This window comes from Roseomonas populi, from assembly GCF_024594815.1.
Taxonomy (GTDB): domain Bacteria; phylum Pseudomonadota; class Alphaproteobacteria; order Acetobacterales; family Acetobacteraceae; genus Roseomonas; species Roseomonas populi.
This window is the reverse complement of sequence record NZ_JANJOU010000007.1, coordinates 279827-334770: the sequence shown is the minus strand read 5'-3', so window position 1 is coordinate 334770 and position 54944 is coordinate 279827. Positions and strand designations below refer to the sequence as shown.

The 54944-nt window shown below is 71.8% G+C and carries 50 protein-coding genes (2 of these 50 running past the window's edge); 15 read left to right on the top strand and 35 right to left on the bottom strand.

Annotated features, from left to right (window positions below; translation table 11 throughout):
• From NRP21_RS10735 to NRP21_RS10725, 3 genes are all read right to left on the bottom strand, one after another.
• Positions 1 to 904 carry the 5' portion of a helix-turn-helix domain-containing protein gene (locus tag NRP21_RS10735; protein ID WP_257716191.1) on the bottom strand. 173 nt of this gene lie to the left of the window's left edge, so only the first 904 of its 1077 coding nucleotides appear in the window; the start codon lies at positions 902 to 904; the stop codon falls past the left edge of the window.
• Between the two features lie 170 nt (positions 905 to 1074).
• A complete protein-coding gene (locus NRP21_RS10730) occupies positions 1075 to 2061 on the bottom strand; it encodes an NAD(P)H-dependent flavin oxidoreductase (RefSeq protein ID WP_257716208.1) in 987 nt (328 codons plus the stop codon).
• A 151-nt stretch (positions 2062 to 2212) separates the two neighbouring features.
• Positions 2213 to 3433 (bottom strand): aspartate kinase, encoded by a 1221-nt coding sequence (locus tag NRP21_RS10725; RefSeq protein WP_257716190.1) that lies wholly within the window; start codon positions 3431 to 3433, stop codon positions 2213 to 2215.
• A 132-nt stretch (positions 3434 to 3565) separates the two neighbouring features.
• Between NRP21_RS10725 and ubiG the strand changes: the two genes are divergently transcribed.
• On the top strand, positions 3566 to 4282 hold the full coding sequence (ubiG, locus tag NRP21_RS10720) for a bifunctional 2-polyprenyl-6-hydroxyphenol methylase/3-demethylubiquinol 3-O-methyltransferase UbiG (protein WP_257716189.1): 717 nt from the start codon (positions 3566 to 3568) through the stop codon (positions 4280 to 4282).
• Between the two features lie 6 nt (positions 4283 to 4288).
• Here ubiG and NRP21_RS10715 read toward each other — a convergent pair whose 3' ends face one another.
• From NRP21_RS10715 to NRP21_RS10705, 3 genes are all read right to left on the bottom strand, one after another.
• Entirely contained in the window at positions 4289 to 4756 is a 468-nt protein-coding gene (locus NRP21_RS10715; protein ID WP_257716188.1) for a DUF1178 family protein, read from the bottom strand.
• 78 nt (positions 4757 to 4834) lie between these two features.
• Positions 4835 to 5092 carry a glutaredoxin 3 gene (grxC, locus tag NRP21_RS10710; RefSeq protein WP_257716187.1) on the bottom strand — a complete coding sequence of 86 codons (258 nt, stop codon included), beginning with the start codon at positions 5090 to 5092 and terminating at the stop codon, positions 4835 to 4837.
• Between the two features lie 31 nt (positions 5093 to 5123).
• Positions 5124 to 5894, bottom strand: coding sequence for a ComF family protein (locus NRP21_RS10705; RefSeq protein WP_257716186.1), 771 nt, complete (start codon positions 5892 to 5894; stop codon positions 5124 to 5126).
• 101 nt (positions 5895 to 5995) lie between these two features.
• Here NRP21_RS10705 and NRP21_RS10700 point away from each other — a divergent pair, with 101 nt between their 5' ends.
• Positions 5996 to 6883, top strand: coding sequence for a methyltransferase domain-containing protein (locus NRP21_RS10700; RefSeq protein WP_257716185.1), 888 nt, complete (start codon positions 5996 to 5998; stop codon positions 6881 to 6883).
• Between the two features lie 19 nt (positions 6884 to 6902).
• On the opposite strand, the gene bcsD is transcribed toward NRP21_RS10700, so the two are convergent.
• From bcsD to NRP21_RS10665, 6 genes are all read right to left on the bottom strand, one after another.
• Positions 6903 to 7340 carry a cellulose biosynthesis protein BcsD gene (gene bcsD / locus NRP21_RS10695; RefSeq protein WP_257716184.1) on the bottom strand — a complete coding sequence of 146 codons (438 nt, stop codon included), beginning with the start codon at positions 7338 to 7340 and terminating at the stop codon, positions 6903 to 6905.
• A gap of 16 nt (positions 7341 to 7356) precedes the next feature.
• A complete protein-coding gene (locus NRP21_RS27885; protein WP_308219876.1) occupies positions 7357 to 10638 on the bottom strand; it encodes a cellulose synthase subunit BcsC-related outer membrane protein in 3282 nt (1093 codons plus the stop codon).
• A complete protein-coding gene (gene bcsA, locus NRP21_RS10680; protein WP_257716183.1) occupies positions 10635 to 15332 on the bottom strand; it encodes a UDP-forming cellulose synthase catalytic subunit in 4698 nt (1565 codons plus the stop codon). Before bcsA ends, NRP21_RS27885 begins: the two co-directional genes overlap by 4 nt.
• The gene (locus NRP21_RS10675) at positions 15329 to 16186 is read right to left on the bottom strand and encodes a cellulose synthase operon protein YhjQ/BcsQ (protein ID WP_257716182.1); all 858 of its coding nucleotides are present in this window, start codon (positions 16184 to 16186) and stop codon (positions 15329 to 15331) included. Before NRP21_RS10675 ends, bcsA begins: the two co-directional genes overlap by 4 nt.
• 16 nt (positions 16187 to 16202) lie before the next feature.
• The gene (locus NRP21_RS10670) at positions 16203 to 17156 is read right to left on the bottom strand and encodes a hypothetical protein (protein ID WP_257716181.1); all 954 of its coding nucleotides are present in this window, start codon (positions 17154 to 17156) and stop codon (positions 16203 to 16205) included.
• Between the two features lie 140 nt (positions 17157 to 17296).
• Positions 17297 to 18358, bottom strand: coding sequence for a glycosyl hydrolase family 8 (locus NRP21_RS10665; protein WP_257716180.1), 1062 nt, complete (start codon positions 18356 to 18358; stop codon positions 17297 to 17299).
• Positions 18359 to 18532: 174 nt separating this feature from the next.
• Between NRP21_RS10665 and NRP21_RS10660 the strand changes: the two genes are divergently transcribed.
• Entirely contained in the window at positions 18533 to 20350 is a 1818-nt protein-coding gene (locus tag NRP21_RS10660; RefSeq protein ID WP_257716179.1) for an ABC-F family ATP-binding cassette domain-containing protein, read from the top strand.
• 74 nt (positions 20351 to 20424) lie between these two features.
• Here NRP21_RS10660 and NRP21_RS10655 read toward each other — a convergent pair whose 3' ends face one another.
• From NRP21_RS10655 to pdxH, 3 genes are all read right to left on the bottom strand, one after another.
• Positions 20425 to 21300, bottom strand: coding sequence for a universal stress protein (locus NRP21_RS10655; protein ID WP_257716178.1), 876 nt, complete (start codon positions 21298 to 21300; stop codon positions 20425 to 20427).
• Between the two features lie 82 nt (positions 21301 to 21382).
• Positions 21383 to 22867: a bifunctional aminoglycoside phosphotransferase/ATP-binding protein gene (locus NRP21_RS10650; protein ID WP_257716177.1), complete on the bottom strand. Its 1485-nt coding sequence runs from the start codon at positions 22865 to 22867 to the stop codon at positions 21383 to 21385.
• On the bottom strand, positions 22864 to 23496 hold the full coding sequence (pdxH, locus tag NRP21_RS10645) for a pyridoxamine 5'-phosphate oxidase (RefSeq protein ID WP_257716176.1): 633 nt from the start codon (positions 23494 to 23496) through the stop codon (positions 22864 to 22866). The genes NRP21_RS10650 and pdxH overlap by 4 nt, the downstream gene beginning before the upstream one ends.
• Before the next feature lie 86 nt (positions 23497 to 23582).
• Here pdxH and fabI point away from each other — a divergent pair, with 86 nt between their 5' ends.
• The 3 genes from fabI (at position 23583) to NRP21_RS10630 (ending at position 26813) form a co-directional block, all read left to right on the top strand.
• A complete protein-coding gene (gene fabI / locus NRP21_RS10640; RefSeq protein ID WP_257716175.1) occupies positions 23583 to 24437 on the top strand; it encodes an enoyl-ACP reductase FabI in 855 nt (284 codons plus the stop codon).
• Positions 24437 to 25543 carry a chorismate synthase gene (aroC, locus tag NRP21_RS10635; RefSeq protein ID WP_257716174.1) on the top strand — a complete coding sequence of 369 codons (1107 nt, stop codon included), beginning with the start codon at positions 24437 to 24439 and terminating at the stop codon, positions 25541 to 25543. The genes fabI and aroC overlap by 1 nt, the downstream gene beginning before the upstream one ends.
• A gap of 160 nt (positions 25544 to 25703) precedes the next feature.
• Positions 25704 to 26813: a hypothetical protein gene (locus NRP21_RS10630; protein WP_257716173.1), complete on the top strand. Its 1110-nt coding sequence runs from the start codon at positions 25704 to 25706 to the stop codon at positions 26811 to 26813.
• A 325-nt stretch (positions 26814 to 27138) separates the two neighbouring features.
• Here the strand turns inward: NRP21_RS10630 and NRP21_RS10625 are convergent, their stop codons facing one another.
• Complete coding sequence (locus NRP21_RS10625) at positions 27139 to 27894, bottom strand: TlyA family RNA methyltransferase (protein WP_257716172.1); 756 nt, start codon at positions 27892 to 27894, stop codon at positions 27139 to 27141.
• 124 nt (positions 27895 to 28018) lie between these two features.
• Here NRP21_RS10625 and NRP21_RS10620 point away from each other — a divergent pair, with 124 nt between their 5' ends.
• Positions 28019 to 29023, top strand: coding sequence for a tripartite tricarboxylate transporter substrate binding protein (locus NRP21_RS10620; protein WP_257716171.1), 1005 nt, complete (start codon positions 28019 to 28021; stop codon positions 29021 to 29023).
• Between the two features lie 10 nt (positions 29024 to 29033).
• The gene (locus NRP21_RS10615; protein ID WP_257716170.1) at positions 29034 to 30005 is read left to right on the top strand and encodes a hydroxyacid dehydrogenase; all 972 of its coding nucleotides are present in this window, start codon (positions 29034 to 29036) and stop codon (positions 30003 to 30005) included.
• Between the two features lie 60 nt (positions 30006 to 30065).
• Here NRP21_RS10615 and NRP21_RS10610 read toward each other — a convergent pair whose 3' ends face one another.
• The 6 genes from NRP21_RS10610 to NRP21_RS10585 form a co-directional block, all read right to left on the bottom strand.
• Entirely contained in the window at positions 30066 to 31076 is a 1011-nt protein-coding gene (locus NRP21_RS10610; protein ID WP_257716169.1) for a sensor domain-containing diguanylate cyclase, read from the bottom strand.
• Positions 31077 to 31363: 287 nt separating this feature from the next.
• Complete coding sequence (gene dxs, locus NRP21_RS10605; protein WP_257716168.1) at positions 31364 to 33307, bottom strand: 1-deoxy-D-xylulose-5-phosphate synthase; 1944 nt, start codon at positions 33305 to 33307, stop codon at positions 31364 to 31366.
• A gap of 24 nt (positions 33308 to 33331) precedes the next feature.
• The gene (locus NRP21_RS10600; protein WP_257716167.1) at positions 33332 to 34255 is read right to left on the bottom strand and encodes a polyprenyl synthetase family protein; all 924 of its coding nucleotides are present in this window, start codon (positions 34253 to 34255) and stop codon (positions 33332 to 33334) included.
• 8 nt (positions 34256 to 34263) lie between these two features.
• Positions 34264 to 34506, bottom strand: coding sequence for an exodeoxyribonuclease VII small subunit (gene xseB, locus NRP21_RS10595; RefSeq protein WP_257716166.1), 243 nt, complete (start codon positions 34504 to 34506; stop codon positions 34264 to 34266).
• Positions 34507 to 34523: 17 nt separating this feature from the next.
• A complete protein-coding gene (locus tag NRP21_RS10590; RefSeq protein WP_257716165.1) occupies positions 34524 to 35447 on the bottom strand; it encodes a histone deacetylase family protein in 924 nt (307 codons plus the stop codon).
• Positions 35447 to 35728, bottom strand: a complete 282-nt coding sequence (locus tag NRP21_RS10585; RefSeq protein WP_257716164.1) for a sulfurtransferase TusA family protein — start codon at positions 35726 to 35728, stop codon at positions 35447 to 35449. Before NRP21_RS10585 ends, NRP21_RS10590 begins: the two co-directional genes overlap by 1 nt.
• 107 nt (positions 35729 to 35835) lie before the next feature.
• Here NRP21_RS10585 and NRP21_RS10580 point away from each other — a divergent pair, with 107 nt between their 5' ends.
• Together NRP21_RS10580 and NRP21_RS10575 are read left to right on the top strand one after the other, a co-directional pair.
• Positions 35836 to 36732 carry an ROK family protein gene (locus tag NRP21_RS10580; RefSeq protein WP_257716163.1) on the top strand — a complete coding sequence of 299 codons (897 nt, stop codon included), beginning with the start codon at positions 35836 to 35838 and terminating at the stop codon, positions 36730 to 36732.
• A gap of 41 nt (positions 36733 to 36773) precedes the next feature.
• The gene (locus NRP21_RS10575) at positions 36774 to 38036 is read left to right on the top strand and encodes a DNA polymerase IV (protein WP_257716162.1); all 1263 of its coding nucleotides are present in this window, start codon (positions 36774 to 36776) and stop codon (positions 38034 to 38036) included.
• 10 nt (positions 38037 to 38046) lie between these two features.
• Here the strand turns inward: NRP21_RS10575 and NRP21_RS10570 are convergent, their stop codons facing one another.
• The 3 genes from NRP21_RS10570 to dapD are packed head-to-tail and all read right to left on the bottom strand — an operon-like array spanning position 38047 to position 40580.
• Positions 38047 to 38616 (bottom strand): hypothetical protein, encoded by a 570-nt coding sequence (locus NRP21_RS10570; protein ID WP_257716161.1) that lies wholly within the window; start codon positions 38614 to 38616, stop codon positions 38047 to 38049.
• Entirely contained in the window at positions 38604 to 39731 is a 1128-nt protein-coding gene (gene dapE, locus NRP21_RS10565; protein WP_257716160.1) for a succinyl-diaminopimelate desuccinylase, read from the bottom strand. The genes NRP21_RS10570 and dapE overlap by 13 nt, the downstream gene beginning before the upstream one ends.
• A gap of 12 nt (positions 39732 to 39743) precedes the next feature.
• A complete protein-coding gene (gene dapD, locus NRP21_RS10560; RefSeq protein WP_257716159.1) occupies positions 39744 to 40580 on the bottom strand; it encodes a 2,3,4,5-tetrahydropyridine-2,6-dicarboxylate N-succinyltransferase in 837 nt (278 codons plus the stop codon).
• Positions 40581 to 40756: 176 nt separating this feature from the next.
• Here dapD and NRP21_RS10555 point away from each other — a divergent pair, with 176 nt between their 5' ends.
• Complete coding sequence (locus tag NRP21_RS10555) at positions 40757 to 41926, top strand: DUF2336 domain-containing protein (RefSeq protein WP_257716158.1); 1170 nt, start codon at positions 40757 to 40759, stop codon at positions 41924 to 41926.
• 7 nt (positions 41927 to 41933) lie between these two features.
• On the opposite strand, the gene argB is transcribed toward NRP21_RS10555, so the two are convergent.
• From argB to rpmH, 6 genes are all read right to left on the bottom strand, one after another.
• On the bottom strand, positions 41934 to 42815 hold the full coding sequence (gene argB / locus NRP21_RS10550) for an acetylglutamate kinase (RefSeq protein ID WP_257716157.1): 882 nt from the start codon (positions 42813 to 42815) through the stop codon (positions 41934 to 41936).
• 155 nt (positions 42816 to 42970) lie between these two features.
• Positions 42971 to 43642: a ribosome biogenesis GTP-binding protein YihA/YsxC gene (yihA, locus tag NRP21_RS10545; RefSeq protein WP_257716156.1), complete on the bottom strand. Its 672-nt coding sequence runs from the start codon at positions 43640 to 43642 to the stop codon at positions 42971 to 42973.
• On the bottom strand, positions 43639 to 45396 hold the full coding sequence (gene yidC, locus NRP21_RS10540) for a membrane protein insertase YidC (protein WP_257716155.1): 1758 nt from the start codon (positions 45394 to 45396) through the stop codon (positions 43639 to 43641). The genes yihA and yidC overlap by 4 nt, the downstream gene beginning before the upstream one ends.
• An 11-nt stretch (positions 45397 to 45407) precedes the next feature.
• Positions 45408 to 45665: a membrane protein insertion efficiency factor YidD gene (yidD, locus tag NRP21_RS10535; RefSeq protein WP_257716154.1), complete on the bottom strand. Its 258-nt coding sequence runs from the start codon at positions 45663 to 45665 to the stop codon at positions 45408 to 45410.
• Entirely contained in the window at positions 45662 to 45997 is a 336-nt protein-coding gene (gene rnpA / locus NRP21_RS10530; protein ID WP_257716153.1) for a ribonuclease P protein component, read from the bottom strand. The genes yidD and rnpA overlap by 4 nt, the downstream gene beginning before the upstream one ends.
• A 50-nt stretch (positions 45998 to 46047) precedes the next feature.
• Positions 46048 to 46182 carry a 50S ribosomal protein L34 gene (gene rpmH / locus NRP21_RS10525; protein WP_257716152.1) on the bottom strand — a complete coding sequence of 45 codons (135 nt, stop codon included), beginning with the start codon at positions 46180 to 46182 and terminating at the stop codon, positions 46048 to 46050.
• Between the two features lie 296 nt (positions 46183 to 46478).
• Between rpmH and NRP21_RS10520 the strand changes: the two genes are divergently transcribed.
• From NRP21_RS10520 to NRP21_RS10505, 4 genes are read left to right on the top strand one after another with little or no spacing between them, the layout of a single operon-like run.
• Positions 46479 to 47840: an FAD-dependent oxidoreductase gene (locus tag NRP21_RS10520; RefSeq protein ID WP_257716151.1), complete on the top strand. Its 1362-nt coding sequence runs from the start codon at positions 46479 to 46481 to the stop codon at positions 47838 to 47840.
• A 36-nt stretch (positions 47841 to 47876) separates the two neighbouring features.
• Positions 47877 to 48668: a 3-hydroxybutyrate dehydrogenase gene (locus NRP21_RS10515; protein ID WP_257716150.1), complete on the top strand. Its 792-nt coding sequence runs from the start codon at positions 47877 to 47879 to the stop codon at positions 48666 to 48668.
• A complete protein-coding gene (locus tag NRP21_RS10510; RefSeq protein WP_257716149.1) occupies positions 48665 to 49762 on the top strand; it encodes a patatin-like phospholipase family protein in 1098 nt (365 codons plus the stop codon). The genes NRP21_RS10515 and NRP21_RS10510 overlap by 4 nt, the downstream gene beginning before the upstream one ends.
• A gap of 34 nt (positions 49763 to 49796) precedes the next feature.
• The gene (locus NRP21_RS10505) at positions 49797 to 50873 is read left to right on the top strand and encodes a sensor histidine kinase (protein WP_257716148.1); all 1077 of its coding nucleotides are present in this window, start codon (positions 49797 to 49799) and stop codon (positions 50871 to 50873) included.
• A gap of 39 nt (positions 50874 to 50912) precedes the next feature.
• Here NRP21_RS10505 and NRP21_RS10500 read toward each other — a convergent pair whose 3' ends face one another.
• The 4 genes from NRP21_RS10500 to NRP21_RS10485 form a co-directional block, all read right to left on the bottom strand.
• On the bottom strand, positions 50913 to 51986 hold the full coding sequence (locus NRP21_RS10500; RefSeq protein WP_257716147.1) for an HlyD family secretion protein: 1074 nt from the start codon (positions 51984 to 51986) through the stop codon (positions 50913 to 50915).
• A gap of 12 nt (positions 51987 to 51998) precedes the next feature.
• Positions 51999 to 53675: an MFS transporter gene (locus NRP21_RS10495; RefSeq protein WP_257716146.1), complete on the bottom strand. Its 1677-nt coding sequence runs from the start codon at positions 53673 to 53675 to the stop codon at positions 51999 to 52001.
• Positions 53672 to 54127 (bottom strand): MarR family winged helix-turn-helix transcriptional regulator, encoded by a 456-nt coding sequence (locus NRP21_RS10490; protein WP_257716145.1) that lies wholly within the window; start codon positions 54125 to 54127, stop codon positions 53672 to 53674. The genes NRP21_RS10495 and NRP21_RS10490 overlap by 4 nt, the downstream gene beginning before the upstream one ends.
• A gap of 102 nt (positions 54128 to 54229) precedes the next feature.
• Positions 54230 to 54944, bottom strand: partial view of a class I SAM-dependent rRNA methyltransferase gene (locus NRP21_RS10485; RefSeq protein ID WP_257716144.1) — the 3' portion only. The gene runs 470 nt beyond the window's last position; 715 of the gene's 1185 nt are visible here — the last part of the coding sequence; the start codon falls outside the window, past its right edge — the gene reads right to left on this strand; the stop codon is at positions 54230 to 54232.

The window sequence follows — 54944 nt, the reverse complement described above, 5'->3', positions numbered from 1 at the left end:
AGGTCTCGCCCGCGCGCAGAACGCGGTTCAGCACGGTCTGGCCGGAGCGCGGATCACGAATCTGCACCCAGGACTCGTCCGTGGCGCGCAGGGTCAGCCGGTTCGGCGGCTCCGTCGGGGATGTAGGGGTGGTCGGCGGCGGCGGCGCGGGTGCCGCCGGGGCGGGAGTGGCGGCCGCGGGCATCGGGGCGGCGCCAGGTGAAGGCGCCGTGCCGGGCAGCGCCGGCGGGCGGAAGCCGGGCTGCGCCGTGCCGGCGGGCGCGGGAGCCGCTGCCGGGCCTGCGGCAGGCGGCACAGCGGCGGCGGGCGGCTGGGCCGCGGCCGGACCGCCAGGGGGCGGCGGGGTCACGCCAGGCCGGCCGGCCGCGGTGCCCGGCGTTGCCTGCCCCAGCGTCGGCGGGAGCACCGGGGCCGTGTCGGCCGGGGGCATGCCCGTGGCCTGCCTGGCGTCGCGCGCCGCCTGCTCGATCCGCGCCGGTACGGGCGGCACCTGGTCCACTGTGCGGTCAGCCGATCCGCTCCACCGCCACCAGGCCGCGTAGGCGCCGACCATGATCACGACGCCCAGGAGGATCACCGCACCGGCCGGGATGCCGCGCTCCGGCACCGGCTCGGGGAAGACGAGGTCCCTGCCCTTCCCGGGCGCGCCGGTCTCGCGGTAGCGGCGCGCCATGTCGTCCGCGTCCAGGCCGAGCGCCCGGGCATAGGTCCGCACGAAGCCCACCGCATAGGCCGGCCCTGGCAGATCGCGGCTGCGGCCCTCTTCAAGCGCGGCGAGGTAGCGGCGATTGATGCGGAGGCTGTCCGCCACCTCCTCCAGCGTGGCGCCCAGGGCGAGGCGGGCGTCCCGCAGCTCTTCGCCAACGCGGGCTGCCTCCGCCGTCATCATTTCGGGCTTCACCATAGGGGGAAAGGAACTTCTCGGGGGTGGATCGGGGCAGTCCTAACGCGCGGGGCGGGGGTGCGGAAGCCCTGCCCGATCACGATCCTCCGCACGAGGCCCGGGCGCCTGCCCAGGGAAACTTGCGACCCCCGGCGCGGTTGCGCGGGCCGCTTGCGCCGGCCCGCGTAGCTTCAACCGGCGCGGGCGGCCACGGCGGCCGCCGCTTGCGCCGTCAGCTCGGCCAGGATCTCGGCCACGGGCGCTTCCCCGTTCACCATGCCCACGCTCTGCCCGGCCATGAGGGAGCCGTTCTCAACATCCCCGTCGATCACCGCGCGGCGGAGCGCGCCGGCCCAGAAGTGCTCGATATCCAGCTGGGCGGCGGCCTTGTCCAGCTCGCCTGAGCGGTGACGCCGGATCACCTCGGCCTGATGCTCCAGGAAACGCCTCGTCCCCTCGTTCTGCAGGGCGCGCACGGGAATCACGGGGAAGCGCTCGTCCAGCTGCACCGTGGGCAGGGCGTCGCGCGCCGCGCCGCGGATGAAAGCCTTCTTGAAGTTCGGGTGAGCGATGCTCTCGGCGGCGCAGACGAAGCGGGTTCCCATCTGCACGCCCGCCGCGCCCATCTCGAGGTAGGAGAGCATAGCCTCGCCCCTGCCGATGCCGCCGGCCACGAAAACGGGAACTTCGGGCGCCATGGCGGGCAGGATCTCCTGCGCCAGCACGTTGAGGGAGACGGGGCCGATATGCCCGCCCGCCTCAGAGCCCTCGATCACCAGCGCGTCCGCGCCGGAGCGGACGAGCTTCTTCGCCAGGGCCAGGGCGGGGGCGAAGCACACCACCTTGGCGCCGCCCTCCTTCGCCTTGCGGATGGCGGGGGTGGGCGGGATGCCGCCGGCGAAGACGATGTGACCCACCTTCGCATCCAGGCAGACCTGCACCAGCTCGTCCAGCCGGGGATGCATGGTGATGAGGTTCACGCCGAAGGGGCGGTCCGTCAGCGCCTGGGTGGCCGCGATCTCCTCCGCCAGGCGCGGCGGCTCCATCGCTCCGCAGGCGATCACCCCGAAGGCCCCGGCATTGGACAGGGCGGCGACAAGATTGCGCTCGCTGATCCAGGACATGGCGCCGCCCATCACGGCGACCTCGCTGCCCAGGAAGGCCGCGCCGCGCGCCATCAGCCGCGCCAGCCGGGCGCGGGCGGCCGCGTCCGAAGGACCGGCCGGGGGCGGCGGCACCGGGCCACCCGCCGTCTCCGCCGCGCGGGTGCCGGGCGTATCGCCCTGGGCGGGCGGGATCGCGGGCAGGTCCATCATCGGGCCCCTCTCCTCAGGCCGGGGCGTCCAGCCCGTAGGCGGTGTGCAGGGCACGCACCGCCAGCTCCGTGTACTCGGCGCCGACCAGCACGCTCGTCTTGATCTCGCTGGTGGAGATGACCTGGATGTTGATCCCCTTCTCCGCCAGCGTCTTGAACATGGTGGCGGCGACGCCGGCGTGGCTGCGCATGCCGATGCCGACGATGGAGATCTTCGTCACCTCGGGGTCCGCCAGCACCTCGGCATAGGCGATGGTCGGGCGATGGCTCTCCAGCACCTCCCGCGCACGCGGGAGGTCGGCCTTGCCCACGGTGAAGGTCATGTCCGTCGTGCCGTCGGAACCGAGGTTCTGAACGATCATGTCCACGTTCACATTGGCATCGGCCAGGGGGCCGAACACGGTGGCCGCGATGCCAGGCTTATCCGGCACCCGCCGCAGCGTGACCTTCGCCTCGTCCCGGGAATAGGCGACACCCGTCACCAGGGGCTGTTCCACGATCTCGTCCTCGTCCACCACCATCGAGCCCGGCTTGTCCTCGAAGGAGGACAAGACCTGGACCCGGACCTTCTGCTTCATCGCCAGCTCGACCGACCGGGTCTGCAGCACCTTCGCGCCGACCGAGGCCAGTTCCAGCATCTCCTCATAGGCCACGGCCGGCAGCTTCCGCGCCCGCGGCACGATGCGCGGGTCGGTCGTGTAGATGCCGTCCACGTCCGTGTAGATGTCGCAGCGGTCGGCCTTCACCGCCGCCGCCACGGCCACCGCCGAGAGGTCGGAGCCGCCGCGCCCGAGGGTTGTCACCCGGTCATCCGGGCCGATGCCCTGGAAGCCGGCAACCACGGGCACCTGGCCGCGCTGCATGCGCTCAATCAGCCGGGCGCCGTCGATCTCCTCCACCCGCGCCTTGCCGTGGGCGCCGTCCGTGCGGATGCCGGCCTGCCAGCCCTGCCAGGACCGGGCATCCACGCCGATCGTCTGCAGCGCGATGGCCAGGAGCCCGATCGTCACCTGCTCGCCGGTCGCGACCACCGTGTCGTACTCCCGCGCGTCGTGCAGCGGGGAGAGCTCGGAGCACCATTTGACGAGCTGGTTGGTCACGCCGGACATGGCGGAAACCACCACGGCCACCTCGTGGCCGGCCTCCACCTCGCGCTTCACGCGGTTGGCGACGTTGCGGATACGGTCCAGGTCGGCGACGGAGGTGCCGCCGAACTTCATGACGATGCGGGCCATCGGGGGGTCGGATTACCGCCGTGTCTGTGGGCGCGAGAGGGGCCGCGCGGGTTGCGTCCCGGCGCGGGGCGGCACAGATACCGGCCCCGGCCCCCCTGGGCAACCTCGCGGGGCAGTGATTGGGGGATTCCGATGCAGCAGGGCACCGTCCGGGCCAGCGAGGTCGCCAAGTTCGATGCCCTGGCGGCCGAGTGGTGGCAGCCGCGCGGGCCCATGGCCCCGCTGCACGCCATGAACCCCCTCCGCACCGGCTGGATTGCGGAACGGCTCGCCCGCCGCCACGGCCGCGCCGGGCGGGACCTTTCCGGCCTGCGGGTGCTGGATGTGGGCTGCGGCGCCGGGCTGGCCAGCGAGGCCCTGGCCCGCTTCGGCGCAGAGGTGACAGGGCTGGACGCCGCCGGCGCCGCCCTCTCCGCCGCGCGCGCCCATGCGGATGCGGGCGGCCTGTCCATCGACTACCGCGAGGGCCGGCCGGAGGACCTTTCCGGCACCTGGGACGCCGTCGTCTCGCTGGAGGTGATCGAGCACGTGGAGGATCGCGCGGCCTTCCTCTCGGCGCTGGCGCGGGTGGCGCGGCCGGGCGGGGCAGTGTTCCTCTCCACCCTCAACCGCACGCCCCGGTCCTTCCTGGTCGCGAAGCTTGGGGCGGAGTACGTGCTCCGCCTGCTGCCGCGCGGGACGCATGACTGGCGGATGTTCGTCACCCCCGCCGAACTCGGCGCGGGGCTGCGCCGGGTGGGCCTGCGCGTGGCCGACATCGCCGGGATGAGCTTCGATCCCCTCTCCGGCGTGTGGCGGGAGAGTCGGGACCTGGGCATCAACTACATCGCAATGGCGGAGAAGGACTGAGCCGCCCTACCCGTCCGCCCGGGGCACCCAGGGGATGCTGCCGATCTCGATCCCCTCGTCGGCCAGCGCCTCCGCCTCCTCCGGGGTGGCGTCGCCGTAGATCCCGCGGCGCTCGCTCTCGCCCCGGTGCATCTTCCGCGCCTCCTCGGCGAAGTCGCGGCCGACATGGTCGCAGTTCTTCTCCACCTCCGCCCGCATGCGCTGCAGCAGCGCCATGAGCTGGGCGGGCATGGGGCCGGCCGTCGCGGCGCTCTCCTGCGGGGCGGGCTGGGTCTCGGCGGGCTTCACAACGGGCGCGGGCTCGGCGCGCGGCTTGGCGATGGCCGGCGCCATCAGGTCCCGCCGCGCCTTCGTGTCGCCGCAGACGGGGCAATCGACCAGCCCGGCGGCCGCCAGCTTGTCGAAAGCGGCGCTGTCCTTGAACCACCCGTCGAAGCCGTGGTCCTGGCTGCAGCGAAGCTGGTAGTGGATCATCTCTCGTCTACTGATCTGCGGGTCGAAACGCCCGTTCTGGCACTCCCGGGCCGGAAGTGCCAGCCTGGTGACCACGGCTCAGGCGGCAAGGAGCGCGTCCAGCTTCCCCGCCCGGTCCAGCGCCGCCAGGTCGTCCGAACCGCCGATCGCCTGCCCGCCAATGAAGATTTGCGGCACGGTCGTGCGCCCGCCCGAGCGCTCGATCGCCGTCTTCCGCGCGGGCGAGCCGCTCGGCGCGTCGATCTCCTGAAAGCTCGCGCCCTTGCGCGTCAGCAGCGCCTTCGCGCGGTCGCAGTACGGGCAGTAGGGGATGGTATAGATTTCGATCTCGGCCATCCCGCTCATCTCGGTAACGGGATGCCGCCCTTCAAGGCATCCGGGCGCCGGAGAGCCGAGGATCCGGCACGCGCGCCGCCGCCAGCACATCCACTTGCGCGGCGCCCGCCTCCAGCAGCGCGGCGGCGCAGGCATCCGCCGTGGCCCCGCTGGTCAGAACGTCATCCACCAGCAGCACTCGGCGGCCCCGGAGCCTTGGTACGGCCCGCGGCGCGGCCTCTATGGCGCCCCGCAGCGCCGCCCGGCGGGCCTCGGCGCCCAGCTTGCCCAGAGAGGGCGTCGGCCGGGCCCGGCGCAGCGCGTCCGGCAGCACCGGGCGGCCCGAGAGGCGACCGAGCCTGATGGCCAGCAGCGCCGCCTGGTTGTAGCGGCGCGCCAGGAGGCGGCGGCGGTGGATCGGCACGGGCACCAGGATTTCCGCCGCGTCCAGCAGGGCGGCACCGGCCCGCGCCATGTGCTGGGCCAGGGGCGCGGCCAGTTCCGTCCGGTCCGCGTGCTTCAGGGGCAGCACCAGCCGAGCCACGGCGTCGTTGTAGGCGAAGGCTGCCCGCGCACGGGTGAAAACCGGCGGCGTGGCGGCGCAGGCCGGGCAAAGGCCACCCTCCCCTAGCCCTTGGTGCTCGAAAGGCACGCCGCAGAGACGGCACATGGGATCGACGAGGAGATGGAGCGCGCCGAAGCAGGAGGAGCAGAGCGATCCCTGTTCCGACACCGGCCGATCGCAGGAGAGGCACTGCGGCGGCAGCACCGCGTCCAGCAGCCCACCGGCGCCCCGGCGCAGCGCGACCAAGAGGGCCCCCATGCCCCGCTCCCCCTCTACCAGCACCTCCGGAACCATCGCAGGGCGCGGGCCTAGCTGGAAGGCCCCTGGCGGTGGAGACCAGGCCACGACATATCCCGGGAATGAGCGGATCGTCCCATCTCGTCTTCGACCGCACCCTGCTGCGCCGCCGGCGGGACCGGGCCGTCGCCACACAGCACCGGGTGGCCCCCATCCTCGAGGCCGCGGCGGAGCGCCTGCTGGATCGATTGGACGACACCACGCGTCGCTTCGGCCGGGTGCTGGAGATCGGGGGGCGGGGCCTGATCGCGCCGGCCCTCCGGGCGCGCGGCGCGGAATTCGTGGTCTCGATGGACCTCTCCTCCCGTCAGGCCGCCGCTGCCGGTGGCCTGCCCCTGGCCGGGGATGAGGAGTGGCTGCCCTTCGAGGCCGGCAGCTTCGACCTAGTGGTCGCCAACCTCTGCCTCCATTGGGTGAACGACCTGCCGGGCGCACTGGCCCAGATCCGCCGGGCCATGGTGCCGGACGGGCTCTTCCTGGCCACCCTGCCGGCGCTGGGCACCCTGCAGCCGCTGCGGGAGGCGCTGACCGCGGCCGACTCGGCCCTTCGCGGCGGCGCGGCGCCCCGTGTCTCGCCCTTCCCCGAGCTCCGCGACGGCGCGGCGCTGCTTCAGCGCGCCGGCTTCGCCATCCCCGTGGCGGATCTGGAGGATATCGCCCTGGCCTACCGCGACCCGCTGCTGCTGCTGCGGGATCTCCAGGCGGCGGGCGAGGGAAATTCCGTCCTCGCGCGCGACGCACGCATCCCGCCGCGCGCGCTGTTCCCCACGGCCTTGTCCGCCCTGCCCGCCGGCCCGCAGGGGATCGGCGCGACCCTGCGGCTGCTGACGCTGACGGGGTGGAGTCCTGGCCCCGACCAGCCGAAGCCCGCACGGCCAGGCAGCGCGAATGCGCGGCTGGCAGACGCACTCGGCACGGTGGAGAGGAAGGCAGGAGAACGGCCGGGCTGATCGCCCGGCCGCAGCGCCGTCACACGCCGTAGCGCAGCACGAAGCGGTCGTGCTCGGCGCTGACGAGGTTGGTCTGGATGTCTGGCTCGGCACCCGGCTGGGCGGCGATCCAGCCGGCATGCAGCCCTTCCAGCACCGGCCCCATCCAGCCGCCCGCGCTGTCCTGCCCGGTGCCGAGATGCGGCGCGGTCTCATGGGTCAGCACCAAGGCGGGCCCGCTGGAATCGAGGGCGATGGAAACGGTGCCCCAGCGCGGCTCGGCCAGCCGCTCGTTGATCCTCGCCTCCAGCCCGGAGAGCGTGTCCTCCGGCGGAATGGGCGAGAGCGCGGCCATCTGGGCGCCGATGGCGCGCAGCAGCACGGCACGCTCCTCGGCGGGCATATGGGCGTCGAGCGTGTCCAGCAGGGCGCGGAGGAAGACCTCCCAATCCGGACGGGGATCGGCCTTGGCAGTCATCAGGCGCGTCGCCTCCTCACGGGTCAAAGCGGTAACGGGCATAAACCAGGGCACGCCATTCGTTGTAGTCGGCCGACTTGTCGTAGCGGCCGGAGGCGCCGACGCGGAGCGTGGGCGTGAGCGCGTACTCGACGTCGGCGCGCGCGCCGGCGATGAAGTTCGTCGCGCTCTGGCCGTTGTAGCGCGTGGGGATAACGATGGCGGATGCGGCCGCGGAGGTTGCCCTGTCCTCCAGCTGACCCTGGAGATCCGGATTGTTCGGGAAGATCGCCGTGTCCCGCTCCCGGAAATAACCCACGCCGACGCTGCCGCCCAGGCGATAGGCCCAGTTCCCGCGCCGCTCCCGCCAGTCCACCGGGATGGAGGCGGCAACGTAGGTCTGCGGGCTGAAATAGCCGCCATTGCCGAGGGTGAAGTTCCGGAGGTTCTTCTCGTAGTTGAAGTAGACGAGATCCAGCCCCGTCACGAGCTCCTGCTCGGGATTGCGGACAATGGCGTAGCTGACGCCGCCCTGGGCCTGCCAGCGCTGGTTGTCCGCCACGTTGTGGCCGGTGATGGAGGAGTAGCCGCCGCCGATGTAGCCACCCCAGCGGCCCGGATAGTACTCCAGCTGCGCGATGCCGGTATTCCGCGTCACGCCGCCGAAGGTGAGGCCGCTCTGCGTGTCCCGTACCCCGGCCCATGAAAGCACGCTGTCCGTCACGGACCGCCGCTCGCCCCGAAGGCGAAGCTGGAAATTCTCGGCCAGGCGTGGGGTCAGCTCCACGCCGCCCAACACCGTGCTCTCGCGGAAGCCGAGCGGGGTGGAACCGATGTCCACCGTCACGCCGTTCCGTGCGTAGGCGATGCCAAGGCTGGTTCCCGTGGCGGTCGTGTCGCGCACGCGCGCAGCCTCTGTCTGCAGCGCGGTCGGGGCGATCGGTTGCCCATCCGGGGTGATGCCGATACCCGGCAGATTCAGCGGGTTGGTTCCGAAGCGGCGCAGCCTCTCCGTCGAAGTGCCGGCATCACCGGCATCGAGCGTCACGGCCTGCACGCGGGCACTCAGCTCGCCGCCGATGCCCGGAAGCGGGGCCCCGGCCTCGATGCCGCCGCCGTACTCCCGCAGCCGCTCCAGCCCGCGCTCGCCGGATCGGGCGCGGAAGGCGAAGTTTGGCACCACGCGGCCGGAGGCCTCCTGGTTCACCTCCAGCAGCTGCCGGCCGATCTCGCTGAGCAGCGGATCCTCGGATTCGCGGAGCTGGCTGGGCGTGACGCCCACCTGCGCCGCGCTGGCCGGATTCGAGTCGATCGGCACGAAGGAGGATCCCTGCCCATCCCCGGCCGCGGAACCCGCGAGCACCGTGCGACGATAGGGCACTGCGACCATGCCGAGCTGAGCGCGGCGCTGATCGGCCGCAAGTTGCAGTGCCGTCTGCGCCCGGCGACGATCGCCGGCCACGCGGGCCAGCTGGGCCTCCGCCACGGAGATGCGCGGGTCGCTGGCGTTCAGGAAGCGACCCTCGGCCACCAGCGCCTCGGCGGCGTCGACGTCACGCCGCATCAGCGCGGCTTCCGTCGCGCCCAGCCGGGCCTCCACGTTGCGCGGGTCGCGCCGCAGCACCGCCTCGGCGATACGGCCGGCCACGCGCGGGTCGCGCGCCCCCTCGTAGATCCGCGGCGGATCGGCTTGGATCGGCGCGGGAGGCGCGGCCGGCGCAACCGCGGCGAGGCGGGGTCCGGCGGGCCCGCCCAGCGCGACAACCTGCCGGCGCTGTGCGGCCGGCAGCCCGGCATCGGCGGCCAGGGTCCTGAGGAGTTCAGCGCCCTCGCGCGGCATGCCGGCATCCGCCAAGGCACCGGCCAGGGCGATCCGGGCCGCTGGGCTGCCGCCGCGGTTGGCGGCCAGGGCCGCACGCGCCGCATCTTTCGAGCCGTCCCGGTCGCCCGCGCGGAGCAGGCCCCGCACGGCCAGCAGAGCCCCCTCTCCCGAGGGGTCGGGCCGGCCAGCCAAGGCGAGCAGCGCGCCGCGCATCCCGGCCGGATCCTGCGCCAGGGCGGCCGTTACTTCGACCTGCCAACGCACGGTGCGGAGAAGGCGGGCGCCGGTGGAACCGCGCAGCCTATCAGGCACGCGCTCGAGAAGGCGGGTTGCGTCGGCGAAGCGCCCCTCGTCGGAGGCAAAGAGAGCGGCCGCGAGAAGGTCCTCTGGCGCCGGGCTGGCGGGCAGCCCGCCCTCCAGGAGCGCACGTCCCTCGGCCCCACGGCCCTGCCGGGCAAGGAGACGGGCTAGGTCGAGCTTCGCCCAGGGCGTCGGCGAGGCCTCGGCGGCCTTGCGAAGCAGCGCGGCCACGGCCTCGGGATCGTCGGTGCGCGCCGCCTCGGCCCGTAGCGCCTCGGCGCGAGGCGAGGCCCCGGCGGCCGCCTGCCGAGCCAGCGAGTCGGCCTCAGCGATCCGGCCGCCGCGGCGCAGCGTCTCCAGCAGCCCGTCCCGGGCGGCGGGCAGCGCCGGGCGGCGCAGCTGCGCGTTGCGGAAGCGCGCCTCGGCTTCCCCCAGATCTCCGGCGCGGAGCGCCAACTCGCCCAGCAGCGCCTCGGCCTCGGCCCGGTCCATGGCCTCGCGGCGCACCGCGCGCAGCAGCAGCGCCTCGGCCGTGTCCGCTTCGCCCCGCCCGATCTGGCGCCGCGCCGCGGCCAGCTCCGCCGCGAAGGCGGCCTCCTCCAGCGGGGCGGCCCAGCGGCGCGCGGCCTCGTCGGAGACGGCAGCGGCCCGGCCCAGCAGCGCCGAAGCCTCCTCCGCACGGCCTTGCCGCAGGCGGATCAGGCCGAGCCCGCCCAGCGCCCCGGCATCACGGGGATCCCGGACCAGGGCGGCCTCGAAGTCGCGGGCCGCCGCGACGGCGTCCCCGCCCTCCAGCGCCCGCTGCCCGGCCTGGCGCGCCTGCGCCACCGCGGCCGGGGCCGTGCGGTCCAAGGCGGCCTTCAGTGCGGCCTCCACCTTCGCCACCCGCGCATCCCCAACGGATGCCACCTGGCGTAGCCGCTCCAGGATGTCCTGCGCCTCGCGGGGCTGCCCCAGATCAAGCTGGGTCAGCGCCGCCGCGGCCAGAGCGTCCGGGTTGGAGGGCTGCGAGGCCAGGGCGCGCTCCAGCGCCGCAGCGGCCCGGGCTGGCTGGCCCTGCGCCCGCCAGTAGCCCGCCTGCTCCACCAGCACCTGCACCCCGGTGCCCTGCGCTAAGGCGGGGACCGATGCCAGGGAGGTCACCGACGCCGCCGCCGTCGCGGCCGCGGCCAGGAGGTGATGGCGAAGGGAGCTCATGTCCGGATCCTCAGCCGGCGAACGGCCCGGCGGCGCAGCGTCCAGTAAAGCGGGATGGCGATGATCAGCGCCGCCACGACCAGCAGGCCGAGCATCAGGTCCGGCCGGGTGGTCAGGTAGCGCTGCGGCAGCAGCGTGATCGGCAGGCTGCCCACTCCGTAGTTCCGCGACACCTTAAAGGATTCGACCCGCCCATTGGAGATGGTGGACACGTCGCCCTGGATGCGCGGCTGCTGGTCGGGGTCGCGCAGCGCGCCGAGCATCGCCTCCATTCCCTGCGGGCTGGAACCCGTCAGCGCCACGACGGAGCGATCACCGTTCAGCGGGCTCTGGAAGCCGATGAGCAACCCGCTCCCCTCGCCGCCCTGGCCGCCCAGCGTCGCCGTCAGGCGCTCGCGCTCCAGGCGGCGGTCGTCGGAGATGAAGATATTGCGGAAGCCTTCCAGCGCGTCCGGCAGGGCCACCGTCACGCGGTTGCCGTCCACCGTGATCGGCCCGTCGCGCAGCAGCTGAGCAAGCGCCGGCTGGCGGTTGAGCGGCCCGATGACGATCAGGTCGCGGTCCTTCACCGCGTCCAGCCCGCCCGGCCGGGCCACGTCGATCCGCGTGGCCGGGTAGCCGACGATTGCCGCGATCCGCCCGACGAGGTTCAGGGCGGAGGAGACCTCCAGCGCCGAGGCGCGGTCCGGCAGGACCACCGCGGTCGTCGAGAGGTCCGCCATCTTTGTGTAGGGGAAGCCCGACCCGACGAAGTAGGCGAGGTTCGGCAGCTCCGTGAAGCGATACGCGGCGGAGAGGTCGATCGTGCTGTCGGCGTCGATCGAGGAGCGGATGTCGCCCGGCACGCTCACGCAATCGCCGCGATGAAGCGGGCGCAGGTCGAAGCGGAACTGCAGCTCATTCAGGCCGAACACGAGGTAGGGAGGCAGGCCGAAGCTTCCCTCGGCGCGCTCGGAGCCGGTGCTGCCGACCGTGCGGTACACCCAGTTCCAGGGCCAGCCCGGGTCGCCCTCACGCAGCGGGAACGACTTCAGGTAGACGTCGTTCAGCGCCGCATCGAGGCGAGAGACGGCGAGGTCCAGGATCGGGCCCGGGGGGGCACGGAAGCGGACATCCACCGGCAGGTTGCGGTCGCGGAAGGTATAGAGGTCCGGCGCCGTGCGGAACGGGATGGAAACCGGGCCCGGCGCGTAGCCGTAGGACTGCAGCTCCGCCGGATCCACCAGCTCGCCGAAGCGCACCGGGCGGTCGTTGCGGATCCAGCGCGGCGCATCATATGGCTCGCGCGCCGGCAGGTTCTGCACCTGCACAGTCGCCGTCTCACCCGAGAGGCCTTCCTTCGCGGTGGCCAGCACCTGGGCGGCGGTCGCCGCCTCAGCGCCCGACCGGCCGCCGACCAGCAGCAGCACGGCATTCGGGTCGTTAGGGTTGGGCAGGATGGCGAGCGTCGGGCCATCCATGCGTGGCAGCGTCAGGCCAGGAACCGAGTCCGCGCCCGTGGCGATGACGATCGCGTTGCCGCGCGCCGGCACCACGGCGCTGACCGGGAAGCTGGAGCCGCGGTAGTCCGCCTGCACGGCAAACCAGGAGGAGGTGACGAGCGCCGCACGCACCGCGTCGTTCCCCGCGCCCTCGGCCATCACCACCGGCAGCACCAGCGGCTCGCGCAGCAGGCGCGGATCAAAGAAAGGCTCGGGCAGGCGGGCCAGGTCGCGGTTCAGCGGCAGCCGCTCCAGCGTGAGCTGAAGAGTTGAGAGATCGGAGACCGTGGACCAGAGCAGGCCGGATAGCGGATCGTTGCACTCCACCGCGTAGCGGCCGGTGAAGCGGAAGTTCAGCCGGTTGCTGTCGGCGAAGAACACCGGGTTGATCTGGAACTCCACGGGGCCGAAGGCCGGGCGGGAGCGGTCCGGCGTGATAGTCCCGACGAACTGCTCGTTGATCGTGACCGCGATCTGGGACAGCTCCGGGATCAGCGCCGGGCTCGTGGCGCCTTGGAGCGTCAGCTTCGCGCCAGTGACCACCTCGTCCGACCGGATGCCGAACAGGATGCCCTGCAGGTCCGCGAGGCCGCGCAGCTGCATCGGGCTCCTCAGGCCAAGCTGCCGCAGCGTCCGCGTCTCGGTACGGGAACCGGCGCCGGGCGTAGCGTCCCCGCCAAAGGTCACGGGGGCGGAGGGGGCGACCTGCGCCGGCGGCGGAGCGGCCGAGGGAGCGGCTGCCGGTGCCGCGGACGGCGGCAGCGGGGACGGCGCGTACTGCGGCACGGGCGCCGCGGCCGTCGGCGCAGGGGCCGGCGTGAAAGCCGGTGGCGCGGAGGACTGGGCCGCCGGCGGCTGGGGCGCGGGAAGCTGGGACGCGGAGGACGGCGCAGCAGGCCCGCCACCGGGCAGCGGCGGCGGGGTGAAGGCGTTCTGCGAGTTCGCCGTAGCCGGCAGGCCAAGGCCCAGCGCCAGGAGGATCGCGGCGGAACGGCGGGCGCGCTCGGCGGAACGGCGCGATGCGGCCTCCACGCCGCGGGCCTGCTGCGGCACGGCGGGCGCCGCGGGGCGGGGTGCCCCGGCGCGGGCCGCGCGGGTCGCGGCCTGGCGGCGGGCACGGCGGGCGCGTAGGGAGAACTGACTGTCGCCGCGGAACAGGCCGCCGATGCTGCGGACCACCTCGCCCAGCGAGCGGAGCGGCCGATCCTGGCGCACGTCGTCCCAGTCCACCCAGGCGTCGGCGCGGCCGAGCACCACGCGGGTGATGTTGCCCTCGTCACGGGCGTCCTGCGGCATGAAGCGCATCTGCAGGCGGTCGTTTTGCCAGCGCAGCACCTCGGCCGGGATGGCGACGCGTTCCGGACCCAAGTCGATCTCCAGTGTCACAAGTACGTTCTCCGAGAGCCCGTCGGGCCGCGGCGCGGCCACGGCCACGCCACCGAGCGAGAGGTCCAACGTCTCGCCAGGGACGAGGCGGCCGTCCGGCAGCACCACGCTCACCGGCATGATCGCGCCGATGCGGGCGCGCTCGCGAACCTGTCGGCGCTCACGGCCCACGGCCAGGCCCGCCAGGACGGTCAGCAGCGAGAGCACGACCCAGATGGTGTTCAGCGCATAGGCCTGGAAATCCAGGCTCTCCGGCGGGTTCGCCGCCATGCCATAGATGCCGGACAGGAGGCCGAGCACGAGTACGATCGCGAGGACGAAGTTCGGGCCCGTGGCGCGGAAGTCGAAGTACCCCTCCTCCAGCGTGCCGCCCTTGTCCGTCACGTTGAACTTGCCGCGCTTGGGGTCCAGCAGCGTCGTGAGCACCACGGGCAGCAGGTAGAGCGCCAGCACCGTCTCGTAGATCTCAGACCAGAAGGAGTGCCGGACCCGCGCCTGCAGCTTCGAGTTGGTGAGCACCGCGTGAACCACGTGCGGCCCCGCATAGGCGATGATCGCCAGCGGCGAGGCGGCGATGATGTTCTGCCCGAACAAAAGGAAGGCGAGCGGCGCGGTGAGGAAGATGAAGCGCGGCACCGGGAAGAGGAAGTGCCACATCGAGGCAACGTAGCAGAGCCGCTGCGTCAGGTTCAGTCCCGGCCCGAGAAGCGGGTTCTCGATCCGGAAGATCTGCACCATGCCGCGCGCCCAGCGCATGCGCTGGCCGATATGCGCGATCAGTCGGTCCGTCGCGAGGCCAGCCGCCAGGGGCAGGCGCAGATAGGCGGTGCGCCAGCCCAGCCGCTGCATCTTGAGCGAGGCGTGGCAGTCCTCCGTAACCGTCTCGGTCGGCACGCCGCCGATCTGCTCCAGCGCCGTGCGCCGGATCACGGCGCAGGAGCCGCAGAAGAAGGCCGCGTTCCAGAGGTCGTTACCCTGCTGGATCAGCCCGTAGAACAGCAGTCCCTCGTTCGGCACGCGGGTACCGGAGGCCAGGTTACGCTCGAAGGGGTCGGGCGAGTAGAAGTGGTGGGGCGTCTGCACCATCGCCAGCCCGGCGTCGCGCACCATCCAGCCCATGGTCATCTGAAGGAAGGCGCGGGTGGCCACGTGGTCGCAGTCGAAGATCAGCACGTACTCGCCGTCAGTGCGGGACAGCGCGTGGTTGATGTTGCCGGCCTTCGCGCCCTTGCTGTCCGGGCGGATCATGTAGCCGCAGCCGACCATCTGGCAGAAGGCGCGGAACTCCTCGCGCCGGCCGTCGTCCAGCAGCACCACGTTCATCTTGTGGCGGGGCCAGTCCATGGCCATCGCCGCGAAGATGGTGGGCTTCACCACGTCCAGCGGCTCGTTGTAGGTCGGGATGAAGACATCGACCGTCGGCCAGTCCTCCGGATCATCCGGAAGAGGCGCCGGGCGGCGCTCCAGCGGCCAGAGCGACTGCAGATAGGAGAGCAGCAGCGCGAGGACGGCGTAGATCTCGGCCAGCAGGAGGCCGGTGCCAAGGAAGGTCGAAAGGAAGTTCGTGTAGTCCAGCGTGTCCGTGATCCGCCAGTAGATGTAGCGGCTGGAGATCACGCCGGAGAACAGAGCCAGGAAGACGAGCGAGCCCTTCCCCGGCACCAGCGAGCAGATCGCGAACACCAGCAGGCCACCAACGGCGACCCAGGCCTGCTGCTCCGCCTCAAGCGGCGCGACGATGAACGGCAGGGCAATGATGAAGCCGGCCAGCACGGCCAGCCTTGCCAGCCAGACGCTCCCACCCAGGGTGCGGCTGAAAGCCTTCATCGGCTGGCCTCAACGGTGGGCTGCTGCGGAAGGGGTGCCGCCGAGGGCGCCAGCGCGGCCTCCGGCGTGGGTGGCGTGGCGGCCATGGTCGGGGGAAGCGCCGCCGAGATCAGCCGCGCCACCTCCTTGAGGTCGGACGCGGCGCGGCTCTCAGGCGCGTGGTCCAGCAGCAGGCGCTGGCAAGCCAAGCTCTCGGCAACCGTCTCCTCGCGGCTCATGGCGCCGAGCATGCGGAACCCGAGGTGCCGTGCCACCGCCTCGGCCGAGGCGCGCGAGAGGCGGGAGGAAAGGTCCACCCCGTTCAGCACCACGCGCAGGCGGCCAGCGAGCAGCGCGGCCATGGTCCCCGTGCCGAGGAAGCGCCCGCTCTCGATCTCCGGCACGAGCGCCGCGCTGATCGCCTCGGCCTGCAGCACACCGATCACCATGGTGGCGAGCGGCGCCAGCAGCGCCAGCGCCTGCGAAGGGCCGGGTGGAAGGTCCGCCAGCACCACGAGGTTCGGTTCCGCCAGCATCTCGCGCAGCGGTTTGCCGAGCAGCTCCGGGTCGCGGTCCAGTGCGGCGGCGAGGTCCAGCGCGCCGCGCAGATCCATCGCGCCGTGCGGCAGCAGCAGCACACCGGAAGGCGTCTGCCGCAGGTGGGAGCGCCAGTCCGCATTCCCCTGCAGCAGCTCCGAGACGAAGCCGCCCCGGTCTGTCAGCGGCACGCCGAAATGCAGGCGCAGGGCGTTCTGGGCGTCCAGGTCCACCGCCAGAACGCGATGGCCCAGGCGCTGCAACGCGTCGGCAATGTTGGCGGTGAGCGTGGTCTTGCCGACCCCACCCTTGGGCGACGCGAAGCAGATCAGCGGCACGAAATTGCTCCTGAACTCAGGCGGCACTGCGGGCGAAACGGACACCGGTGGCGATGCGCCGGAGGAGCTCCGGCAGCGCTATATCCACCCGCGCGGCGGGCCAATGGCGCGGCGATGGCTCACCCGCGGTGCCGCGCATCGCATCCCCGAGCGCATCCAGCAAGGGGTAGTGGATCGTTCCCGCGGACGAGCCAGCACCCACGCCCATCAGCGTGTCCAGCAGGGAGGAGCCGGTCCCGCCGGCGAAGCCGGCCGGCGGCCAGGACGCCGCCGGAAGCGCGGTGAGCATTGGCATAATCAGCGGGGCCGCGGCCTGCGGGACGACGGGCACCGGTGGGGGCGCGCGATCCGCGAGCGGCTGCGCGGGGGGCTGCACGGGCGCGACCTGCACCGGGGCGGCAGGCGCAACGGGCGCGACAGGCACCGGCACGGGCTCGGGCACGGGCGGCGGCACCGGCTGCGGCTGGACAGGACCGCCGAGCAGCACCTGAAGAAGGCTGGAGGCGGGCGGCTCCGGCGCAACGGCCACAGGGCGCGGCGCAGGGGGCAGCGGAGCAGGTTGCGGCGCCGGAATGGGTGGGGCCGCCGGAACCGCCTGCTGGTATGCGGGGGCCGCAGGCACCCCGGACGGCACGACGGCCATCGGCTGCGCGGCGGGCAGCACAGGAACGGGTTGCGGCGGCTCGGGCGGAACAGGCGGGGGCGGCGCCATCTCCAGCGCGGCGTAGGGATCTGGCGCCAGGGGCTCGGCAATCCCAATCGGATAGGTCGGATAGGAGTCCCGGACCGGCAGCATCGGCGCTTCGGTCGGGACCGGCGCGGCACCGCCCATCACGGCATCGGGCGGCAGGTCCTCCACCCCGGCCAGCGCATCGCCGAGGACGCTGAAGGCCTGCTCCTCGGCCTGCTGGGGCGGCGTCTGCGGGATGGGGTTGCGGACAGCCTCGTTGCCGAAGCTCCGGTAACGCATGGACGGCGTCCTCAGCGCTGCTGCCATCCGGGCAACGTCTGTGTCCTGAGCCATCCCACCACCCCACTCACAGCAGCGCCGGAATCGGGGCGCTGTCCTCGGGCGACTTGTATCTTATTTTTTCGCCAACCCTAGTGGTTTTAGAGACGTGCCTGACGCTCTGCTGTTCCCATACGTGCGAGGAGCGCAAGAGCTGTGTCATAATAATCACGGTCTGGTTGAACGGCTTCCTGGCCCCAGCGGTCCCAACGGAAGCCGCGCTGGAGGGCGGCGAAGCGCCCGATCTCCCGGACGCCCGGCCCCGCCGCATAGGGAGCAACGCTGTCGTTCGACAGGTCCGCCCAGGCCGGCATTTGGCGCAGGCTTGCATCCGACCAGAAGTTCAGCGGCGCGCCGACCGCCGCCTCGTCCGAGAGGCCGGCCCAGGCGAGCCAGAGCGGCACGCGCACCGCATCGTAGGAGAAGCGGGCCGGCCAGCCCGGGGCCGGGGACACTTTCCCGTCCAGCCGGGAAACGGAGAGCCAGTCCGGCGAGAGGCCCCAGCGGCCGAAACGGGCCGAGCGCAGCAGCCTGAGCCCATCGCCCGCCACCCGGAGCCAGGCCGGGTCGGGAACCGCCTCCGCGACCGCCGCGATGGCGGGGTAGGAGTAGTAGGACGGGTTCAGCACCACATGTGTCCGGTGTTCGAAGCCGCGGGCGCCAGGCAGCAGCACGAGGTTCCCCGCGGCACGGCGGACCAGCAGCCGCAGCACGTCCCGCGCCACTGCGGTGCCCTCCTCCGTCAGCGCCGGGTCTGACCAGCGGCGGCCGCCTTTCAGAAGGGCACTGGCAATGAACAGGTCTCCGTCGGTCGCGTTGTTGGTGTCCTGAACCGCCGGGATACGGTCCGGCAGCCAGCGCCAGGAGTGCAGATGGTCGGAATCGCGCCGCAGATTCCGCCGCGTCCAGGTCAGCATCCGGTCGAAGGCGGGGCGGTCGTCGAAGTGCTCCGCCAGGGAGAGGCCCCAGCCCTGCCCCTCGGAGTGGGACTGGTTGGCGTTGCCGTTGTCCACCACCCGCCCTTCCGGCGAGAGGAAGCGGGCCTTGAAGGCTACCCAGGCACGCGCATCCTCGGACGCGACGGCGGTGCCGCCGCTCATCGCGGCTGCCGCGGCTCCGGCGAGGAGGCCCAGGGCGGATCGGCGCGGGATGTGGATCGGCATGTCCCCAGCCTGCCTGCCAGGCCTTAACAACCCATTGCCGCACCATTCTGGGCGGCGGGATCCTGACGGCGGCGCAGGTATAACATCACAATTGCGGGAAGCTAGAAACTTCTCGCGCAGCGCGTGTGACGTTACGCCCGTGCCAGGAAGCGCCGGGAATGCCATATGCCGGCCATGGCACCCCCCATCCTTCTCCTTCAGGACATCCGCCAAGGCTTCGGCCAGACCCCCCTGCTGCGCGACGCCGGCCTTGCCGTTGGTCCGGGCGAGAGGTTGGCCCTTGTCGGGCGCAACGGCTCCGGCAAGTCCACGCTGCTGAAGGTCGCGGCAGGTCTAGTGGCGCCCGAGTCCGGCACGCGCTTCCTCCAGCCTGGCACCACGTTGCGCTACCTGCCGCAGGAGCCGGACCTCTCCGGACATGCCAGCACGCTCTCCTACGTGGAGGCAGCGCTCGGGCCGGGGGACGATCCCTACCGGGCCCGCTACCTGCTGGAACAGCTCGGCCTTACCGGCGAGGAAGAGCCGGCCCGGCTCTCGGGCGGTGAGGCCCGGCGTGCGGCGCTGGCGGCGGTTCTTGCCCCCTCCCCGGACATCCTGCTGCTGGACGAGCCGACGAACCACCTCGATCTGCCGGCGATCGAGTGGCTCGAGTCAGAGTTGGCGGGGATGCGGGCCGCCCTCGTCCTCATCAGCCACGACAGGCGTTTCCTGGAATCGCTTTCCCGCGCCATGGTCTGGCTGGACCGCGGCACGACGCGGCGGCTGGAGCAGGGCTTCGCGCATTTCGAGGCCTGGCGCGACCAGGTCCTGGAGGAGGAGGAGCGCGAGCACCACAAGCTCGCCCGCCAGATCGTGCGGGAGGAGCACTGGCTGCGCTACGGCGTCACCGCCCGGCGCAAGCGCAACATGCGCCGCGTGGGCGAGCTGCAGGACTTGCGGGAGAAGCACCGGCAGCGCCGCGGGCCGCAGGGCGGCGTGCGGATGGCGGCGAGCGAGGCGGACGGCTCGGGCACGCTCGTCGTCGCGGCGGAAGGGATTTCCAAGACGTATGGCGGGCGCGCCGTGGTGCGCGACTTTTCCACCCGGATCCTGCGCGGAGACCGGGTGGGCATCGTCGGGCCGAACGGGGCGGGCAAGACGACGCTGCTGAACATGCTCACGGGCGTTCTCGCACCTGATTCCGGCGAGGTGCGGCTGGGCACGGGGATCGAGATGGTCACGCTGGACCAGCGCCGGGCGAGCCTGGATGATTCCATGACGCTGTCGGACGCGCTGACGGAGGGGCGCGGCGACATGGTGCATGTCGGCGGCGCGCCGCGCCACGTTGTCGGGTACATGAAGGAGTTCCTCTTCCTGCCGGAGCAGGCGCGCACGCCCCTGGGCGTGCTCTCGGGCGGGGAGCGGGCGCGGGTGATGCTGGCGCGCGCCATGGCGCGGCCGAGCAACCTGCTGGTGCTTGACGAGCCGACGAACGACCTCGACCTCGAGACGCTCGACCTCCTGCAGGAGATGATCGCGGACTACCCGGGCACGGTGATGGTAGTGAGCCACGACCGCGACTTCCTGGACCGCGTGGCGACGAGCGTTATCGCCTACGAGGGCGATGGGCGCTGGCAGGACTATGCGGGCGGCTACTCGGACATGGTGGCGCAGCGCGGCCACGGGGTGCGGGCCCGCGCCTCGGCCCCTGCACCCACCGCCGCGCCGAGGCGGGCGGCCAGCGCCAGCGCGCCGCCTTCCGCGTCCCGGCCGCGCCTGAGCATGGCGGAGATGCAGGCGCTGAAGACCCTGCCGGGCGAGATGGAGAAGCTGAACGCGGAGGTGGCGAAGCTGAACGAGATCCTCGCGGACCCGCAGCTCTACGCCCGCGACCCCGCCCGCTTCGCTAAGGCCAGCGAGCTCCTCGCCGGGCGCCAGGACGCGCTGGCGAAGGCGGAAGAGCGCTGGCTGGAGCTGGAGATGCGGCGCGAGGAGATCGAGGCCGCCTCCTAGTCCCGGGGAAGCGGTCCCCCACCCCCCGGGTTCCCGCCCCTGGGCTTCCAACCCCCGGGGCGGACCGCCCTAGTTCACCGGCACATCATCACCGGCATGTCGGAGTTCTCCAGCACGTGCCGCGTGACGCCGCCGAGGATGAGCTGGCGGATGCGGGAGTGGCTGTAGGCGCCCATGCAGAGCAGATCGGCGCCGAAGTCCCGCGCCGCGCCCAGCAGCCCCGCGCCAACCTCCCGCGTGACGGGGGAGAACTCCTGCGGCACCGCCGTGATGCTGTGCCAGCGGAGATAGGCGAGGATCCCCTGAACGTCCGGCCCGCGCCGCTGGTAATCCTTGCTGTGAAGCACCTGCACGGCCTCGGCCCGGTGCAGCCAGGGAAGGGCGGCGGCCACGGCCGCGGCGCTCTCGGCCGTGCCGTTCCAGGCGATGCAGACGCGGGTGCCGATCGTCTCCGGCGGCAGACGCGGGGCGATCACCACCGGGCGGCCGCTGTCGAACAGCACGGCGTGCAGCGCGTCCGAGGAGGAGACATCCTCCTTCGAATCGGGGTGCGGCACCACGGCGAGATCGTAGAGGCGCGACTGCTGGGCCACCAGGTCCTCCTCGCGCCCCGCGACGGAGGCGAAGGAGAGGGTGGCCGAATCAGCCTTCTCGGCGGCCTCGGCGGAACTCGCGAGGACCACGTCCTTGTCCGTCACGAAGCGCTCGAACAGGGACTGGACGCGCTGGGCGCGGTCCCCGGATTCGCGCTCCGTCGCGGCCATCATCTCCTCGATCATGGCACCGGACAGGCCCTCGCCCGCCAGCGGGGCCACGTCTCGCGCGTCCACGCGCACGTGAAGGCAGTGGACGTGGCTGTGCCATATGCGCGCGGTCATCACCGCGGTCTGGAGCGCGGCCTCGCCGGCCGATGTGCCGGTCAGGGGCAGGAGGATGCGGCGGTAGGCCATGGCGGAACTCCGTCGTGATCCGGGGAAGGAGGCGTCACCCCCTCCTCCGCGCCCCGCCGAATCCGGCACGGCGCAGTCCGGTCTAGCATGATTGCAGGTGGGCGACCGCAAGCGCCGCCGCCAGGGGGTCGCCGGAGGCGTCCAGGCGGTGCCAGGTCACACCGCCCAAGGGCTTCGAGGCGGCGTATTCCAGCACCGCCACCGTCGCGTCGGATGCATCACCCCGCCGCGCCGCGATGCGGCCGCGCAGAACCTCCAGCGGCGCCTCGAGCCAGAGGCCGGTGAAGGGCACGCCCGCCTCCCGCGCCACGGCCTCGATCCCCGCGCGGCGCTCCGGGTCCAGGAAGGCGGCGTCGGCCACGACGGAGTGCCCGCCGCGCAGCGCGGCGCGGGCCTGCGCGAAAAGCGCCTCGTGCACCGCGGTGCTCGCTTCGGGCGTATAGGCTCCGGGCGGCAGCGGCGTTTCCGGCGGCACTCCGGCGAGGCGCTTTCGGATCTCGTCGCTCCGCAGGTGCAGCGCGCCGGGTGCGGCCCCGAAGCGGGCGGCAAGCGCCCGGGCCAGCCGCGTCTTGCCCGTGCCTTGCAACCCGCCGACGGCGACGATGCGCGGTGGCGGGGGCAGCAGATAGGCTTCCGCCTCCGTCAGGAAGGCCTGCGCCCCCTCCCCCTGCCCGGCCATGCGCGCCAAGCAATGGGCGCGGATCATGGCGCGGGTGGAGAGCCAGAGCGGCAGCGCCCCGACGGCGCCGGCGTCGCCTCCCAGCGCGACGGCGCGGGACAGCACGCGGCAGGCGGCGGGGCGCCCGCAGCGGTGCAGCAGGTCGGCGATCAGGAACGCCAGGTCGTAGCCCGTGTCGATCGTCGCCAGCGCCTCGTCGAACTCCAGCGCGTCGAACGGCACGGGGCGGCCCTCCCAGAGCAGCACGTTGCCAAGGTGCAGGTCGCCATGGCACCGGCGCAACTGCCCCTCCGCCGCCCGCGCCCGCAGCAGCGGGGCCAGGCGCCGCAGCAGCCGCCCGGCCGTACGGCGCCAAGCAACGACGCGGGCGGGATCCAGCCCGGCGCCGACCGCCGCGCGCGCATTGCCGCGCAGGACGGCCCGGAAGGCAGCTTCGGGTTCAATGGGCCCCGCCGCCCGAGGGTAGGCGGCGCGAAGGGAGACGGCCATCGCGCCCAGCGCGTCCTGCAGCGCCTCGTCGATTCCGCCCCGCGCCGCCACGGCGTCCAGGAAGTCCTCCGGCGGCACCGGCGCCATCTCCAGCGCCCACTCCGTGGCCGAGGGGTCTTCCGGGCCCACCAGCCGGTCGGCGGCGGCGGTGATGCCGTGAAGGGCCCGGTACAGCTCCGGCGCGGCGGAGGCGTTGATCTCCAGTTCCCGCGCCGCGAACCGGTGCCGCGCCTCGGCGGTGGTGAAGTCGAGGAAGCCGAGACTCACAGCCTTCTTCAGCTTCAGCACCCGGTCCGGGCCGATGAAAACGGCGGAGATATGGGTCTCCACCGGCCCTGCCCCGCCCGTAAGTCGGGACAGCAGCGCCGCCGCCCTGGCCTGGGCGGCCGGAATGCTCAAGGGTAGAGCCGCGTGGTGCGCCAGCCCTCCTCGTCGCGCTCGAACACCAGCCGGTCATGCATGCGGAAGGGCATGTCCTGCCAGAACTCCATCGCCGCCGGGATCACCCGGAAGCCGCCCCAATGTGGGGGGCGGACGATGGCGTCGCCGGGGCAGGTGGCGTCCAGCTCCCTGATCCGAGCCTCGAAAACGGCACGGGAGGGCAGCGGGCGGGACTGGTCCGAGGCCGCGGCGGCGAGGCGGGAGCCTCGGGCACGCGATGCGAAATACGCGTCCGATTCCGCTTCCGTCACCCGCTCCACCCGCCCTTCCACCCGCACCTGCCGGCGCAGCGACTTCCAGTGGAACAGGAGGGCGGCCTGCGGATTGGCGAAAAGCTCCCCGCCTTTCCGGCTCTCCTCGTTCGTGTAGAAAACGAAGCCCCGCTCGTCCCGCCCCTTGAGCAGCACCATGCGGGAGGAAGGCCGGCCCTCTGGCGTCGCCGTGGAGAGGCACATGGCGTTGGGGTCGTTGGGCTCCCCGGCCGTCGCCTCGGCGAACCAGGCCTCGAACAGGCCGTAGGGCTCCCGGGCGTCGGGAATGCCGGCGGCGCTGGCCTCTCCGGCGGGGACCTCGGTGGTCAGGCTCATGCGTTCGGCCCCTTGTTCCGTTCCATCCGGTGTGCCACCCCTCCGCCCCCGTCGCAACCGATGCCCCCGCGCGTGGAGGACACCCCATGGATGACGCCGAAACCGTGGCCGGCGCTCCCGTGCTGCCGATGAAGGGCGACCTGATGAAGGGTCGCCGCGGCATCGTCATGGGCGTGGCAAACGACCGCTCCATCGCCTGGGCCATCGCGCAGGCGGTGGCGGCGCAGGGGGCGGAAGTTGCCTTCACCTATCAGGGTGAGGCGCTGGAGAAGCGCGTCAGGCCCCTCGCCGCCTCCGTCGGCTCCGACCTGCTCATCCCCTGCGACGTCTCGGACGAGGCGGCGGTGGACGCCGCCTTCGCGAAGGTCGCGGAGCGGTGGGACGGGATCGACTTCCTCGTCCATGCCATTGGATTTGCGGATAAGCAGTACCTGCGCGGCCGCTACCTGGACACGCCGAAGGAGGCATTCCTCCAGGCGCTGGACATCTCCTGCTACTCTTTCGTCTCCGTCTCCCGCCGGGCCGCGGCGATGATGAAGCCGGGCGGGTCGCTCCTCACCCTCTCCTACCTCGGCGCCGAGCGCTGGACGCCGCACTACAACGTCATGGGCGTGGCCAAGGCCGCGCTGGAGGCGAGCGTGCGCTACATGGCGGCCGACCTCGGCGATTCCGGGATCCGTGTGAACGCCATCTCCGCCGGGCCCATCAAGACGCTGGCCGCCAGCGGCATCGGCGACTTCCGCTACATTCTGAAGTGGAACCAGTACAATTCCCCCATGCGCCGCAATGTCGGGCTGGAGGAGGTGGGCGGCGCCGGCCTCTACTTCCTCTCCCCCCTCTCGGGCGGGGTGACCGGCGAGGTCCACCACGTGGACTGCGGCTACCACATCGTGGGCATGAAGCACCCCGAGGCGCCGGACATAGCCATCGAGAAGGGCTGATGTCCCACAACACCTTCGGCCACCTCTTTCGCGTCACCAGCTGGGGTGAGAGCCACGGGCCAGCGATCGGCGGGGTGGTCGATGGCTGCCCGCCGGGCCTGCCGCTGACCGAGGCGGACATTCAGCCGTTCCTGGATCGCCGCCGGCCCGGCCAATCCAAGTTCGTGACGCAGCGGCAGGAGCCGGACGAGGTCCGCATCCTGTCCGGCACCTTCGAGGGCGTGACAACTGGAACGCCTATCTCTCTGATTATTGAGAATAAAGACCAGCGCTCGCGCGACTACGGCGAAATAGCCGAGAGCTTCCGCCCAGGCCATGCGGACCTCACCTATCATCTGAAGTACGGGGTGCGGGACTATCGTGGCGGGGGCCGCTCCTCCGCGCGGGAAACCGCGGTGCGCGTGGCCGCCGGGGCGGTCGCGCGCCGTGTGCTGGGCGCGGGCGTCACCATTCGCGGCGCGCTGGTCGCCATGGGCGGGGACGCGGTGGACCGGGCGGGCTGGGACTGGGCGGCAGTGGATGAGAACCCCTTCTTCTGCCCCGACCGCGCCGCCGCCGCGCGCTGGGAGGAACGGCTCCTTACCCTGCGCAAGGCCGGTTCCTCCGTCGGCGCGGTTGTGGAGGTGGTGGCCGAAGGGCTGCCGCCGGGGCTGGGCGCCCCCCTTTACGGCAAGCTGGACGCGGAGATCGCCGCCGCCCTCATGTCCATCAACGCCGTGAAGGGCGTGGAAATCGGCGACGGCTTCGCCTCCGCAGCCCTCACCGGCGAGGAGAATGCCGACGAGATGCGGATGGCTCCCGATGGAACGGTGGACTTCCTGGCCAACCACGCGGGCGGCATCCTCGGCGGCATCTCGACGAGCCAGCCGATCGTCGCCCGGTTTGCGGTGAAGCCGACCTCGTCCATCCTGGTGCCCCGCCGCACCGTGGACCGGAGCGGGGCGGAGCGGGAGTTGGTGACGAAGGGCCGTCACGACCCCTGCGTGGGCATCCGGGCCGTCCCGGTGGGCGAGGCAATGATGGCTTGCGCTCTGGCCGACGCCCTGCTGCGCCACCGGGCGCAGGTGCCGGATGGGCCGATGTCTACCCGGCTCCCGAGAAACTGAACGGCGACTTTCTTTATCCGACTGCTTCACTCGGTTAATCAGACGGGGCGCGAGGTGCCCCATGCCGAGTCCTGCCACGACTGCCGAAGCCAGCCCCCCTGCTGCCGCACCTCTCGACGGGTTCCTTGGCCTGGCCGGGGTCCAGCAATGGGACACGCGGATGGCCGAGATCGGCCGCCGCGCCCGTGGCGCGAGCCTCACGGGCCGGGCCGTCCAGGAACGCCACGCGCTGGAATTGACTCTCCAGCGCCTCTCCACCGCGGAGGCCATGGCGGGAGCAAGCAAGCCGGAGCGCGAATTGCTGGCCCTCGCGCAGACGGCGGCACGCCTGGCCGATACCCTTCCGGCCGAGCCCCGCCAGCGGCTCCGCGCCCTGGTCCTCGCGGGGCTGACGGGCGAGGCGAACCTCATCCCCCTCTTCCACCTCCTTCGTGTCGCCGCGCTTCACCGGGAGCGCGGCTTTGAGGTGCGCTTCACCGGGCTGGCTGAGGGTACGCCCCACGACCTCCTGATCTCGAACGGCGGGACGGAGGCGGAGGTGGTCTGCGAGGCCCTCTCGGCCGAGGAAGGTCGTCCCCTCCTCCGGGGCGACTGGTGCACCTTCGTGGACGGCATCAACCCCGACCTTCAGACCTGGCTCGCCGCTCATCCCGGCCGCTACGTGCTCAAGATGACGCTGCCGGACGGCCTGGGCGGAGATGCGCTCGACGGTCCGGCCCTGCAGCGCCGGATCATGGAGATGCTGCGGGACCGGCGCCGGCAGGACTCCAACACCGCTGCCGTCCTGAAGCTGGACCCGCTGGTGCTGGCCGGCGCGCAGGTGGCCGTACCGGCCCAGGCGCTACGTGCCCTGTTCGGGCCCGAGGCGCAGCTCGCGGTGGCGCAGCAGGGCAGCGGCAACATGCTCGTCCTCGCGGCCCGCGCCGGGCAGGCGAGCGACATCGCCAAGGCGGTGTGCCGCCGGATGGTCTCCGCTGCCTCGCGGCTGGGCGGGCAGCGGGCGGGAATACTTGCGATGTTCCTTGATGACCTCGGGCGCCAGGAGTGGCGTGGGCTGCGCGAGAGGCGGGATCTGGAAGGGGCCGTACGCCGCTTCCTTACCACCCCGGAGGCGCGGCGCGTCTCAGCGGTATCCTGCGCCTCCCGCATGGAGCTGTTCGGGATGGCACCGCCTGACGCGGCGCCCGAGGGAGAGCTGCGCTTCCGCAACCCGGCCCGCCCGCACAGCCGGGAACCGGCCCTTCTTCCGGCCCTCGTTTCCACGCCATGAAGTCGTAACCGGTTTCACAGAACCGGGATCGTTCGGGAAACCTCTGGCCCGACTCCCTCGTTTCCGGGAATGCTGCACCGCAAGACGACGAGGTTGGCAATGACGGAAGCGGAGAAGGAGACGGCCCTTGAGGAACTCGACCGTCTCCTGAACGACCCTGAGGTCCGCATGGACCCAGCACGTGTCTGGGCCCTGGCGGGGCGTCTTTCTGAAGGTGCCGAAGCCGCGGAGAGCTGCGGCTAAGGGAGGATAGGATTACGCGCCTCCCGGGAGAGGCGCGGTGAGACCCCCGAGGGCGTGGCGGCCTGACCTGCGGCCGCCCCTCTCAGCCTTGCTTCCGAGCCCCGATCAGAAATTCCCTGTTGCCCTCCGGCCCGGTGATCGGGCTCTCCTCGATGCCCAGCACGCTCCATCCCGGCAGTCCCGACCACCAGGTCCTCACCTTCGCGCAGACGGCGCGGTGCACGTTCGGGTCCCGCACCACACCCCCCTTACCCACCATCCCCGGCCCGGCCTCGAACTGAGGTTTGATCAGCGCCACGGCGAAGGCACCGGGCGCGGCCATGGAGAGGGCAGCCGGAAGCACCGTGGACAGGCCGATGAACGAGGCGTCGCAGACCACTGCCCCCACCGGCTCGGGCACCTGGGCGGGCTCCAGGTAACGGGCATTCACGCGCTCCAGCACCACCACGCGGGGATCGTTGCGGAGAGTCCAGGCCAGCTGCCCGTGGCCGACATCCACGGCATAGACCCGGGCCGCGCCGTGGTGCAGCAGCACGTGGGTGAAGCCTCCGGTCGAGGCGCCGACATCAATGCAGACCCGGCCCTCGGGCTTCAGCCCGAAGGCCTCCAGCCCATGGGCCAGCTTCAGCCCGCCCCGGCTGACCCAGGGGTGGTCCTGGCCCCGCACCTCCAGCGGCTCGCCCTCCCTTAGCTCCTGGCCGGGCTTGTCGATGCGCCGCTCGCCGCTGAACACCTTGCCGGCCAGGATCAGCGCCTGCGCCCGCGTGCGGCTCTCGGCCAGGCCGCGCTCCACGAGGGCGGCGTCGGCGCGCTGCTTGGCGGGCTTGGGCTGGGGCAAGGCGGCGCTCCTGGGTAGAGCGAGCCAGGATAGCAGGACGCGCGGCGCAGCGGGACTTGCCGAGGCGGCGGGAGGAGCCGAAACAGGGCGCAAGCGGCCAGGCGAGCGCCGCAGGGAGAACTCCATGGCCCAACGCTCCGTCCCCACGCCCGGCCGCCGCGCCCTGGTTGCCCTTGCCGCCTCCGCGGGCGCGTCGGCCCTTGCCCGTGCCGCGCTTGCCCAGGGCGGCTGGCCCGCAGGCCGGGCGATCGAGATCATCGTCCCCTACCCACCCGGCGGCGGCATCGACATCGTCGGGCGGCTTATGACGAAGTACCTGCCACAGCAGCTGCCCGGCGCGACCTTCGTCGTCACGAACCGGGCCGGCGCCGGCGGGCAGATCGGGAACGAGGCGGTCTTCGCCGCGCGGCCGGACGGCTTCACGCTGGGCACGGTCGCGACGCTCAGCTTTATCACCCATCCGTTGGAGCGCAGCGTGCGCTGGCGCACGGAGGAGTTCACCTACCTCGCCAACGTGGTGGACGATCCTGGCGCCTTCTGGGTGCGCGCGGACTCACCCCTGAAATCCATCGCAGACCTGCGCGAGGCCATGGCAAAGCGGCCCGAGGCGGTCTCGGTCGGTACAGCCGCCGGCACGGCTTCCGACGACCATCTTCTTCTCCTCGCCTTCCAGCAGGCGACCGGGGCGAAGGCGCTGCACGTCCCCTACAACGGCACGGCGCTGGCCGTGCGGGACCTGCTGGGCGGGCAGCTCGACGTGGCCTCCTACAATGACAGTGAGGGGCTCTCCCTGCTCCGGGAAGGCCGTACGCGCTGCCTCGGCCAGGCCGCTCCCGCCCGCTGGTCCGCCATGGCGGAAGTGCCGACCTTCCGAGAGCAGGGCGTGGACGTATTGGGCGGCTCCGCCCGTGGCTTCGTTGCGCCGCCGGGCCTTCCGGGCGAGATCGCGGAGCGGCTGGTCTCCGCCTTCCGCGCCATCCTGACGGACCCCGCCTTCCTGGCAGAGGCCGAGCGCCTCAACCTGCCGCTACGCCCTCTGCTCGGTGCCGAGTACAAGGCTGACGTGCTGAAGGAGGCCCAGAACACGAAGGCTCTCTACGACCGCACGCCCTGGTCCTCCGCGAACTGACAGGTCCCGAATGCGCCACGTCGCCGTCCTCGATCCCATCCACCCCGACGGCATCGCCCGGCTCCAGGCCGCGCCCGGCCTGATGCTGGACCATCCCGGCGCCCCAGCCGGAGCCACCCTCGCCGAGCGGCTGCGAGAGGTGGAGGCCCTCATCGTCCGCGGCACGCGGGTGGACCAGGCGCTGCTGGACATGGCGCCCCGCCTCCGCATGGTCTGCCGCCATGGTGTCGGCTACGACCTGGTGGACGTGCCGGGCTGCACCGCGCGCAACGTGGCCGTGATGATCACGCCGGAAGCCAACGCGGCCTCGGTGGCGGAGCACGCGTTGATGCTGATGCTCGCCGTGGCCCGGCAGGTGGTGCCGGTGGATGCCGGGGTGCGCGCCGGCCACTGGCGCGTGCAGGGACAGTCCCGAGCTTTCGAGCTGGGCGGCCGGCGCGTGCTGCTGCTGGGCTTCGGCCGCATCGGCACCCGCGTGGCGCGGCTCTGCGCCGCCTTCGGGATGCAGGTCTCGGTCCACGATCCCTTCCTGCCCGCGGGCACCATCCGCGGCGCGGGCTACGTCGTGGAGAAGGACCTGGTTCCCGCCCTCGGCCGCGCCGACATCGTCTCGCTCCACCTGCCCGCGAGCGACGCCACGCGCGGCATGGTGGATGCCGCTTTCCTGGCGGCGATGAAGCCGGGCGCCGTCCTCATCAACACCGCCCGCGGCACGCTGGTGGACGAGGATGCCCTCGCGGCAGCCCTCTCCGCCGGGCATCTCGGCGGCGCCGGGCTGGACGTGCTGCGCGTGGAACCGATGGCCGAGCCGCCACCCCTCCTCGCGAGCCCAAACCTCGTCGTGACCCCACACGTCGCGGCCAGCACCGCCGAAGGGCTGCAGCGCATGGCCTGGGACGCGGCTGGCAACGTGCTGGATTTCCTGGCCGGGCGGCCGGACCCGGACGCGGTGGTGAACCGGGAGGTGCTCCGGGCGCCCTAGCCATCCGCTTCGCGCCGGGCGCCGGGCACCGGAGGCGCGCGGAATCGGGTCAGTTCGGTCCTAGCTGCCTGCCGGGGCCAGGAGGAGGGTCGTCTCCACGCGGTTCCGCCCGCCGGCCTTCGCCTTGTAGAGAGCGGCATCCGCCGCCGCGAGCAGACTGCCCGGCATCGACATGGTGCCACCGATGCGGGAAAGCGCCGTTGCGGCCCCGATACTTGCCGTCACCTGCCCTCCGCCCTCCGGATTGCCGGCGTGCGGGACGCCGAGTGACTGGATCGCAGCGCGGATCTGCTCCGCAACCGCGGCCGCGCCATCCGCTCCCGTCCGGGGAAGGATGACCGCGATCTCTTCGCCGCCATAGCGGGCCGCCAGATCGGCGGGGCGGCGGACCGAGCTGCCGACGACCGCCGCGACAGCGCGCAGGCAGTCGTCGCCGACCTGGTGCCCGTAGTGGTCGTTGAAGGCCTTGAAGTGGTCGACGTCGAGCAGGAGCAGCGACATCATCGCGTTCTCCCGGATCGTGCGCTGCCACTCCGCCTCGAAGGCCTCGTCGAAGGCCCGGCGGTTCGCCAGGCCGGTCAGCCCGTCCTTCCGCGCCAGTTCGGCCAGCTGCTGCTCCAGCTCAACCCGGCGCGTGACATCCCGGAGGACCAGCACCGTATCGGTAGGGCGCTGCGCGGCTTCGTCCCACACCATCCGCGCGGTGACCTCCGCCCAGAAGACCGACCCGTCCCTCCTCAGGGAGCGGGCGACGGTTGTCAGACGATCCGTTTGCCGGGCGAGCAAGGTCCGGATCGCGTCCTGGACGATCCACCGATCCTCGGGCGCGGTCAGCTCCTTGGCGGAACGTCCGACAATCTCCTGGGGTGTCCAGCCAAACAGCTCCGCTGCCGAGGGCGAGACGTATCGGACGGTCCCATCCGGTCGGACGTTGAAGATGACATCCAGGCTGTGCTCGGCGAGAAGCTGGAAATCCGTCGCCTCGCCCGTCCCGCCTGTGCTCGCGGCCGATGCCTCCGCCAGTTTGCCCGGCCTGAGGAGCCCCCTGACGAAGTCGGTTAAGTATCTCATGCACCGACACGCCAGACCGGCGCCTCCCCCACGCAGAACAACAACTAGCGCGGGAAAGTTGCAACCAGAAGCTGTATGTCCGTCGCTGCCGGCCTCGGACCGTCGTCGCAGCCTTCGCCCACACGGGGAAGAGGCAGGCGATCGGGTCGGGTCAAAGCACCGGCTGGGCGGCTACCGACCTACGACAACGACGTTCGGGTTCGGTCCGGACCTAGGCGTGAGCCCTGGAGAAAGAATGGAGCCGGGCAATCCGGAGAGGGGTGGGAACCCCTCTCCGGTACTGAGCGTCAGGCCCGCGCAGGTTGGACGGTCGTCTCGCGGCCGAGTGCGTCCCGCGCCGCCTGTGCGATCTGCGGCCCGTTGAGGCCGGCCAGGTCGTACTGCTTCTTCGGCGAGTCATGGTCGATGTAGCTGTCCGGCAGGACCAGCGGGCGGAAGCGCAGGCCGCCGTCGAGCAGCCCAGCATGGGCGAGGTGCTGCGCCACGAGGCTGCCGAAGCCGCCGACGGAACCCTCCTCCACGGTCAGCAGCACGGCGTGGCTCCGGGCAAGCCGCTCCACCAACTCCGTGTCCAGCGGCTTGGCGAAGCGCGCGTCGGCCACGGTGCAGGAGAGGCCCTGGGCCGCCAGCTCCTCGGCGGCCTTCATCGCTTCGGCCAGCCGCGTCCCGTAGGAGAGGATGGCGATCGTGCTCCCCTCCCGCAGAACCCGGCCCTTGCCGATCGGCAGCACCGTGCCGCGCGCGGGCAGCTCCAGCCCGGTGCCCTCACCGCGCGGGTAGCGGAAGGCGATCGGGCCGGAATCATGCGAGGCGGCCGTGGCGACCATGTGCACCAGCTCCACCTCGTCGGCGGCCGCCATCAGCGTCATGTTCGGGATGCAGCCGAGGAAGGCGACATCGTAGGCACCGGCATGGGTGGCGCCATCTGCACCCACCAGCCCGGCGCGGTCCATCGCGAAGCGCACGGGCAGGTTCTGCAGCGCAACGTCGTGCACCACCTGATCGTAGGCGCGCTGGAGGAAGGTGGAGTAGATCGCCACGAAGGGCTTCAGCCCCTCCGTCGCCATGCCGGCGGCGAAGGTCACGGCGTGCTGCTCGGCGATCCCGACATCGAAGGTCCGGCGCGGGAACTTCTTCTCGAAGGCGTCCAGCCCCGTGCCGCTGGGCATGGCGGCGGTGACGGCCACCACGGTCGGGTCAGCCTCGGCCTCCGCGATCAGCGCCTGGGCAAAGACCTTGGTGTAGCTCGGCGGGCCGGGCGGCGCCTTCACCTGCTCCCCAGTCACCACATTGAACTTCACCACGCCGTGGTACTTGTCCGCGCTCGCCTCGGCCGGGGCATAGCCCTTGCCCTTCTGCGTCACCACGTGGAGCAGGATAGGCCCGCCCTCGTCGGCCTCGCGCAGGTTGCGCAGCACGGGAAGCAGGTGGTCCAGGTCGTGCCCGTCGATCGGGCCGACATAGTAGAAGCCCATCTCCTCGAAGAGGGTGCCGCCGGTGAGCAGGCCGCGCGCGTACTCGTCGGCGCGCTTCGCCGCCTGGGCCAGCGGCCGGGGGAAGCGGCGCGCGAGCCGGCCCATGACCTCCCGGATGGAGAGGAAGGGGCGCGAGGAGATGAGGCGCGAGAGATAGGCCGACATGGCGCCCACGGGCCGGGCGATGGACATGTCGTTGTCGTTGAGCACGACGATCAGGCGGGACTTCAGCGCCCCCGCGTTGTTCATGGCCTCATAGGCCATGCCGGCGGACATGGCGCCGTCGCCGATCACGGCGATGACGTTCTGCTCCACCCCCTTGCCCTTGCCCAGCGGCGCGAGCAGGTCCCGCGCCACCGCCATGCCGAGGCCCGCGGAGATGGAGGTGGAGGAGTGGGCGGCGCCGAAAGGGTCGTACTCGCTCTCGCTACGCCGGGTGAAGCCGGAGAGGCCGCCGCCCTGGCGCAGGGTGCGGATGCGGTCCCGCCGGCCGGTTAGGATCTTGTGCGGATAGGCCTGGTGGCCGACGTCCCAGATCAGCCGGTCGTCCGGCGTGTCGAAGATCGCGTGGAGCGCCACCGTCAGCTCCACGACGCCGAGCGAGGCGCCGAGATGCCCGCCGGTCGTGGAGACGGTGTGGATGGTCTCCGCCCGCAGCTCCTCCGCCAGTTGCTTCAGCTGGTCCGGCGAGAGGTTGCGCATGTCCGAGGGATTGCGGACGCGGTCGAGGAGGGGCGTGGCTGGTGGGGCGGACATGCGTCGTGCTCTCTCGATCGCCGCCTAGTTCCGGCGGCGGATGACGTGGTCGGCGAGGGCGCGCAAGAGGTCCGCGCGCTCGTCGAAGTGCTCAAGATGGCCTTTGGCCTGCTGTACCAGCCGCTCGGCCTGGGCGCGGGCGCGCTCGGGGCCGAGCAGGCCGAGAAGGGTCGCCTTCCCCGCGCCGGCATCCTTCCCCGTGGCCTTGCCGGTTTCCTCCGGCGTGGCGGTCAGGTCCAGCAGGTCGTCAGCGATCTGGAAGGCGGCGCCGATCTCGCGCCCGTAGAACAGCAGGCATTGCCGCGTCTGCGCCGCCGCCTTGCCGAGGATGGCGCCGGCCTCGGCGGCGAACTCGATCAGCCGGCCGGTCTTGAGCTGCTGCAGGCGGACGATGGCAGCCTCGTCCAGCGGCGCGGTCGCGGACTCGGCCATGATGTCCAGCATCTGGCCGCCCACCATGCCGCGCGCGCCGGAGGCCTGGGCGAGGTGGAGGCAGAGCTCGGCGCGCACGGCCGGATCCGGGTGTGTCTCCGGCGCGGCAAGGGTGGCGAAGGCCTGGGTCTGCAGCGCGTCGCCGACCAGGATGGCGGTGGCCTCGTCCCAGGCCTTGTGGACAGTGGGCTTGCCACGGCGCAGGTCGTCATCGTCCATCGCCGGAAGGTCGTCATGCACCAGCGAGTAGGCGTGCAGCATCTCCACCGCGGCGGCCGCGCGCAGCGCGGAATCCCGGGCCACGCCGAATTGCCGCGCCCCCTCCAGCACCAGGAAGGCGCGCATCTTCTTGCCACCGCCCATGGTGGCGTAGCGCATGGCGGCGAAGAGCTTCCGCTCGTCGCCCTCCTCCTTCGGCAGCAGCGCGTCCAGCGCCTCGTCCACCTCGGAGGCGGCCTCGGCCATCGCCGCCTTCAGGGTCTCCGCCGGGGCCGCGTCGGTCATCGTCTCGCTCATCGGCGCCTCTACTCCACGTCCCGCAGGCCCGGCACGGGGCCGGGCACCAGGGCCTGCACCCGCGCCTCGGCCTCGTCCAGCTTGCGCTGGCAATGCGCGCGCAGCGCGGTGCCGCGGGCGTAGGAATCCATCGCTTCCTCTAGCTTCGCCTGCCCGCCCTCGAGCCGGCGCACGATGGACTCCAACTCGGCCATCGCTTCCTCGAAGGAGAGGTTCTCGACCTCGGGCAGGGTATCAGACTGGTCGGACATATGGGGTGGGTTCCGGGTTAGGCGCGGACCAGGGCGCGCAGATGTGCGGCCACCGATCGGGCGAGGGCGCCGAGGTCGTACCCGCCTTCCAGCAGGGAAACCACCCGGCCGCCGCAGATGCCGTTGGCCGTCTCGCAGATCGCTTCCGTCACCCAGCCGAAATCCTCCTCCACCAGGCGCAGGGAGGCGAGCGGGTCGGCCCGGTGCGCGTCGAATCCAGCGGAGACGATGATCAGGCCGGGCGAGAAGGCGGAGACCGCAGGCAGGATCTCGCGTTCCCAGACCCGGCGGAAGGCCGGCCCCTCCGTGCCGGAGGCGAGCGGCACGTTGAGGATATTCCCCTGTCCCACCTCCGAGGCCGCGCCCGTCCCGGGATAGAGCGGCATCTGGTGCGAAGAGGCGAACATGAGCGAGGGCTCGGCCCAGAAGGCGGCCTGCGTGCCGTTGCCGTGGTGGACATCGAAATCCAGCACCGCCACCCGCTCCACTCCGTGCACGGCCTGGGCGTGGCGGGCGGCGATCGCGGCGCTGGAGAAGAAGCAGAAGCCCATGGCGGTGTCGGGCTCGGCGTGGTGGCCGGGGGGGCGCACGGCGCAGAAGGCGCGCGGGAACTCGCCCCGCATCACGGCATCCACCGCCTCGACCCCGGCGCCCGCGGCGCGCAGCGCGGCCTCCGCGGTGCCCGCGCTCATGCCGGTGTCGGGATCGAGCTGGATCCGCTCCCCCTCCGCCGGGCGGATCGAGAGGATCCGGTCCACATGGGACTCGGGGTGGACCCGCAGCAGCTGCTCCCGCGTCGCCTCTGGCGCCTGGGCGCGGACAAGGGCGGAGAACTCCTGCATCTCCAGCACCTGCATCACCGCCCGCAGCCGGTCCGGGCATTCCGGGTGGTGCGGGCCGTTATCGTGGCGCAGACAGGCGGGATGGGTGAGGAGGAGCATCAGCCCCCCTTCCCCGGCTCGACCCGCTTTCGCAGCGTGAAACGGAAAACCCCGGCGCTCTCGCTGAAGGAAACAAGGGCATGGCCGGTCTCCCGGCAATAGGCCTGGAAATCCACCACGCTGGCAGCATCCGTGGCCAGCACGGTTAGCCGCGCGCCCGGCGCCAGCCCGCGCAGGGCCTTGTTGGCCTTCAGCACGGGCAAGGGACAGGTCAGGCCCTGGACGTCGAGCAGGGTCTCTTTGGTGTTCCCGCTTGGGGAGGCGTTGGATGGCGCTGCCATAGAGCCGGCCAATCCACCACCTGAAACGTCACAAGTCCAGCGCCCGCGGCCCCTTCCCGCGCGATGCTCCGCTGGACGTGTCCCCGGTGCACCGGCATCTATCGCCCATGACGATCAGGCTCGGCGTGGACCTCGGCGGCACGAAGACGGAAATCGCGGCCCTGGGCCCGGACGGGGAGGTGCTGCTGCGCCGCCGCCGCCCGACCGGGAACGGCTACGAGGCAACGGTGGCAACCATCGCCGCCCTGGTACGGGAGGCGGAGGCCGAGCTGGGAGCCACGGGCAGCGTGGGCGTGGGCATTCCCGGCAGCATCAACCCGCAAACAGGGCTGGTACGGAACGCCAACAGCCAGGCCCTGAACGGCCGCCCGCTGGACCGGGACCTGGAGGCGGCGCTGGGCCGCCCGGTCCGGGTGACGAATGACGCCAACTGCCTGGCGATGAGCGAGGCGGCAGACGGCGCCGGTGCGGGGCACCACATCGTCTTCGCGGCCATCCTCGGCACAGGGGTGGGCGGCGGATGGGTCGTGGACGGGCGCCCGCTGGAGGGGCTGAACCGCGTGGCCGGGGAATGGGGCCACACCCCCCTGCCCTGGATGCGGCCGGAAGAGTTCCCGGGCTCGCGCTGCTGGTGCGGGCTGCATGGCTGCCTGGAGACCTTCCTCTGCGGCCCTGCCCTGGCCGCAGACGCGGATGGGCCGGGCGTGCGGGACGCGAGTGGGCTTGAGGCCCGGGCGGCTTCCGGCGATCCGGCGGCGGCCGCGGCGCTGGACCGGTACGCGGACCGGCTGGCGCGGGCCCTGGCCCAGCTGGTGAATCTGATGGATCCGGAGGTGATCGTGCTGGGCGGCGGTGTCTCAAACTTCGCCCGGCTGTACGAGGCGGTGCCGGGGTTGATGGCGCCCTTCATCTTCGGGGACGCCAAGGCGGTACGGCTCGTCCGGGCGCGGCACGGGGACAGTTCCGGCGTCTTCGGCGCCGCGCGGCTCTGGGATGCGGCCTGACGACTCGGGCCCTTGTTCCCGTTCCGTGCTAGAGAGGGAATATGCCCTCCCTCTGCCGGGACTGCTTCTCCCATTCCGCAGAAGCGCCACGCCGCTGCACCGCCTGCGGCAGCGCGCGCGTGGTCTCGCACCCCGAGCTCTTCTCCCTTCCTATCGCCCATATCGACTGCGACGCCTTCTTCGCCAGCGTTGAGAAGCGTGACCGGCCGGAACTGGCCGCCCGCCCCGTGATCGTAGGCGGGGGCCAGCGCGGCGTGGTCTCGACGGCCTGCTACCTGGCGCGGACGCGCGGGGTGAAATCCGCCATGCCGATGTTCAAGGCCCTGGCCGCCTGCCCGGACGCCGTGGTGATCAAGCCGGACTTCACGAAATACGTGGCCGCCTCGCGCCAGATCCGGGCGCTGATGGAAGCGCTGACCCCACTGGTCCAGGCCATGTCCATCGACGAGGCGGTGCTGGACCTCTCGGGCACCGAGGTGCTGCACGGCGCCCCGCCCGCCGTCGCCCTCGCCCGCTTCGCCAGGACGGTGGAGAAGGAGGTGGGCGTCACGGTCTCCATCGGCCTCGCTCCCAACCGGCTGCTCGCCAAGATCGCGGTGGAGCGGGACAAGCCGCGCGGCCTGGCCGTGATCGGTGTCGCCGAGGCGGCCGCCCTGCTGGCGCCTGAGCCGGTGACGATTTTGCCGGGCGTCGGCCCCGCCTTCGCGGCGAAGCTGGGGGGAATGGGCTTCTCCACCCTCGGCCAGCTCGCCTGCCTGGACGCGCGGGAGGCGATGCGCCGCTTCGGGGAGGACGGGCCGGCCCTGGTAGCCCGGGCCCGCGGCGAAGACTCCCGCCCCGTCCGGCCGGAGCGCGAGACCAAGTCGGTCTCGGCCGAGACCACCTTCGAACGCGACATTGCTCGGCCGGAGGAGATGGAGCCCGTCCTCTGGCGGCTCTGCGAGAGGCTGGCGCGGCGGCTGGCGGAGAAGGGCTTCGCCGCCGGCGGGGTGGTGCTGAAGCTGAAGACCGCCCGCTTCGCCCTACGGACCCGCAACGCGCGGCTGGCTGGGCCCAGCGCGGTGCCGGAAACCCTCTTCGCCGCCGCGCGCCCGCTGCTGGCGCGGGAGGCGGACGGCACGGCCTTCCGCCTGATCGGCATCGGCGCCCAGCCCCTGGTGGAGGCCGCCGCCGCCGACCACGGCGACCTGGCGGACCCGGAGGCGCCGCGCCGGGCCGCGCGCTGGACCGCGATGGAAGCCCTGCGGGCGAAGTTCGGGGATGGGGCGGTGGCGGTCGGGCGAGGTCTGGCCGCACGGCGCTGACCGCCGCGGCCTAGCCGAGCCGCGCCACCGTCGAGGCGATGGTGAGGCCGATGGCCATGTCCATCAGCACGAACATCCCGGCCCGGATACCGCTGATGCGGAGCGCCGACTTCGCGACGAACCACTCCATCCAGAGCGCGTAGGCGAAGGCCAGGAGGGTGAGCAGGCCGCCCACCCCGCCGGGCAGCAGGCGCCCGAGGAGCGCGGCGGCCAGGAGTGCCGCGTACTGGGCGAGGTTGGTCCAGTTCCACGCGGCGATGAAGAGCGGCCAGAGCGGCCCACGGCCGGAGGCATCCACCAGCGCCGTGGAGGCGAGCGGGAAGACCACCCAGCCCAGCATGTAGCCGATCAGCTCCACCGCCAGCCCGCCGGAGAGGAGGGCGTCGTCCCCCATTCCGCGGATGATGAGGAACGGGATGAGGCAGGCCGCGCCCGCCCAGAAGGAGCGCGCGGCACCCTCCATGGAAAGGAGGGCGAAGCGCAGCCCCTCCTCCCTGCCCTGGGCGAGGAGGAAGGCGGCGCGCAGCCCGGCCGCGATCTGCGTCTCGAGGGTGACGGCGGGAGTGCTCAGCCCAGGCACTCCCGGATCACGGCGCCGTAAAGGGTAGAGAGGCGGCGCAGTTCCTCCACCGGCGTGCGCTCGTCCACCTTGTGCATGGTGGTGCCGACCGCGCCGAGCTCGGCGACGGGGCAGAGGCGGGTGATGAAGCGCGCGTCCGAAGTGCCGCCACCCGTGTCCAGCGCGCCCTCCTCGCCCGTGCTGGCCTGGACCGCGCGGCGAAGCGCGTCCACGAAGGGGCCGGGCTGGGTCAGGAAGGCGTCGCCGGAACTGGAGAAGCGCGCCTCGTGGCGTGGCGCCTCCTCGGCGAGGATCTCCCGGATCCGCGCCTCCAGGCTCGCGGCGGAATGGGTTGGGTTGAAGCGGATGTTCAGCCGGGCGAAGGCGCTGGCGGGCACGATGTTGTTCGTGGAATTGCCCACGTCCACCGTGGTGACCTGCAGCGTGCTGGCCTGGAACCACCCCGTGCCGCCGTCCAGCGGCTCCGCCGTCAGCCGGTGGATCACCCGGGCCATGCGGTGGATCGGGTTGTCCGCCCGGTCGGGGTAGGCGACGTGGCCCTGGATGCCGTGGATGGTGAACTCGGCGGAGAAGCTGCCGCGCCGGCCGATCTTGATCGTGTCGCCCAGCCGCTCCTTGCTCGTCGGCTCGCCCACCAGACACATGTCCGGGACCAGGTGGTTCTCCGCCATCCAGTCCAGCACCTTCGTGGTGCCGTCGGTGGCCACCCCCTCCTCGTCCCCGGTGATGAGGAAGGAGAGGGTGCCGCGATCCGCCGTGCCGTCCGCCACCGCATCGGCGGCGGCCGCGACGAAGGCGGCAACCCCGCCCTTCATGTCCACTGCGCCGCGCCCGTAGAGGGTGCCGTCCGCGACCTCCGCCGCGAAGGGCGGGTGCGTCCAGCCCTCCCCCGGCGGCACGACGTCCGTATGGCCAGCGAAGCAGAGATGCGGGCCGTTGCCGCCGGAGCGGCGGATGGCGAAGAGGTTCTCCACCTCCCCAAAGCGCAGCCGGGTGCACTGGAAGCCGAGCGGCGCCAGGGCCCCCTCCAGCACCGCCATCGCGCCCTCATCGGCGGGCGTGACGGAGGCGCAGCGGATCAGAGCCTGCGCGATGGGGAGCGGATCGGTCTCCATCAGTCCCCCCGGTCAGTCACGAAGCAGCTCGTTGATGCTCGTCTTGCTGCGGGTCTGGGCGTCCACGCGCTTCACGATGACAGCGCAGTAGAGGCTCGGGCCCGGCGTGCCATCGGGCAGCGCCTTGCCGGGAAGGCTGCCCGGCACCACCACGGAATAGGGCGGCACCTTGCCGACGAAGACCTCGCCCGTCGCGCGGTCGATGATCTTGGTGGATGCGCCGAGGAAGACGCCCATGGCGAGGACCGAGCCCTCGCCGACGATCACGCCCTCCGCCACCTCGGAACGGGCGCCGACAAAGCAGTTGTCGCCGATCACCACCGGGTTGGCCTGCAGCGGCTCCAGCACGCCGCCGATGCCGGCGCCGCCGGAAATGTGGCAGTTCTTGCCGATCTGCGCGCAGGAGCCGACGGTCGCCCAGGTGTCGATCATCGTGTTCTCGTCCACGTAGGCGCCGAGGTTCACGAAGGAGGGCATGAGCACCACGCCCTTGCCGATGAAGGCAGAGCGCCGGACCACCGCCCCGGGCACGGCGCGGAAACTGGCCTCACGGAAGCGGTTCTCGCCCCAGTCCTTGAATTTCAGGGGAACCTTGTCGTAGGCGCCGAGGCCGACATCCATCGGCGCACTGTCCTCCAGCCGGAAGGAGAGCAGCACAGCCTGCTTCAGCCACTGGTTGACGCGCCAGCCCCCCTGCCCGTCCGGCTCCGCGACCCGGGCCTTGCCGGAGTCCAGGGCCTCCAGCGCCGCCTCGATCGCCTCGCGGTCCTCGCCCTTGGTGGCGGGGCTCAGCTCGGCCCGGCGTTCCCAGAGGGCCTCGATTCGGGGCTGGAGGGCGGCGAGGTCCATCGGGAAGTCCTGCATGTCGTCGGCGGTCGGAGGCGGACCCCATCGCGCGCGGGGCGCGGGCTGTCAACGCGGGCGACGCAAGGGATTCAGCCTTCCCTAACCTTCGGGGTGCAGCTTGGCGGCAGCAAAAGGCTCCGGCGCCGCGGGCGCGGGACCTCCCTGATCTGGAGGTGACGATGCAAGCCGAACTGGCCGTCTCGCCCCGCCGCATGGACGATGCCGCGCGGGCGAGGCTGGCGGAGCGGGCAGATACCCCGCTGGAGATGCTGTTCTTCCTGGCTAACGACCCCGCTATCACGGTGCGGGCCGCGATCGCCGCGAACGCCGCCACGCCGCCCCTGGCGGACCACCTCCTGGCACGCGATTCGGAGCCAGGAGTGCGGCGCGTGCTGGCGCGCAAGCTAGCCACGCTCGCCCCGCTGCTGGATCCGGAGACGACGGACCGGCATCGCCGGGCCACCTGGGAGGCGCTGCTCCTCCTCAGCGACGATGACGCGGTGGCCGTGCGCGCCGCCGTGACGGAACTGGTGGCGGAGCTGGCCCATATCCCCCGACCGCTGATCCTCCGCCTGGCGCGGGACGTTGCCATGGCCGTGGCCGAGCCCGTCCTGCGTGGTTCCCCAGTGCTGGAGGAGGGTGACCTCCTCCGCCTCATCGCCGACCCGCCCGTGCCCGAGACGCTTGGGGCGATCGCGCGCCGGCCCCACCTGCCGGAAGCGCCCTCGGCCGCGATCGCGGAGCGGGAGGAGGAAGCCTCGGTCGCCGCCTTGCTGGCGAACGCGACGGCCCGCATCCGCGAGGCGACGCTTCTCGCCCTGACGGAGCGCTGCGGCGGGCATGCCGGCTGGCAAGCGGCGCTGGTCCGTCGCCCCGGGCTGAGCGCGGCCGTGCTGCGCGGGCTGCAGGACATGGTGGCCGGGGAGGCGCTGCGGATCCTCCTCTCCCGGCCGGATCTGGGCACGGCCGGGCCAGCCGGTGCCCATCCGGGGCTGGCCGCTCCTGGCCCCAGCCCCGCGGGGTTCCCCGACCCTCCTTCCGGCCCGGTCAACGAGGAGAGCTTCATCGCCGCCGCCCGGCATTCGCGCCTGCCGGAATGCGCCCGGATCCTCGCGGCGCTCAGCGGCCTGCCCGGCGGGGTGGTGACCCGCGCGCTGGAGGGCCGGGACGCGCGGCTGCTGGTTTCGCTCTGCTGGAAGGCCGGGCTTTCCGGCCGGGCAGCCACCTTCGCCCAGATGCGCCTGGCGGGCAGCGCGCCAGAGGAACTCCTGGTCCTGCCCGGCGGAAGCTGGGCGCTGGCGCCCGAAACGATGCAGGAACTGGTCGGGGGGCTGCTCGCCCCCTCCTGATGCCAGTTCAGGCCTTGATAAGGGTGCCCGCGCCGCCCTCGGTAAACAACTCGGCCAGGACCGCGTGCGGCACCCGGCCGTCCAGGATCACAGCGCCCTGCACGCCCTTCTCTATGGCGTAGATGCAGGTCTCCACCTTCGGGATCATGCCGGCCGAGATCCAGCCCTCGGCGATCCCCGCCCGCACATCGGCCACGCTCATCTCCGGGATGTGCTTGCCGTCCGGGCCGCGCACGCCGGCCACGTCGGTCAGCATCAGCAACCGCACGGCGCCCAGCGCGCCGGCGATCGCGCCGGCCACGGTATCCGCGTTGATGTTATAGGTCTGGCCATCCGGGCCCACGCCGACGGGGGCCACTACGGGCACGATGTCTGCCCCGATCATCAGGCGCAGAACCTTGGTATCGACCTCCGCCGGCTCCCCGACATAGCCCAGGTCCAGGGGCCGCGGCTGCTTCGTCTCGGGGTCGATCACCGTGCGCTCGGCCTTGCGGGCGCGGATCAGGTTGCCGTCCTTGCCGGAGATGCCGACCGCGATCACGCCCGCCCGGGTGATTGCCTCGGCCACCTGTTTATTGACGGTCCCGGCGAGGACCATCTCCACCACGTCCACCATCTGCTCGTCCGTCACGCGCAGCCCGTTCACGAAGGTGGACTGCACGTTCAGGCGCTTCAGCATGGCGTTGATCTGCGGCCCGCCGCCATGGACCACCACGGGGTTCACGCCCACCTGCTCCAGCAACGCGATGTCGCGGCCGAAGCGCAGCGCTGTGTCCTCCTCGCCCATTGCGTGGCCGCCGTACTTCACGACGATGATCTGATCGTCGTAGCGCTTCAGGTAGGGCAGAGCGCCGGCGAGGATCGCCATCTGGTCGTGCGGGTCGGTCATGGGCGGTCCCTGTAGGCGGCGCGTCAGGTCGCGCCCGGCCGGGGTGGCCCCGGGGCCGCGCGCATGGGCCGGGGTGGTAAGGGCGGCGGACCGGGGCGGTCAACCCGGGCCTGCGAAGAACGGGCCAGCGCGGGCCGCCCGCCGCACGGCCCGGTTCAGCCGCCGGCGGCGATCTCCGCCAGGGCCGCGCGCAGCTCCGGAATGCCCGTTCCCTTGTTCGAGGAGGTGGTGAGGACGACCGGGTGCGCCGCCACGCGCTTCCGCACGATCTCCGCCATCTCCGCCTGCCGCTTCTCCAGCCGGGAGAGGGGCTTGGTGTCGTCGGATTTGGTCAGCACGATCTGGAAGGGCACGGCGGCCTCCCCCAGCAGGTCCATGGCGGCCCGGTCGCCGTCCTTCGTCTCGATCCGGGCGTCCATCAGCAAGATCACCCGGCGCAGCGTGGGGCGGCCGCGCAGGTAGTCGAACATCAACCCCTGCCAGTCCGCCTTCACGGCCTTGCTGGCCTGGGCGAAGCCGTAGCCCGGCATGTCCACGATGGTCAGGGGCGTTTCCGTCCCCTCCCCGGCCGCGAAGAAGTTCAGCTGCCGCGTGCGCCCGGGCGTGTGGGAGACGCGAGCCAGGCCGTGATGCCCGGCGATCGCGTTGATGAGGGAGGACTTCCCCACGTTGGAGCGGCCGCAGAAGGCCACCTCCGGCGCCTGGGCCGGGGGCAGTCCCTCAAGCTTCTGGGCCGCGAAGAAGAAGTTGACGGGGCGCGCGAAGAGAAGGCGCCCCGCCTCGATCCGGGCGGCCTCCTCCGCCGCCGCGTCCGCGCTATCGCTCACGATCGTGCCGCCGCCTTCTCCAGCCGCTGCGTCTCCCGGTCATGCCGGCTGATGTAGTACTGCTGGGCCACGGAGAGCAGGTTGTTCCAGGACCAGTAGATCACCAGCCCGGCCGGGAAGCTGGCCAGCATGAAGGTGAAGATGATCGGCATGAAGCTGAACAGCTTCGCCTGGATCGGGTCCGGCGGCGTCGGGTTCAGCTTGAACTGGATGTACATCGTGATGCCCATGATGATCGCCCAGGCCGGCATATGCAGGAAGGCCGGGGGATCGAAGGGGATCAGGCCGAAGAGGTTGAACAGGTTCGTCGGATCGGGTGCCGAGAGGTCGCGGATCCAGCCGAAGAAGGGCGCGTGCCGCATCTCGATGGTGACGAACAGCACCTTGTAGAGCGCGAAGAAGACGGGAATCTGGAGCAGGATCGGCAGGCAGCCCGCGGCGGGATTGATCTTCTCCGCCTTGTAGAGCGCCATCATCTCCTGCTGCATCTTCGCAGGGTCTTCCTTGTTGCGCTCCTTCATCTCCTGCATCTTCGGGCCCAGGGCCTTCATCCGGGCCATGGACTGGTAGGACTTGCTGGCCAGCGGAAAGAACAGGGCCTTCAGCGCCACCGTGAAGATCAGGATGGCGATGCCGAAGTTGCCGACCACGCCGAAGAGCCAGTCGAGCGCATAGAAGAACGGCTTCGTCAGGAACCAGAACCAGCCGAAATCCACGGCCGAGTAGAAGTCCTTGATGTGCAGGTCGTTCGTGTAGGCGTCCAGCAGCTTCACCTCTTTCGCCCCCGCGAACATGCGGGTGGCATAGGCGGCGGTGGCACCGGGCGCGGCGGTGATGGCGCCCGTGGGGGCCACGTCCACCTGCCAGCGGTCCTGCCCGCCCTCCTGCGTCGCGCGGAAGGCGGCGTGGCTCGGGGCGGACTGGTCGGCGGGCAGCACGGCGGCCAGCCAGTACTTGTCGGTGAAGCCGGCCCAGCCGCCGGGGCCATCGGCCTCGAAGGCGGGGGCGCCGTTGCGGCGCTGCGCCTCGGTCTTGGCGTCGGCGTACTTCCACTCGCGCAGGCGGCCGTCGATCACGCCGACGAAGCCCTCGTGCAGGATGTAGTAGCCGGCCACCTGCGGCGTGTGCTCGCGCCGCACCCGGGCCCAGGGGAGGAGCTGCACCGGCTCCGTGCCCGTGTTCACCACGCGCTGCTCCGCCGTCACCATGAAGTTGGCGTCAAGGGAGAGCGCGATCTCGAAGCGCTGGCCCTGCCCGTTATCCCAGCGCAGCGTGACGGGGGAGGAGGGCGTCAGCGTGCCCTCGGCCGTCCAGTCCGTGTTCGGGCCGGGCACGGCGGTGCGGCCATCGGCGGCCGTCCAGCCCCACTGGGCGAAGTAGGAAGCATTGTCCTCGCGCGGGGCGAGGATGCGGACATTCGGGCTGCCCGGCAGGATGGTCTCGCGGTAGTCGCGCAGCACCATATCGTCGATGCGGGCGCCGCGCAGGTTCACGCTGCCCTGCACGCGCGGGCTCTCGATCCGCAGGCGCGGGGCCGGCGTGGTGGGTGCGCCGTCGTTCGGGCCGGTGCTGGCCACGCCCGCGGGGTTCAGCGCGGTGTTGGCCTGGGGCAGCGGCTGGCCCGTCGTCTGGCTCTGCTGCACGTTCTGCGCGGCCTGCCGCTGCGCCTCGCGCGCGGGGCGGTTCCACACGTCGAAGAGCAGCAGGATGCCGATCGAGATCGCGATCGCGGCAAGGAGTCGCTTGTTGTCCATCGGTCCGGCGTTCAGCTCGTCTTGGCGGCGGGCACCGGGTCATAGCCCCCGGGATGCCAGGGATTGCAGCGAAGGATGCGGCGGGCGGTCATGGCGGTGCCGCGCAGCGCGCCGTGCTCCGTCAGGGCCTCGATCGCGTAGGCACTGCAATGCGGGTGGAAACGGCAATGCGCCCCGATGAAGGGGCGCAGCGTGAACTGGTAGGTGCGCACGCCAATTTTCAGGGCCTCGGCGGCGAGGCCCGGGCTTCTCGTGATGGAGCTGCTCATGCCGGCACGCCCGCCTGTCGAAGCGCGCCGCGCAGGTCACCCTGGAGCTGCGTGAAGGGACGCCCGCGGGTCTCGTCGCGGCCGATCAGCACGATGTCCCAGCCCTCGGGCGGGGCGGCGCCGAGCACGAGGCGCGCGGCCTCGCGCAGGCGGCGCTTGGTGCGATTCCGCACCACGGCGTTGCCCACCTTCTTCGTGACGGTAAAGCCGAGGCGCATGGGGCCGCCCGTGTCCGGCAGGGCCTGGATCACCAGCCCCGGCCGGGCAGCGCGCTTGCCGCGCTGGGCGGCGCGCAGGAAGTCGCGCCGCTTCTTCATCCGGGGCAGCTTCATGCGGGAAACGGTCTCCGGGGCATGGGATCAGGCCGCCCCGGAGGGGCTGCTCAGGCGGAGAGCTTCTTGCGGCCCTTGGCGCGGCGGTTGGCGAGCACCTTGCGGCCGCCCACCGTCTCCATACGGGTGCGGAACCCGTGCCGGCGCTTCCGGACGAGCTTCGAGGGCTGGTAGGTACGCTTCACGGCAAGGCGCTCCGTCTGAGTGCCCGCCACCCAGGTCGTTGGGGCGGCGGCAAGAGGTGGTCTGGTGGCCAGTGCGGTCCCGGCCGCCCCTTCCGCCTCTCCGAGTGGCGGAGGAGGCAGACGCGGGCAGCCGCGGCGGGACGCCCGGCGCGGGTGGCGCTGTATAGGAAGCCGCCCGCGCCCGCGTCAACCAAAGCCTTTCCTTCGCGGAACGCCCCTACCCTTCCCGCCGCATCGCGTTATGCGTGGCGCTGCCCAGCCCGATCGCCGGAGGGCGCCGCATCGCTGGAGGGACCATGCCGGAAACCGACATCGCCGTGATCGGCGCGGGCGAGGCAGGCCGGGGCATCGCCGCCCTCGCCCGCGCCCTCGGCTTGCGCGTCACCCTTTTCGAGCGCGGCGCCATGGGTGGCGAGGCGCCGGACCCCGCCATCACCGCCGCCTCGCTGCGCGGCCTCGCCGCCCGCGCGGCGCTGATGCGGGATTCCCAGCGCTTCGGACTCGGCGAGGGGCCGGTTGCGGTAGACTGGCTGGCGCTCCGCACCCACCTCGCCGCGGCCGACGCGGACGCGGCACCCGATTCGACGCCGGCGCGCTTCGAGGCCATGGGAATCGAGATGGTGCGCGGGGCGGCGCGCTTCGCCGGACCGGACCGGGTGGGCGCGGCGGGGCGGGAATGGACCTTCCGCCGCGCGGTGATCGCGACCGGCGCCCAGCCGGTGGTTGCCGCGCTGGAGGGGCTAGAGGTGCTGCCCTACCTCACCGAGGACACGCTGCCCGAGCTTGAGGACCGGCCCAACCACCTCCTCATCCTTGGCGGCGCGCCGTTCGGGCTGGAGATGGCCCAGGCCCTCGCCCGACTGGGCGCGCGGGTGACGCTCGTCTCCCCCATGCCCCTGGCCCCCGGCTTCGACCGCGACATGGTGGAGGGCGTGGCTCGCGCCCTGCGGCGCGACGGCGTGAACCTGGTTGAAGGCGTGGAGGCGGCGCGGGCGGAGCGCGCCGCCGACGGACTCGCCCTGCTGCTCGCGGACGGCACGCGGATCGAGGGCTCCCACATCCTTCTCGCCCTGGGCCGTGTGCCGCGGCTGGCGGGGCTGGACCTGATCGCCGCCGGAATCGGGGCTGAGGGCCCGCTGGCCGTCGATGGCGGGCTTCGCGTGGCCGGGAACCGGCGGGTCTGGGCCGCGGGCGGGGCGATCGGCCGGCCGGGCGCGGGCGACGTCGCGGTGCTCGCGCGCTCCATGCTCTTTCGCCTGCCCACCCCCGCCGCGGCTCCGGAGCCGACTCGGGCGATTCGCACCGAGCCTGCCCTGGTCCAGCTCGGCAACACCGCCGGGGAGGCTCAGCGCCTGCGATGGCCGCTGGCCGACACGGCGCGCGGCGCGGCGGAGGATGTCGGCGAGGGCCTGGTGACGCTCTTTGTTGATGGGGGCGGGCGTCTGGCGGGCGCGTCGCTTCTCGCGCCGGGGGGCATGGAGATGGCGGGGATGCTCGCCATGGGCCTCGGGCGGCCTGTCTCGGAGCTCGGCGGTGCGCCCCTGCCCCACCCTGCCCTTTCAGCCGGCATCGCCCGCGCGGCGCTGGAACACCGGGCGCCGGCCCTGTCCAACCCCGCCCTGCGCTGGGTGGCGGGGATTGCGAAGCGCCTGCCCTAGGCGTTCTCTGCGCCCCGACAACCTGGAGATCCTGCCTTGAGCAAGTCCCTGGAGGGCCGCACGGCCCTCGTCACCGGCTCCACCAGTGGCATCGGCCTCGGCATCGCGCTCGCCTTCGCGCGGGAAGGGGCGAAAGTGATGCTGAACGGATTCGGCACGCCGGATGCCATCTCCGCCGCCCGCGGCGAGGTCGCCGCCATCGCCGGGGGCGAGACGCCCTACTCCGGCGCCGACCTCTCCAAGGCCGAAGGCGTGCGGCAGATGTGCACGGAGGCGGAGGCCGCCCTCGGGCGGGTGGATATCCTGGTGAACAATGCCGGGATCCAGTTCGTCTCCCCGGTCGAGGAGTTCCCGGACGCGAAGTGGGACGCCATCCTCGCCATCAATCTCTCCTCCAACTTCCACGCCATCAAGGCGCTGCTGCCCGGCATGAAGGCGCGGAATTGGGGGCGGATCGTCAACGTCGCCTCCGCCCACGGCCTCGTCGCCTCGCCCTTCAAGGCAGCCTATGTGGCGGCCAAGCACGGGGTGGTCGGGCTCACGAAGACGGTGGCGATCGAGGTCGCCCGCACCCCGATCACCTGCAACGCCATCTGCCCGGGCTTCGTCCGGACTCCCCTGGCGGAGGCCCAGGTCGGGCCGCTGGCACAGAAGCACGGCGTCTCCGAGGAGGCGGCGCTGACAGACTTCCTGCTGGAGAAGCAGCCGAGCAAGCGCTGGGTAGAGGTGGATGAGGTGGCCCAAATGGCCCTCTACCTCTGTGGCCCGAACAGCGGCGCGGTGAACGGCGCGGCCCTCTCCATCGACGGGGCCTGGACCGCTTCGTGACTGCCGCCGGGAAGGAAGGGCTTCCCCCGATCGAGGGGACGCCCGCCGCGCCGGCCGTGGCTCGGCCGGCGGAGCCCCACAGGATCAGCCTCGCCCTCCAGGGCGGTGGCTCGCACGGGGCCTTTACCTGGGGCGTCCTGCTGCAGCTTCTGGAGGAGGAGTCGATCCAGGTCGCCGCCATCTCCGGTGCCTCCGCTGGCGCCCTCAACGGCGCTGCCTTCGCCCAGGGCATGGCGGAGGGCGGACGCCACGGGGCGAAAGCGCTGCTGGACCGTCTCTGGAAGGCTGTCGGCTCACGCTATGCCTTCAGCCCTCTCCGCAACACGCCGCTGGAGCAGTTCATCTGGGGCCCGGACCTCAGCCACGGCCTGGCCTGGCAGACCTTCGACACGCTGACGCGCTTCTTCTCCCCCTACCAGCTCAACCCCTTCCCCATCGAGATGAACCCGCTCCGGCGGGTGCTGGAGGAGGTGCTGGACCTAGACGTGCTGTGCCACCATCCGAACGCGCCCCACCTGCACGTCGCCGCCACGAATGTCCGCACCGGCAAGCCGCGGATCTTCTCCCGCCATGAGGTGACCCGCGACTCGCTGCTCGCCTCGGCCTGCCTGCCCAACCTGTTCCGCGCTGTGGAAATCGACGGCGAGGCCTACTGGGACGGTGGTTTCCTCGGCAACCCCGCACTCTGGCCGCTCTACGAGCGCCAGGGCAGCCCGCAGGACATCGTGCTGATCGGGATCAACCCTATTTCCCGCCCGGACATCCCCCGTACGGTCCAGGAAATCGAGACCAGGGTGAACGAGATCAGCTTCAACGCCTCTCTTATGTACGAGATGCGGGCGATCGAATTCGTCCAGCGACTTGTGGACCAGGGAGTGTTGCAGCCCCCTCGGTATCAGCGCCTCTACATTCACCTCATCGAGGACGAGGAGAAGATGCGGCGACTGGGAATGACTAGCAAATACAACGGCGACTGGAATTTTCTTTGCACGCTGCGCGAGGATGGCCGCGCTGCCGCCGAGGCTTGGCTGGCGGAACACCGGGGCAAGCTGGGGCAGCGGGACAGCGTCGATCTGCGGGCGCGATTCCTGTAACCACTCGGGACAACCTAAAGTAAATAGCGGGGCCATGCCCCTCTACTTCGTGCTTCACCGGCTCCGTGTTCCCTTCGGCTATCTCGGGAAGTTCTTCGTGGTCGCTTTCCTGGCGATCCACCTGCCGCTGGTCAGCGCGCTGTTCCTCCTGTTGCGAGACCGGCCGGCCGACTGGACCCTGCTCGGGGTGCTGCTCGCGGCCACCCTCCTCGGCACCATCCTTTCCCTCCTTGGAATGCGGGCCCTGCTGGACCCTGTGCGGCTGAGCGAGGTGGCGCTGCGGGCCTACGAGGCCGACGAATCCTTACCTGACCTGCCCGTCGGGCTGCCGGACATGGCGGGGCGCCTGATGACGACGGCGCAGGAGACCTTGGCGAGCCTCGACACCGCCCTTGTCGCTGCCCGGGGCGCCCAGCAGGAGGCGATGAACGCCGTGCGGCGGCGTGAACGCGCCCTGGCCGAAGTGACCCATGAGCTGCGGACCCCGCTGAACGCCGTGCTTGGATTTGCGGAGCTGCTCCAGATGCAGCCCCATGGCCCGCTGGGCCACAAGCTCTACGCCGAGTTCGTGAACGACATCGCGGAGGGCGGGCAGCACATGCTGGCCCTCATCGAGGACGTGCAGCGCTTCGCCGTCCTGCAGGAGGGGCGCACGGCGGTGGACCCGCGCCCCGTGGAGCTCGCCCCCGTCGCCGAGCGCGCCGCGCGGCTACTCCGGGCCGAGGCGGCGAGCCGCGACATCGAGGTGCGGATCCGCGTCCCGCCCGGCCTCCAAGCCTTGGCCGATTCCCGTTCCCTCCTGCAGATCCTACTCAACTTGGTCGGGAATGCGGTGAAGTATGCGGGGCCGGGCTGCCGGGTCGCCATCGCGGCCGAGCGGACGGAAGGCCTCGTGACCGTGCGCGTCGCCGATACCGGCCCCGGCCTCACGCCAGAGGAGCTGACGATCGCGCTGGAGCCTTTCGGCCGGGTCAAGGGCACGGGGGAGCGGGGCACAGGCCTCGGCCTCCCCCTGGTCCGCGCCCTCGTGGAGCTCCAGGGCGGGCAGTTCACCCTGGAAAGCGCCCCGGGCCGCGGAACGACGGCCCGGTTCACCCTGCCGGCCGCCTAGGCCGGCCCGCTTTTTCCGGCGGCGCTCAGCCCCGGCGTCTCACTCCCTGGTCGCCTGCCGCGCCTCGGCCGGCGCTGCGGCGGTGTCGATGCTCACCACCACGGACATGCCGGGCGAGAGCTGCTCGGCGAGCGCCTGGCCAGGGTCGATGGCGATCCGCACGGGCAGGCGCTGGGCCACCTTGGTGAAGTTGCCGGTCGCGTTGTCCGCGCGGATCACGCTGAACTCGGAGCCCGTGGCGGGGGAGAAGCGCTCCACGCGGCCGGTCAGCGCCGCGCCCTGCAGCGCGTCCACATGGAAGGTCACGGGCTGGCCGACGCGCATGCCCGGGATCTGCGTCTCCTTGTAGTTGGCCACCACCCAGCGCAGCGAGGGCACGAGGGAGGTGAGCTGCGTGCCGGCCGTGACGTACTGGCCCACCCGCGCGCCCACTTCGCCAAGTCGGCCGTCGCGTGGGGCGACAACCCGGGTATTCTGCAGGTCGATCTCCGCCAGGTGCACCGCCGCCTCAGCACCCTGGACGGAGGCCTCCAGATTGGCGCGGCTGGCCAGGGTCTCGGCCAGGGATTGCTGCGCCACCGTCTCGTTCGCGCGGGCCTGGTCCAGCCCTGCCTCGCCCTGGCGCAGCGCTGCGTTCAGCTGGTCGCCGGAGGCGCGGGACTGGATGTTCTGCTCGATCAGCGGGCTGATCCGCCGCACGTCCGCGCGGGCCTTGGCCAGAACGGCCTCGGCGTTCTCCACCTGGGCGCGGGCCACCTCCACCTGCGCCTGCTTCGTGCCGCGCTGGACGTCGAGGTTGCGCAACGCGGCCTGGCTGGCCGCGAGCTGGGCGCGGGCCTGGGCGAGGCGCGCCTGGTAGATCCGGTCCTCGATGCGGGCGAGGAGATCGCCCTCCTTCACCAGGGCGTAGTCCTGCACGGGAATATCGACGACGTAGCCCGCCACTTGCGGGCTGATGACGGTCACCTGCCCCCGCACATAGGCGTCGTCGGTCACCTGCACCGTCGAGGTGAAGGGCGGCAGGCGCCACGTGTAGAGGACGAGGAGGACGGCCACGATCCCGATGAGCAGGGCCGGGATCGTGGCGCGGGAGAGGGAGGACTTGAAGGACATGGCTTTCCGGGATCAGGCGGGCTGGGCCGTGCGCGCCGCGTCCGTCCGCGCGCGCCGCCGGCCGAGCCAGAGGATGAACAGGTGAGAGAGGAGGCCGAGGAGGCAGAGGGCCGAGACGATGGCGACCACGAGAAAGAGGTCGTTATAGGCGAGGACGTACGCCTCCCTCGTCGCGGCCTGGGCTAGCAGGGTGGAGCCCTCGGCCGAGCGCAGCGCCGGGTCTCCCAGAACGCGCCCGTAGGAGGCGCCGTACTGCTGGATCCGCTGCACGACCAGCGGGTCGGCCCCGGTAAGGTTCTCGACGATCTGGCTGGAGTGGAACTTCTCCCGGATCACCAGGAAGCTTCCCAGCCCCGCCGCGCCCAGCAGGCCGCCCAGGTTCTGGGAGGCGAGGAAGATCGCGAAGAAGCTCGTCAGGTGCTGGATGCCCCATTTCAGGGTGTGGGCAAAGCTCCACCCCACCGCCGGCGGCAGGAAGATCGCGCCGCCGAAGGCGACCAGCCCCTGGGAGAGCAGGACATCATGCGGCCGGGTGAGGCTGGTGCCACGGCTCTCCATCCAGGCGCCGATGGCGATGAGCGCCAGCCCGGTGCCCTGGATGGCCGCCCGGTTCTCCGGCTTGTTGATGGGCGCGACGCCCAGGAAGCCGGCGAGGGTGGCGAAGAAGATGACCCACATCATCCCGGCCATGTGCTCGTTCAGCAGGCCGAGGTTCTGGAAGAAGCCGATGGCCCCCGTGGTCTGCTCCGACAGGATGAAGCGGGAAAAGAACATGGACCCACCGAAGATGATCATGTCGGTGGAGGAGAGCCAGTGCAGGTTCACCAGCGGCCGTTCGCGGTTCAGCTCGATCGCGACGAGCAGGGTCAGGCAGACGAGGCCCACAGCGAGGCAGAAGCCGAGCCAAGAGGCCTCCGTCCACCAGTAGTAGCGGCCGAGGCTGAGCACGACGGCGATCAGGCCCAGCCCGACGATCAGCAAGGGCAGGCTGATCGCGTCCACCCGGTCGAACACCTTCGCGGAGACCGGCGGGGTGATCGGCAGGACGAGGATCCAGACCAGGCACATGAGGGAGAGCACAAGCTCCACCATGTTGAGCTGGGGCCAGAGGCCGATCTCGAGCAGGTGCGGCGAAATCAGCCGCGAAAGGGGTACGGCAATCTGCGAGCCGAGCAGCCCGAGGGCGATGCCGGTGGTGAGCTTGTGCCGCAGCGGCAACGCTTCCAGCACGTAGAGGAAGGCGAGGGTGTTCAGGATGGCGCCCGCAAAGCCCGCCACGGCCCGCAGCAGGACCGCCGAGTGCAGGTCGCTGACCACGACATGGGCCAAGGAGATGACGACGAGGAAGACGAGCGCGATCTTGGCCACGCGGCGCAGCCCGAACTGCGTCCGGAGCTTCCAGAGCAGGAGGGAGGCGGTGATGCTGGTGGAGCTGTAGCCCGCCATCAGCCAGACGGCCTCGTTCGTCGTCGCACCGAAGGTAGCCTGCACCGCCTGGAGATTTCCCGAGACGAGGTAGTTCCCCATCCCTTGGGCGAGCCCGAAGGTGAGCGAGGCGAGCATGTAGAGCGCTAGCTGCGGCGGGGAGATGTTCTCCGGCGCAGGGGGTGGCCCGGCTGGCGGTGAAGCGCTCGCCGGCGCGGCAGGCGCGGGTTCCTGGGCTGGCGCGGTCGTGGCGGCGTCGCTCATCCCTGCCCTCCCTCTGGCGCCGTGCCCAGCTTCTCCAGCCGGGCCGCCACCATGTTGAGAACCCGCAGCGCCGTTTCGAGTTCCGCCCGCGGAATGTCGTGGAGCACGCGCTCGCGCAGCCCCTCGGAAACCCCGTCCACCTCCTGGACCACAGGGGCGGCGGCGTCGGTCAGCACGATCCGGTTGGCGCGGGCATTGCCTGGCACGGGCTCGCGCCGGATCAGCCCCTGGCGCTCCAGCCCGTCCAGCAGGCGGACAAGGGTGGGGTGCTCGACCGAGAGCGCCTCGGCGAGATCGCGCTGCATGGCGCTGCCACCGGACTGCGAGAGGATCAGGAGGGCGCGCGAGCGCCCGAGGGTCTGGCCACTCCCTCGCAGCTCGGCGTCCCAGAGGGTGCGCCAGCGCTGCGTCACCCGGCGCAGGGCCGTGACGAATTCGGCGTTGAGGCTCATGGATGCGGAACTATTGTAGCAAGCTAACATTAGCAAGCTACATAAGCGCGGGGCAGCCCTGTTCAAGATCTCCTGGACAGGCTGCCCCGCTTCCGCTGCGGGTCAGAAAAGCTGCAAGGTCAAGGCCTTGAGGTACACACTTTCAGGCAGCATGGGATGGATCGGGTGGTCCGGACCGGCGCCGGTGATGGCCAGGATGCGCGCCTCGCGCCGGGCGCGGCCCAGCCCTGCCAGCACGCTGTCGGTGAACTCGCCCGATGGGACATGGTGTGAGCAGGAGGCGATGAAGAGGATGCCTCCCGGCGCCACGAGCCCGGCCGCGATCCGCGCCAGGCGGGAATAGGCGCGCACAGCCTGGGGGATGTCCTTGCGGGACTTGGCGAAGGCCGGAGGGTCCGCCACCACCACGCCGAAGCGGGCGCCGGAGGCGGCCATGCGCTCCAGCGTCTCCATGGCCTCGCCCCGCACCGCTTCCACCCGGTCCTCCAGCCCGTTGCGCCGCGCCGTCTCCATCGCGGTGGCGAGGGCGTGCTCGGAGCGGTCCAGCAAGGTCACGCGGGACGCGCCGGCGGCGGCAGCTTGCAAGCCGAAGCCGCCCGTATGGCAGAAGGCGTCCAGCACCGTCTCGCCGCGCGCCAGGTTGGCCACGCGGGCGCGGTTCTCCCGCTGGTCGAAGAACCAGCCGGTCTTCTGCCCGCCGAGCGGATCGACGGCGAAGGAGACGCCTCCCTCCTCCACCGCGCCGGTCGCATCCGCGCCGCGTAGCAGCAGCGTGGCCTCGGGCAGCCCCTCCAGAGCGCGCACCGAGGCCTCGTTC

Excerpts from the sequence above, each read along its gene's own strand:
- NRP21_RS10705 (WP_257716186.1), bottom strand. The coding sequence starts at position 5,894 with ATGGGGGCCCTCTTGGTCGCGCTGCGCCGGGGCGCCGGTGGGCTGCTG.
- NRP21_RS10630 (WP_257716173.1), top strand. The coding sequence starts at position 25,704 with ATGGCCGAGATCGGCCGCCGCGCCCGTGGCGCGAGCCTCACGGGCCGG.
- dxs (WP_257716168.1), bottom strand. The coding sequence starts at position 33,307 with ATGTCCGCCCCACCAGCCACGCCCCTCCTCGACCGCGTCCGCAATCCC.
- grxC (WP_257716187.1), bottom strand. The coding sequence starts at position 5,092 with ATGGCCGAGATCGAAATCTATACCATCCCCTACTGCCCGTACTGCGAC.
- NRP21_RS10590 (WP_257716165.1), bottom strand. The coding sequence starts at position 35,447 with ATGCTCCTCCTCACCCATCCCGCCTGTCTGCGCCACGATAACGGCCCG.
- NRP21_RS10585 (WP_257716164.1), bottom strand. The coding sequence starts at position 35,728 with ATGGCAGCGCCATCCAACGCCTCCCCAAGCGGGAACACCAAAGAGACC.
- bcsD (WP_257716184.1), bottom strand. The coding sequence starts at position 7,340 with ATGACTGCCAAGGCCGATCCCCGTCCGGATTGGGAGGTCTTCCTCCGC.
- bcsA (WP_257716183.1), bottom strand. The coding sequence starts at position 15,332 with ATGAAGGCTTTCAGCCGCACCCTGGGTGGGAGCGTCTGGCTGGCAAGG.
- NRP21_RS27885 (WP_308219876.1), bottom strand. The coding sequence starts at position 10,638 with ATGAGCTCCCTTCGCCATCACCTCCTGGCCGCGGCCGCGACGGCGGCG.
- pdxH (WP_257716176.1), bottom strand. The coding sequence starts at position 23,496 with ATGAGCCTGACCACCGAGGTCCCCGCCGGAGAGGCCAGCGCCGCCGGC.
- NRP21_RS10505 (WP_257716148.1), top strand. The coding sequence starts at position 49,797 with ATGCCCCTCTACTTCGTGCTTCACCGGCTCCGTGTTCCCTTCGGCTAT.
- NRP21_RS10615 (WP_257716170.1), top strand. The coding sequence starts at position 29,034 with ATGCGCCACGTCGCCGTCCTCGATCCCATCCACCCCGACGGCATCGCC.
- NRP21_RS10670 (WP_257716181.1), bottom strand. The coding sequence starts at position 17,156 with ATGCGTTACCGGAGCTTCGGCAACGAGGCTGTCCGCAACCCCATCCCG.
- NRP21_RS10665 (WP_257716180.1), bottom strand. The coding sequence starts at position 18,358 with ATGCCGATCCACATCCCGCGCCGATCCGCCCTGGGCCTCCTCGCCGGA.
- dapD (WP_257716159.1), bottom strand. The coding sequence starts at position 40,580 with ATGGACCTCGCCGCCCTCCAGCCCCGAATCGAGGCCCTCTGGGAACGC.
- NRP21_RS10520 (WP_257716151.1), top strand. The coding sequence starts at position 46,479 with ATGCCGGAAACCGACATCGCCGTGATCGGCGCGGGCGAGGCAGGCCGG.
- aroC (WP_257716174.1), top strand. The coding sequence starts at position 24,437 with ATGTCCCACAACACCTTCGGCCACCTCTTTCGCGTCACCAGCTGGGGT.
- argB (WP_257716157.1), bottom strand. The coding sequence starts at position 42,815 with ATGACCGACCCGCACGACCAGATGGCGATCCTCGCCGGCGCTCTGCCC.
- NRP21_RS10660 (WP_257716179.1), top strand. The coding sequence starts at position 18,533 with ATGGCACCCCCCATCCTTCTCCTTCAGGACATCCGCCAAGGCTTCGGC.
- rnpA (WP_257716153.1), bottom strand. The coding sequence starts at position 45,997 with ATGAAGCTGCCCCGGATGAAGAAGCGGCGCGACTTCCTGCGCGCCGCC.
- yidC (WP_257716155.1), bottom strand. The coding sequence starts at position 45,396 with ATGGACAACAAGCGACTCCTTGCCGCGATCGCGATCTCGATCGGCATC.
- NRP21_RS10610 (WP_257716169.1), bottom strand. The coding sequence starts at position 31,076 with ATGAGATACTTAACCGACTTCGTCAGGGGGCTCCTCAGGCCGGGCAAA.
- NRP21_RS10495 (WP_257716146.1), bottom strand. The coding sequence starts at position 53,675 with ATGAGCGACGCCGCCACGACCGCGCCAGCCCAGGAACCCGCGCCTGCC.
- NRP21_RS10490 (WP_257716145.1), bottom strand. The coding sequence starts at position 54,127 with ATGAGCCTCAACGCCGAATTCGTCACGGCCCTGCGCCGGGTGACGCAG.
- dapE (WP_257716160.1), bottom strand. The coding sequence starts at position 39,731 with ATGGAGACCGATCCGCTCCCCATCGCGCAGGCTCTGATCCGCTGCGCC.
- ubiG (WP_257716189.1), top strand. The coding sequence starts at position 3,566 with ATGCAGCAGGGCACCGTCCGGGCCAGCGAGGTCGCCAAGTTCGATGCC.
- NRP21_RS10725 (WP_257716190.1), bottom strand. The coding sequence starts at position 3,433 with ATGGCCCGCATCGTCATGAAGTTCGGCGGCACCTCCGTCGCCGACCTG.
- NRP21_RS10600 (WP_257716167.1), bottom strand. The coding sequence starts at position 34,255 with ATGAGCGAGACGATGACCGACGCGGCCCCGGCGGAGACCCTGAAGGCG.
- NRP21_RS10730 (WP_257716208.1), bottom strand. The coding sequence starts at position 2,061 with ATGGCGCGCGGCGCGGCCTTCCTGGGCAGCGAGGTCGCCGTGATGGGC.
- fabI (WP_257716175.1), top strand. The coding sequence starts at position 23,583 with ATGGATGACGCCGAAACCGTGGCCGGCGCTCCCGTGCTGCCGATGAAG.
- NRP21_RS10580 (WP_257716163.1), top strand. The coding sequence starts at position 35,836 with ATGACGATCAGGCTCGGCGTGGACCTCGGCGGCACGAAGACGGAAATC.
- NRP21_RS10700 (WP_257716185.1), top strand. The coding sequence starts at position 5,996 with ATGAGCGGATCGTCCCATCTCGTCTTCGACCGCACCCTGCTGCGCCGC.
- xseB (WP_257716166.1), bottom strand. The coding sequence starts at position 34,506 with ATGTCCGACCAGTCTGATACCCTGCCCGAGGTCGAGAACCTCTCCTTC.
- yidD (WP_257716154.1), bottom strand. The coding sequence starts at position 45,665 with ATGAGCAGCTCCATCACGAGAAGCCCGGGCCTCGCCGCCGAGGCCCTG.
- NRP21_RS10500 (WP_257716147.1), bottom strand. The coding sequence starts at position 51,986 with ATGTCCTTCAAGTCCTCCCTCTCCCGCGCCACGATCCCGGCCCTGCTC.
- NRP21_RS10575 (WP_257716162.1), top strand. The coding sequence starts at position 36,774 with ATGCCCTCCCTCTGCCGGGACTGCTTCTCCCATTCCGCAGAAGCGCCA.
- NRP21_RS10715 (WP_257716188.1), bottom strand. The coding sequence starts at position 4,756 with ATGATCCACTACCAGCTTCGCTGCAGCCAGGACCACGGCTTCGACGGG.
- NRP21_RS10620 (WP_257716171.1), top strand. The coding sequence starts at position 28,019 with ATGGCCCAACGCTCCGTCCCCACGCCCGGCCGCCGCGCCCTGGTTGCC.
- NRP21_RS10655 (WP_257716178.1), bottom strand. The coding sequence starts at position 21,300 with ATGGCCTACCGCCGCATCCTCCTGCCCCTGACCGGCACATCGGCCGGC.
- NRP21_RS10555 (WP_257716158.1), top strand. The coding sequence starts at position 40,757 with ATGCAAGCCGAACTGGCCGTCTCGCCCCGCCGCATGGACGATGCCGCG.